Source organism: Arthrobacter sp. GW822-FHT05G07 (assembly GCF_058799755.1).
Window position 1 is genome coordinate 66916 of the sequence record NZ_JBXALT010000008.1, and the last position, 56207, is coordinate 123122.

General features: G+C 63.1%; 50 protein-coding genes and 3 tRNA genes. 28 read left to right on the forward strand and 25 right to left on the reverse strand.

All coding sequences use genetic code 11. The features are described from left to right. Window positions 1-271 precede the first annotated feature (271 nt). Entirely contained in the window at window positions 272-1357 is a 1086-nt protein-coding gene (gene rarD / locus AC1RJY_RS14760) for an EamA family transporter RarD (protein WP_498602620.1), read from the reverse strand. Between the two features lie 117 nt (window positions 1358-1474). Here rarD and AC1RJY_RS14765 point away from each other — a divergent pair, with 117 nt between their 5' ends. The 6 genes from AC1RJY_RS14765 to AC1RJY_RS14790 all read left to right on the forward strand — a co-directional run bounded on the left by AC1RJY_RS14765 (window position 1475) and on the right by AC1RJY_RS14790 (window position 9158). Then, entirely contained in the window at window positions 1475-2914 is a 1440-nt protein-coding gene (locus AC1RJY_RS14765; protein WP_498602621.1) for an FAD-dependent oxidoreductase, read from the forward strand. Window positions 2915-3001: 87 nt separating this feature from the next. Then, entirely contained in the window at window positions 3002-4345 is a 1344-nt protein-coding gene (locus AC1RJY_RS14770) for a helix-turn-helix domain-containing protein (protein ID WP_043806245.1), read from the forward strand. Window positions 4346-4441: 96 nt separating this feature from the next. Next, window positions 4442-5965, forward strand: coding sequence for an acetaldehyde dehydrogenase ExaC (gene exaC / locus AC1RJY_RS14775; RefSeq protein WP_498602622.1), 1524 nt, complete (start codon window positions 4442-4444; stop codon window positions 5963-5965). A 34-nt stretch (window positions 5966-5999) separates the two neighbouring features. Next, window positions 6000-7022, forward strand: a complete 1023-nt coding sequence (gene adhP, locus AC1RJY_RS14780; RefSeq protein ID WP_210063500.1) for an alcohol dehydrogenase AdhP — start codon at window positions 6000-6002, stop codon at window positions 7020-7022. Continuing rightward, the gene (locus AC1RJY_RS14785; protein ID WP_011775698.1) at window positions 7022-7438 is read left to right on the forward strand and encodes a DUF779 domain-containing protein; all 417 of its coding nucleotides are present in this window, start codon (window positions 7022-7024) and stop codon (window positions 7436-7438) included. The genes adhP and AC1RJY_RS14785 overlap by 1 nt, the downstream gene beginning before the upstream one ends. 166 nt (window positions 7439-7604) lie before the next feature. Further along, window positions 7605-9158: an APC family permease gene (locus tag AC1RJY_RS14790; RefSeq protein ID WP_011775697.1), complete on the forward strand. Its 1554-nt coding sequence runs from the start codon at window positions 7605-7607 to the stop codon at window positions 9156-9158. Window positions 9159-9305: 147 nt separating this feature from the next. Here AC1RJY_RS14790 and AC1RJY_RS14795 read toward each other — a convergent pair whose 3' ends face one another. The 4 genes from AC1RJY_RS14795 to AC1RJY_RS14810 form a co-directional block, all read right to left on the reverse strand. Next, entirely contained in the window at window positions 9306-9941 is a 636-nt protein-coding gene (locus AC1RJY_RS14795; RefSeq protein WP_014922455.1) for a DUF2461 domain-containing protein, read from the reverse strand. 130 nt (window positions 9942-10071) lie between these two features. Next, window positions 10072-11553, reverse strand: coding sequence for a catalase (locus tag AC1RJY_RS14800; RefSeq protein WP_011775695.1), 1482 nt, complete (start codon window positions 11551-11553; stop codon window positions 10072-10074). A 15-nt stretch (window positions 11554-11568) separates the two neighbouring features. Then, window positions 11569-12045, reverse strand: a complete 477-nt coding sequence (locus AC1RJY_RS14805; protein WP_498602623.1) for a Fur family transcriptional regulator — start codon at window positions 12043-12045, stop codon at window positions 11569-11571. A 30-nt stretch (window positions 12046-12075) separates the two neighbouring features. Continuing rightward, window positions 12076-12852: a hypothetical protein gene (locus AC1RJY_RS14810; RefSeq protein WP_498602624.1), complete on the reverse strand. Its 777-nt coding sequence runs from the start codon at window positions 12850-12852 to the stop codon at window positions 12076-12078. Between the two features lie 91 nt (window positions 12853-12943). Here AC1RJY_RS14810 and AC1RJY_RS14815 point away from each other — a divergent pair, with 91 nt between their 5' ends. Together AC1RJY_RS14815 and htpX are read left to right on the forward strand one after the other, a co-directional pair. After that, window positions 12944-14215: an MFS transporter gene (locus AC1RJY_RS14815; RefSeq protein WP_014922453.1), complete on the forward strand. Its 1272-nt coding sequence runs from the start codon at window positions 12944-12946 to the stop codon at window positions 14213-14215. 108 nt (window positions 14216-14323) lie between these two features. Beyond that, window positions 14324-15193, forward strand: coding sequence for a zinc metalloprotease HtpX (gene htpX / locus AC1RJY_RS14820; protein WP_014922452.1), 870 nt, complete (start codon window positions 14324-14326; stop codon window positions 15191-15193). Window positions 15194-15271: 78 nt separating this feature from the next. Here the strand turns inward: htpX and AC1RJY_RS14825 are convergent, their stop codons facing one another. Further along, window positions 15272-15763, reverse strand: a complete 492-nt coding sequence (locus AC1RJY_RS14825; RefSeq protein WP_011775690.1) for a YajQ family cyclic di-GMP-binding protein — start codon at window positions 15761-15763, stop codon at window positions 15272-15274. 182 nt (window positions 15764-15945) lie between these two features. Here AC1RJY_RS14825 and AC1RJY_RS14830 point away from each other — a divergent pair, with 182 nt between their 5' ends. Next, the gene (locus AC1RJY_RS14830) at window positions 15946-16212 is read left to right on the forward strand and encodes a hypothetical protein (protein ID WP_144648679.1); all 267 of its coding nucleotides are present in this window, start codon (window positions 15946-15948) and stop codon (window positions 16210-16212) included. Between the two features lie 128 nt (window positions 16213-16340). Continuing rightward, window positions 16341-16422: transfer RNA gene (locus tag AC1RJY_RS14835), tRNA-Tyr, on the forward strand. Between the two features lie 235 nt (window positions 16423-16657). On the opposite strand, the gene AC1RJY_RS14840 is transcribed toward AC1RJY_RS14835, so the two are convergent. Both AC1RJY_RS14840 and AC1RJY_RS14845 read right to left on the reverse strand, forming a co-directional pair. Continuing rightward, window positions 16658-17431, reverse strand: a complete 774-nt coding sequence (locus tag AC1RJY_RS14840; protein WP_011775688.1) for a potassium channel family protein — start codon at window positions 17429-17431, stop codon at window positions 16658-16660. Window positions 17432-17477: 46 nt separating this feature from the next. Continuing rightward, window positions 17478-17699, reverse strand: a complete 222-nt coding sequence (locus tag AC1RJY_RS14845) for a hypothetical protein (protein WP_011775687.1) — start codon at window positions 17697-17699, stop codon at window positions 17478-17480. A 176-nt stretch (window positions 17700-17875) separates the two neighbouring features. Between AC1RJY_RS14845 and AC1RJY_RS14850 the strand changes: the two genes are divergently transcribed. Then, the gene (locus AC1RJY_RS14850) at window positions 17876-18421 is read left to right on the forward strand and encodes an acyl-CoA thioesterase (RefSeq protein WP_498602625.1); all 546 of its coding nucleotides are present in this window, start codon (window positions 17876-17878) and stop codon (window positions 18419-18421) included. Here the strand turns inward: AC1RJY_RS14850 and AC1RJY_RS14855 are convergent. From AC1RJY_RS14855 to AC1RJY_RS14865, 3 genes are read right to left on the reverse strand one after another with little or no spacing between them, the layout of a single operon-like run. Further along, complete coding sequence (locus AC1RJY_RS14855) at window positions 18418-19218, reverse strand: ABC transporter permease subunit (RefSeq protein ID WP_498602626.1); 801 nt, start codon at window positions 19216-19218, stop codon at window positions 18418-18420. The genes AC1RJY_RS14850 and AC1RJY_RS14855 overlap by 4 nt on opposite strands. Beyond that, entirely contained in the window at window positions 19211-20245 is a 1035-nt protein-coding gene (locus AC1RJY_RS14860; protein WP_498602627.1) for an ABC transporter ATP-binding protein, read from the reverse strand. The genes AC1RJY_RS14855 and AC1RJY_RS14860 overlap by 8 nt, the downstream gene beginning before the upstream one ends. Continuing rightward, complete coding sequence (locus AC1RJY_RS14865) at window positions 20242-20919, reverse strand: TetR/AcrR family transcriptional regulator (RefSeq protein ID WP_498602628.1); 678 nt, start codon at window positions 20917-20919, stop codon at window positions 20242-20244. The genes AC1RJY_RS14860 and AC1RJY_RS14865 overlap by 4 nt, the downstream gene beginning before the upstream one ends. A 132-nt stretch (window positions 20920-21051) precedes the next feature. Between AC1RJY_RS14865 and AC1RJY_RS14870 the strand changes: the two genes are divergently transcribed. Further along, window positions 21052-21429 carry a thioredoxin family protein gene (locus AC1RJY_RS14870; RefSeq protein WP_011775683.1) on the forward strand — a complete coding sequence of 126 codons (378 nt, stop codon included), beginning with the start codon at window positions 21052-21054 and terminating at the stop codon, window positions 21427-21429. 107 nt (window positions 21430-21536) lie between these two features. Here the strand turns inward: AC1RJY_RS14870 and AC1RJY_RS14875 are convergent, their stop codons facing one another. Beyond that, window positions 21537-21815, reverse strand: coding sequence for a putative quinol monooxygenase (locus AC1RJY_RS14875; RefSeq protein WP_011775682.1), 279 nt, complete (start codon window positions 21813-21815; stop codon window positions 21537-21539). An 83-nt stretch (window positions 21816-21898) separates the two neighbouring features. On the opposite strand from AC1RJY_RS14875, the gene AC1RJY_RS14880 reads away from it, so the two are divergent. Beyond that, a complete protein-coding gene (locus AC1RJY_RS14880; RefSeq protein ID WP_498602629.1) occupies window positions 21899-23575 on the forward strand; it encodes an AMP-binding protein in 1677 nt (558 codons plus the stop codon). On the opposite strand, the gene AC1RJY_RS14885 is transcribed toward AC1RJY_RS14880, so the two are convergent. From AC1RJY_RS14885 to AC1RJY_RS14895, 3 genes are all read right to left on the reverse strand, one after another. Beyond that, window positions 23576-24388 carry an ABC transporter permease gene (locus AC1RJY_RS14885; protein WP_210063507.1) on the reverse strand — a complete coding sequence of 271 codons (813 nt, stop codon included), beginning with the start codon at window positions 24386-24388 and terminating at the stop codon, window positions 23576-23578. Next, window positions 24388-25356, reverse strand: a complete 969-nt coding sequence (locus AC1RJY_RS14890) for an ATP-binding cassette domain-containing protein (RefSeq protein ID WP_374100528.1) — start codon at window positions 25354-25356, stop codon at window positions 24388-24390. Before AC1RJY_RS14890 ends, AC1RJY_RS14885 begins: the two co-directional genes overlap by 1 nt. Before the next feature lie 103 nt (window positions 25357-25459). After that, window positions 25460-26431 carry a DNA-3-methyladenine glycosylase family protein gene (locus tag AC1RJY_RS14895; protein ID WP_011775678.1) on the reverse strand — a complete coding sequence of 324 codons (972 nt, stop codon included), beginning with the start codon at window positions 26429-26431 and terminating at the stop codon, window positions 25460-25462. Between the two features lie 142 nt (window positions 26432-26573). Between AC1RJY_RS14895 and AC1RJY_RS14900 the strand changes: the two genes are divergently transcribed. The 3 genes from AC1RJY_RS14900 to AC1RJY_RS14910 all read left to right on the forward strand — a co-directional run bounded on the left by AC1RJY_RS14900 (window position 26574) and on the right by AC1RJY_RS14910 (window position 29631). Beyond that, entirely contained in the window at window positions 26574-26966 is a 393-nt protein-coding gene (locus tag AC1RJY_RS14900) for a VOC family protein (protein ID WP_011775677.1), read from the forward strand. A 54-nt stretch (window positions 26967-27020) separates the two neighbouring features. Beyond that, on the forward strand, window positions 27021-28406 hold the full coding sequence (locus AC1RJY_RS14905; protein WP_014922442.1) for a cystathionine beta-synthase: 1386 nt from the start codon (window positions 27021-27023) through the stop codon (window positions 28404-28406). A gap of 61 nt (window positions 28407-28467) precedes the next feature. Beyond that, on the forward strand, window positions 28468-29631 hold the full coding sequence (locus AC1RJY_RS14910) for a cystathionine gamma-synthase (RefSeq protein WP_498602630.1): 1164 nt from the start codon (window positions 28468-28470) through the stop codon (window positions 29629-29631). Between the two features lie 92 nt (window positions 29632-29723). Here AC1RJY_RS14910 and AC1RJY_RS14915 read toward each other — a convergent pair whose 3' ends face one another. Beyond that, window positions 29724-31868 carry a phosphocholine-specific phospholipase C gene (locus AC1RJY_RS14915; RefSeq protein WP_498602631.1) on the reverse strand — a complete coding sequence of 715 codons (2145 nt, stop codon included), beginning with the start codon at window positions 31866-31868 and terminating at the stop codon, window positions 29724-29726. Window positions 31869-32023: 155 nt separating this feature from the next. On the opposite strand from AC1RJY_RS14915, the gene AC1RJY_RS14920 reads away from it, so the two are divergent. Both AC1RJY_RS14920 and AC1RJY_RS14925 read left to right on the forward strand, forming a co-directional pair. Continuing rightward, entirely contained in the window at window positions 32024-32575 is a 552-nt protein-coding gene (locus AC1RJY_RS14920; protein ID WP_498602632.1) for a winged helix-turn-helix transcriptional regulator, read from the forward strand. Continuing rightward, window positions 32572-33996 carry an MFS transporter gene (locus tag AC1RJY_RS14925; protein ID WP_014922439.1) on the forward strand — a complete coding sequence of 475 codons (1425 nt, stop codon included), beginning with the start codon at window positions 32572-32574 and terminating at the stop codon, window positions 33994-33996. The genes AC1RJY_RS14920 and AC1RJY_RS14925 overlap by 4 nt, the downstream gene beginning before the upstream one ends. Window positions 33997-34070: 74 nt before the next feature. Here the strand turns inward: AC1RJY_RS14925 and AC1RJY_RS14930 are convergent, their stop codons facing one another. The 4 genes from AC1RJY_RS14930 to AC1RJY_RS14945 are packed head-to-tail and all read right to left on the reverse strand — an operon-like array spanning window position 34071 to window position 40334. Beyond that, window positions 34071-37145, reverse strand: a complete 3075-nt coding sequence (locus AC1RJY_RS14930) for a glycoside hydrolase family 2 TIM barrel-domain containing protein (RefSeq protein ID WP_498602633.1) — start codon at window positions 37143-37145, stop codon at window positions 34071-34073. Beyond that, window positions 37145-38059: a carbohydrate ABC transporter permease gene (locus AC1RJY_RS14935; RefSeq protein ID WP_011775671.1), complete on the reverse strand. Its 915-nt coding sequence runs from the start codon at window positions 38057-38059 to the stop codon at window positions 37145-37147. The genes AC1RJY_RS14930 and AC1RJY_RS14935 overlap by 1 nt, the downstream gene beginning before the upstream one ends. Then, a complete protein-coding gene (locus AC1RJY_RS14940; RefSeq protein WP_498602634.1) occupies window positions 38056-39003 on the reverse strand; it encodes a carbohydrate ABC transporter permease in 948 nt (315 codons plus the stop codon). Before AC1RJY_RS14940 ends, AC1RJY_RS14935 begins: the two co-directional genes overlap by 4 nt. Next, the gene (locus AC1RJY_RS14945) at window positions 39000-40334 is read right to left on the reverse strand and encodes an ABC transporter substrate-binding protein (RefSeq protein ID WP_011775669.1); all 1335 of its coding nucleotides are present in this window, start codon (window positions 40332-40334) and stop codon (window positions 39000-39002) included. The genes AC1RJY_RS14940 and AC1RJY_RS14945 overlap by 4 nt, the downstream gene beginning before the upstream one ends. Before the next feature lie 150 nt (window positions 40335-40484). Here AC1RJY_RS14945 and AC1RJY_RS14950 point away from each other — a divergent pair, with 150 nt between their 5' ends. Then, window positions 40485-41132 (forward strand): TetR/AcrR family transcriptional regulator, encoded by a 648-nt coding sequence (locus AC1RJY_RS14950; RefSeq protein ID WP_498602635.1) that lies wholly within the window; start codon window positions 40485-40487, stop codon window positions 41130-41132. Here AC1RJY_RS14950 and AC1RJY_RS14955 read toward each other — a convergent pair. From AC1RJY_RS14955 to AC1RJY_RS14970, 4 genes are read right to left on the reverse strand one after another with little or no spacing between them, the layout of a single operon-like run. After that, window positions 41129-42304, reverse strand: coding sequence for an acyl-CoA dehydrogenase family protein (locus AC1RJY_RS14955; RefSeq protein WP_498602636.1), 1176 nt, complete (start codon window positions 42302-42304; stop codon window positions 41129-41131). The genes AC1RJY_RS14950 and AC1RJY_RS14955 overlap by 4 nt on opposite strands. 39 nt (window positions 42305-42343) lie before the next feature. Next, the gene (locus AC1RJY_RS14960; RefSeq protein WP_011775666.1) at window positions 42344-43870 is read right to left on the reverse strand and encodes an APC family permease; all 1527 of its coding nucleotides are present in this window, start codon (window positions 43868-43870) and stop codon (window positions 42344-42346) included. Beyond that, window positions 43867-45072, reverse strand: a complete 1206-nt coding sequence (locus tag AC1RJY_RS14965) for a glutathionylspermidine synthase family protein (RefSeq protein WP_014922432.1) — start codon at window positions 45070-45072, stop codon at window positions 43867-43869. Before AC1RJY_RS14965 ends, AC1RJY_RS14960 begins: the two co-directional genes overlap by 4 nt. Window positions 45073-45074: 2 nt before the next feature. After that, entirely contained in the window at window positions 45075-45773 is a 699-nt protein-coding gene (locus tag AC1RJY_RS14970; RefSeq protein ID WP_210063515.1) for a Tat pathway signal protein, read from the reverse strand. A 151-nt stretch (window positions 45774-45924) separates the two neighbouring features. Here AC1RJY_RS14970 and AC1RJY_RS14975 point away from each other — a divergent pair, with 151 nt between their 5' ends. From AC1RJY_RS14975 to AC1RJY_RS15015, 9 genes are all read left to right on the forward strand, one after another. Beyond that, a complete protein-coding gene (locus AC1RJY_RS14975) occupies window positions 45925-47460 on the forward strand; it encodes a sensor histidine kinase (protein WP_014922430.1) in 1536 nt (511 codons plus the stop codon). Continuing rightward, a complete protein-coding gene (locus AC1RJY_RS14980) occupies window positions 47457-48131 on the forward strand; it encodes a response regulator (protein ID WP_011775662.1) in 675 nt (224 codons plus the stop codon). Before AC1RJY_RS14975 ends, AC1RJY_RS14980 begins: the two co-directional genes overlap by 4 nt. Before the next feature lie 32 nt (window positions 48132-48163). Next, window positions 48164-48829, forward strand: coding sequence for an MOSC domain-containing protein (locus AC1RJY_RS14985; protein ID WP_498602637.1), 666 nt, complete (start codon window positions 48164-48166; stop codon window positions 48827-48829). 386 nt (window positions 48830-49215) lie between these two features. Beyond that, window positions 49216-51396: a DEAD/DEAH box helicase gene (locus AC1RJY_RS14990; protein WP_014922427.1), complete on the forward strand. Its 2181-nt coding sequence runs from the start codon at window positions 49216-49218 to the stop codon at window positions 51394-51396. Window positions 51397-51625: 229 nt separating this feature from the next. Further along, complete coding sequence (locus AC1RJY_RS14995) at window positions 51626-52105, forward strand: LysM peptidoglycan-binding domain-containing protein (protein WP_014922426.1); 480 nt, start codon at window positions 51626-51628, stop codon at window positions 52103-52105. Window positions 52106-52234: 129 nt separating this feature from the next. Then, window positions 52235-52306, forward strand: a tRNA-Thr gene (locus tag AC1RJY_RS15000). Between the two features lie 61 nt (window positions 52307-52367). Next, window positions 52368-52441: transfer RNA gene (locus AC1RJY_RS15005), tRNA-Met, on the forward strand. A 64-nt stretch (window positions 52442-52505) separates the two neighbouring features. After that, window positions 52506-53162, forward strand: a complete 657-nt coding sequence (locus AC1RJY_RS15010) for an SDR family oxidoreductase (RefSeq protein ID WP_043470527.1) — start codon at window positions 52506-52508, stop codon at window positions 53160-53162. Window positions 53163-53288: 126 nt separating this feature from the next. Next, window positions 53289-54860 (forward strand): Na+/H+ antiporter, encoded by a 1572-nt coding sequence (locus AC1RJY_RS15015; RefSeq protein WP_210063519.1) that lies wholly within the window; start codon window positions 53289-53291, stop codon window positions 54858-54860. 51 nt (window positions 54861-54911) lie between these two features. Here AC1RJY_RS15015 and AC1RJY_RS15020 read toward each other — a convergent pair whose 3' ends face one another. Next, the gene (locus tag AC1RJY_RS15020; RefSeq protein WP_498602638.1) at window positions 54912-56135 is read right to left on the reverse strand and encodes an ROK family protein; all 1224 of its coding nucleotides are present in this window, start codon (window positions 56133-56135) and stop codon (window positions 54912-54914) included. Between the last annotated feature and the right edge of the window lie 72 nt (window positions 56136-56207).

Sequence of the window (56207 nt, forward strand, 5' to 3'; positions counted from 1 at the left end):
TCCCTCCCCCCCCCCCCCCCCCCCCCCCCCCCCACTACTGCCAGTTACTTGGGTGGCAGGGGGTGGGGGGACGAGATTGCGGTGAAAGTTTCCGCAACCTTATGTCCGCTTCCGGGACCCCTCAACAGAAATGAACAAAACTGCTCAGGCGTAGTTGAGCAGCTCTTCACGCTGAATTCGCGGGAAGGCTGCCAAACCGCAGGGATAGTTTCGGCGTCCTCGCAGCTTTCCCGCGCCCCCGCACCTCTCCCGCGATTTCGAAGGGCCAGGCCTAGGCGCCGGCAGCTGCCAGGCGCGCCTTCTTCTTCATCACGGAGTTCTTCCGGGTGGTGCGAAGCATGTCGATGGTCAGCAACACCAGTGCCAACCACACCACGCAGAAGCCGATCCAACGGGCAGTGGTCATGGTCTCGTTGAACACCGTCAAGGCCACGATGAACTGAAGGACCGGCGCGAAGTACTGCAGCAAGCCGATGGTGGTCATGGGAAGGCGGCGGGCTGAGGCGCCAAAGAACAGCAGTGGTACAGCAGTAATGACACCGGAGGCCACCAGCAGCCAGAAGTGTCCTGCGCCCAGGGTGGTGAGAGTCTGGACGCCTGTCACTCCGAGGACCACCATGGTGATGCCGGCGAAGGGAGCCAAGACCACGGTCTCGACGCTGAGGCTGGTGAGGGCGTCAACCTTGGGACCCACACGCTTTTTCACGAAGCCGTACAGTCCGAAGCTGAACGCAAGGATCAGGGCGATCCACGGGAGTTGACCGTAGGAGAACGTCAGCACACCTACAGCAACGAAGCCAATGCCCACAGCTGCCCACTGCAGGGGACGCAGCTTCTCCTTCAGGACGAAAACGCCGAGCAACACCGAAACCAACGGGTTGATGAAGTAACCCAGGGACGTCTCAACCGCATGGCCCGTGGTGACGCCGAAAGTGTACGTGAGCCAGTTGATGGCGATCAGGACCGCAGCCAAAGCGAGGGGACCGAACACCGAACGATCCTTCACCGCCGCCCACAATGTCTTCCAGGCCCGCGTGACCGTGATGAGCAGCGCACAGAAGAGCAAGGACCAGACGATGCGGTTGGCCACAATTTCCATGGCACTGGCGGGCATCAGGACGAAGAAGTACAGCGGAAGCAGGCCCCACAGACCGTAGGCGCCGATGCCGAACAGGATTCCCGCCGTCGACTCGCTCCTCACGGGCTTGCTGCCGGCCTTACCGGAACCGCCGGTACTTCCACCGCCGCCCCCGACTGTCGCCGTCGTTGGCTGGCTTGAAGCGGGAGAGTTAGCAGTGATCTGTTCCGGTGTCGACACATTGTCGCCAACGCCGCTTGAGCCCGCAATATTCCGCAATCTTTATCAATTTCTGTGACTCCTGCCATATAGGCAGCTGGGCGCAGGGTGGACATTTAGAATTGGAATCTGCGCGCCCCAACAATGGCGTGGCTCACTGCTTCGGAAGGGCTAACGGTGTCCAACTCAGCCGCAACAACCCCCAATCGTCCGCTTCGCGTTGCAATCGTTGGCGCGGGACCTGCAGGCGTCTACGCCGCGGACATCCTGACCAAATCCAACGAGGTCAAAGACGGACACGTGGAGGTAAGCATCGATCTCTTCGAGGCATATCCGGCGCCATACGGCCTGATCCGCTACGGCGTGGCGCCGGATCACCCACGGATCAAGGGCATCGTGAACGCGCTGCACAAGGTTTTGGACCGCGGCGATATCCGCTTCCTCGGCAACGTGACCTACGGCAAAGACCTCACGCTCCACGATTTCCGCGCTTTCTATGATGCCGTGATCTTCTCTACGGGTGCCATCAAAGACGCCGACCTGAGGATCCCCGGCGTCGAACTGGAGGGTTCCTTCGGGGGAGCCGACTTCGTTTCCTGGTACGACGGGCACCCGGACGTCCCCCGTGACTGGTCACTGGATGCCAAGGAAATCGCCGTGATCGGCAACGGCAACGTGGCCCTGGACGTCGCCCGGATGCTGGTCAAACACCCCGAGGAACTCTTGGTCACGGAGATTCCGGACAACGTTTTCGCGGGGCTGAAAAAGTCCCCGGTCACCGACGTCCACGTCTTCGGCCGCCGCGGCCCGGCCCAGGTGAAGTTCACCCCGTTGGAGTTGCGCGAGTTGTCCCACTGCAAGGACGTTGACATCGTCCTGTACCCGGAGGACTTCGAGTTCGACGACGCTTCGGATGAAGCCATCAAGACAAATAACCAGATCAAGACCATGGTCAACACCATGACCAACTGGCTGGTGGAGGAGCATGCGGAGTCGGAGCAGCCCTCGTCACGGCGCCTGCACCTGCACTTCCTGCACAGTCCCGTGGAGATCCTCGACTCGCCTGAGGCTCCCGGCAAGGTCTCAGGCATCAAGTTTGAGCGCATGCAGTTGGACGGAACGGGCAACGTGAAGGGCACCGGAGAGTTCATCGAATATCCGGTCCAATCCGTGTACCGCGCCATCGGCTACCACGGTTCCCCGCTGGAGGAACTGGAATACGATGCTCGCCGCGGTGTCATACCGAACGACGGCGGTCGCGTCCTGGATGCCGACGGCAAACCCGTGCCGGGAATCTACGCCACGGGCTGGATCAAGCGCGGACCCGTGGGGCTGATCGGCCACACCAAGGGCGATGCTTTGGAGACCATAGGCTTCCTCCTCGAAGACCGACTCAATCTGCCCCCGGCGGAGAACCCGGACCCGCAGGCGATCATCGACCTCCTCGAAGAACGCGGGGTGGAATACACCACGTGGGAGGGCTGGAACAGGCTCGATGCCCACGAGGCTGCCCTGGGTACTGCCTGGACCTCCAGCGACGGTAACGGCAATGGTGTGGTCCGCGAGCGCATCAAGGTTGTTCCGCGAGAGGAAATGATCCGGATCTCCCGCGGCTGACAATCTCCTCAACGCGAACTAGACTGCAGGGTACTGTGCCGCCCATCACATGCCGCCCACCACATGCGCAGGACGCCAGGGAGTTCGATGAGGAATCCAATCCATCCGCCGGTTCCAGGCAGCGATGCCGCGGAGCTGCTGCAGAAGCATGCCCTGGTTGGCCACGAACGGCTGGACTCCCTGCGTCTTGGGGCACCGGAGGACATGGTCGGATTACGCCGCTTGGTTCGTGAATCCTGGCAACGCTCGGCAAGCCTGCAGGCCAACCCAGATGTCGCCGAGGCGCCGCTTGCGATGGACCGGGATGAGCTGGAGGAGTACCGCAGGCAGCACCCTTTGGCCACCATCATGCCGGTTATTAAGAAACTCCTGGTTCAGCCCAGCCACGACAGTGGTCTGTTGGTGGCAGTGGGCGACGACGTCGGACGGCTCCTGTGGGTGGACGGCGATCCTGTGATGCAACGGCGCGCTGAAGGCATGATGTTCGTGGCCGGTGCTGACTGGTCCGAGGCTTCCGTGGGTACCAGCGCACCCGGTACCGCTTTGGCTCTTGACCGGAGCATCCAGATCTCCGGCGCCGAACACTTCAAACGGTCCGTCCACCCATGGAGTTGCACGGCGGTTCCCTTCCACGACCCCGATTCCGGTGCGGTGCTGGGCGTCGTGGACATCACCGGCACGGAAACAGCCGTTGCCCCGCACACCCTTTCCCTGGTGGAGGCAACCGTTGCGGCCGCGCAGGCACAGTTGCGGATCGAGCGTCTTCAGCTTGCCGCTGCGGTCAGGGACAAGCCTCGACGCCGGAGCGCGGCTGCCGCCTCCAGCCACGCGCTGTACCGGAACAGTCTCCAACTGTTGGGCCGAGACCAAGCCCTGCTCAGCATCGAGGGCCGGACGGTTTCCCTGTCTGCCAGGCACAGCGAGATCCTGGCGATCCTCAGCAGCCATCCCGCCGGGCTGAGTGCTGATGACCTGTGCGCCCAGCTGTATCCGGGCGACGGTTCTGCCGTCACCCTCCGCGCGGAGATGGTGCGGCTCCGCAAGGTCATCCACGAGCTCAGCCCGGACGCGGTTCCCGGGTCCCGTCCGTACCGCTTGCCGGTTGAGCTCTTGCCCGATTCCGGCCAGGTGCTTAGCTGCCTTCAGCGCGGCGCCCACCGTATCGCCTTGGAAATCTACAAAGGTGCGCTCTTGCCACGTTCGGAGGCGCCCGGCGTCGTGCAGTTGCGCGAGCGCGTCTCTCACCTGCTGCGCGAGGCGCTGCTTAGCGACGGCAGCGTTGATTCGCTCCTCAAGTACGCTGAGCTGCCCGAGGCGAAGTACGACGTCGACCTCCGCCTTGCGCTCCTGAAGCTGCTGCCGCCTCGCTCACCCAAGCGCGCCGCCGTCGTGGCAGACCTTGAGCGGATCGAAACGGAACTGAAAGCGTGAGCTGACTCACATGGTTGCAACGTAGCTGCAACCTCCCAGCTCCTAGGCTCGGATCAATGGCGACAGCCACCGTGATTCGCAGCAAAGGAGCTAGCAATGACTGTTTACGCACAGCCGGGTGCCGAGGGTTCGAAGGTCACGTTCAAGGACCGTTACGAGAATTGGATCGGCGGCGAATGGGTTGCCCCGGTCAAGGGTGCCTACTTCGAGAACATCACCCCCGTTACGGGCAAGGCTTTCTGCGAAGTTGCCCGCGGCACTTCCGAGGACATCGAGCTGGCCCTGGACGCCGCCCACAAGGTCGCACCATCATGGGGCAAGACGTCGGCCACGGAACGCGCAGCCATCCTGAACAAGATCGCCGACCGTATTGACGAGAATGTTGAGCTCCTCGCGGTCGCTGAAACGTGGGACAACGGCAAGCCCGTCCGCGAAACCCTCAACGCCGACATCCCGTTGGCCGCAGACCACTTCCGCTACTTCGCCTCCGCCGTTCGTGCGCAGGAAGGCCACCTCTCCCAGCTGGACGAGGACACCACGGCCTACCACTTCAAGGAGCCGCTGGGCGTTGTCGGCCAGATCATCCCGTGGAACTTCCCCATCCTCATGGCCGTGTGGAAGCTGGCTCCGGCGCTCGCGGCCGGCAATGCCGTGGTGCTCAAGCCCGCAGAGCAGACGCCCACGTCCATCTTGGTCCTCATGGAACTCATCGGCGATCTCCTGCCGGCAGGCGTGGTGAACGTCGTCAACGGCTTCGGTGTGGAGGCCGGCAAGCCGCTCGCGTCCAGCTCACGCATCCGCAAGATCGCGTTCACAGGTGAGACCACTACGGGCCGGCTGATCAGCCAGTACGCGTCCAACAACCTCATTCCCGTCACCCTTGAACTTGGCGGCAAGAGCCCCAACATCTTCTTCGACGACGTCGCCGCCCAGAACGATGCCTTCTACGACAAAGCCCAGGAAGGGTTCACGCTCTTTGCTTTCAACCAGGGCGAAGTCTGCACGTGCCCGTCCCGCGCCTTGGTCCAGGAAGGCATCTACGACTCCTTCATGACGGACGTCGTGGCCCGAACCAACAAGATCATCCAGGGAAACCCGTTGGACACTGATACCCAGGTTGGCGCCCAGGCTTCGAATGACCAGCTGGAGAAGATCCTGTCCTACATCGACATCGGAAAGCAGGAAGGCGCCAAGGTGCTCACCGGCGGTGCCCGGGCTGAGCTTTCCGGTGACCTGGCTGGCGGCTACTACGTACAGCCCACCATCTTCGAAGGCCATAACCGGATGCGGGTCTTCCAGGAGGAGATCTTCGGCCCGGTAGTGTCCGTGACCAAGTTCAGCGACTACAACGACGCCATCGGAATCGCCAACGACACCCTTTACGGGCTCGGTGCCGGGGTTTGGTCTCGCAATGGAAATGTCGCCTACCGCGCAGGCCGGGAAATCCAGGCCGGCCGTGTGTGGGTCAACAATTACCACGCCTACCCGGCCGGTGCCGCCTTTGGTGGCTACAAGTCCTCAGGTATTGGCCGTGAGAACCACGCCATGATGCTGGACCACTACCAGCAGACCAAGAACCTCCTGGTCAGCTACAACGAGAACAAGCTCGGTTTCTTCTAAACCCGTCCTGTTCATCGATCAAAGGAGATCGTCAATGTCCACAACCATGCAAGCTGCAGTAGTTACGGAATTCGGAACCGACCTTACGGTCAAGGAAGTGGAAAGGCCGACGCCGGGTCCCGGCCAGGCGCTGGTCCGCCTCATCACCTCCGGGGTATGTCATACCGACCTCCATGCCGCCGAAGGCGACTGGCCGGTCAAGCCCACGCCGCCTTTCATTCCCGGACACGAAGGTGTCGGTGAAGTGGTCGCCCTCGGTGAGGGCGTCACGGACGTTGCCGTGGGCGATCTTGTGGGAAACGCCTGGCTGTGGTCCGCCTGCGGAGACTGCCAGTACTGCCGTACTGGTTGGGAAACCCTGTGCGAGTCTCAGCAGAACGGTGGTTACAGCGTTGACGGCTCGTTCGGCGAGTACATGCTGGTTGACACGCGCTTTGCTGCCCGCATCCCGGAAGGCTCGGACCCGGTGGAAGTCGCGCCGGTTCTGTGTGCCGGGGTCACGGTCTACAAGGGACTGAAGATGACCGAGGCCAGGCCCGGTCAGTGGGTCACGATCTCCGGCATCGGGGGACTGGGGCACATCGCCGTGCAGTATGCCGTGGCAATGGGTCTGCGCGTGGCGGCAGTGGACATTGCCGACGACAAGCTGGCGTTGGCCAAGGAACACGGCGCGGAACTGACGGTCAACGCCTTGCATGAGGACCCGGCGGAGGTCATCCAACGTGAAACAGGCGGCTGCCACGGTGTCTTGGTGACCGCTGTCCACCCCTCGGCTTTCGGGCAGGCGATCGGCATGGCGCGCCGCGGCGGAACCATCGTGTTCAACGGTTTGCCCCCGGGAGACTTTCCCGCGCCGATTTTCGAGATCGTCCTCAAGGGCCTTACGGTCCGCGGCTCGATCGTGGGAACGCGGCAGGACCTCGAGGAAGCACTGGAGTTCTACGCCCAGGGAAAGATCAAGCCGACGGTCTCTACCCGTGAGCTCTCCGAAGTCAACGCGGTCCTTGACGAGATGAAGCACGCCAAGATCGACGGCCGAGTGGTCCTGAAGTTCTGATGAACAACATCAGCCTGGAAGCCGCGGTGACGCTGCCCGGGGAAGATTTTTCCCGTGTGGCGCTCACCGCGGTGTCCGTGGAACTTCTTCGAAAGCTCTGGGATCAGCACGGGCCGCTCATGTTCCACCAGTCCGGTGGTTGCTGCGATGGCTCCGCACCCATGTGCTACCCGGCGGGGGAGTTCCTGACCGGTGACTCCGATGTCCTCCTGGGCCGCTTCGATATCGGAGCCGGAGTACAGCCGCAGCCCTTGGAGTTCTGGATGTCCAAGGAGCAATTCAACTACTGGTCCCACACCCACCTCACCATTGATGTGGTTCCCGGCAGGGGCAGTGGCTTCTCGGTTGAGTCGCCGGAAGGGAAGCGTTTCCTGATCCGATCCACACTTATGGACTGGGACGTTCCGAGCAATTAGGTGGTTGGGCTGGTGTGATGGAGGCTACTCGCATTCGTCACACCAGTCACAGCCGTAACGGGGATCAGGGACTCGTCTCACTATCTGGGATAAATATGGCCGTCCATTGGCCGGACACTATTCTTGATGAGTCCTATACCACTCCCATCCAGAATGTGGCATTTTTATGAACATTTTCAGGACCAAGTCGATCGAGCAGTCGATCGCCGATGCCGACGAACCCGGTCGCAAGCTCAAACGTAGCCTGAGCACCTGGGACCTCATGATCATGGGCGTCGCCGTTGCTGTCGGTGCCGGGATCTTCTCCGTGGGTGCCAAGGCTGCTGCAAACTTTGCCGGCCCCGCCGTCACCATCTCCTTTGCCATCGCCGCTGTCACATGTGCGCTGGCCATCATGTGCTACGCCGAATTCGCCACGGCGATCCCCGTGGCAGGCTCCGCCTACGTGTTCACGTACGCCACCATGGGCGAGGTCCTGGCATGGATCATCGGCTGGAACCTCATCCTTGAACTTTTCACCGCCGCAGCCGTGATCGCCAAGTACTGGGGCATCTACCTCAGTACGGTCTTCGGCTTGATGGGTGTTGAAATGCCGCCGTCAGTCAGTGTGTTCGGCATTGACCTCTACTGGGGCGCTTTCCTGATCGTCGCGATCTTCACCGTGCTGCTGGTGCTGGGGACAAAGTTGTCTGCCCGCGTCGGTAACGTCTTCACGCTGATCAAGATCGGCGTGGTTCTGTTCGTGATTGTTGTTGGCTTCAGCTACGTGAAGTTCTCCAACTACACCCCCTTCATTCCTGCCTCTGAGCCCACCGACTCCGGTGCTGCCGACGTCATGAAGCAGTCCTTCTTCGGCTTCCTGACCGGGGCTGCCCCGGCCCAGTACGGCACCTTGGGTGTCTTCGCTGGTGCCGCCCTGGTGTTCTTCGCCTTCATTGGCTTCGATGTGGTGGCAACGTCCGCCGAAGAGGTCAAGAACCCGCAGAAGACCCTGCCCCGCGGCATCTTCGGTGGCCTGGCCTTGGTTACCTTGCTCTACATCCTGGTCTCCCTCGCGCTGACCGGCATGGTGTCCTACACTCAGCTGGCCGAGGTCAAGAACCCCACGCTGACCACAGCTTTTGAAGCCGTGGGCAACACTGACGCCGCGAAGGTCATTGCCTTCGGTTCTTTGGTTGGCTTGACCACCGTGATCATGGTGCTCCTCATGGGGCTGTCCCGCGTGGTCCTGGCCATGAGCCGTGATGGGCTGCTCCCACGTTCGCTCTCCAAGACCAGTGAGAAGCGTTCCACCCCGGCCCGGCTCCAGATCATCTGCGGTGCGGCAGTGGCCGTAGTTGCCGGCGTCACCAAGGTGGATCTTCTCGAGGAAATGATCAACATCGGAACGCTGTCCGCGTTCGTGATGGTGAGCCTTGGCATCTTGGTTCTCCGCAAGAAGCGCCCGGACCTCAAGCCTGCTTTCCGTGTCCCGTTCGGCAAGGTCCTGCCGTGGGTCTCCGCAGTCCTCTGCTTCTACCTCATGACCAACCTGGCTGTGGAAACTTGGATCTTCTTCGCGATCTGGCTTGTCATCGGCATGGTCATCTACTTCTCCTACGGCCAGCGCCACTCACGGCTAAACGAGAAGTTCGCCGCTGCGAGGGCCTCCGTCAATGGCGGCACCACGAGCACGCAGCCCAGGGGCGACGAGGACGAAGACACGTTCACCAAGGTGTAGACAATGTGAGCAGCTTGTCAGACAGCTGCACAATATTGCTGTATCGGCGCCCGGGAACCATCGGTTTCCGGGCGCTTTTGCGTGTTCGCACCAGCACCAGCACCAGCACCAGCACCAGCACCACCGCCTGCGCCGGCATGAGCCCGGCTAAGGCGCCGCATGGTCACTGACCCACCCAACCAGTGGCCTTAGCACCTCCCACCTGGCAGCGATCCGGTCCTTGGCTGCAGGCGTGGACAACCAGTCAGGCTGGCCCACCTCAACGCCGGCGGACAAGGATTTGTGCTTGAGCAGCTCAGCGCGCGGATGGTCTTGGTCGAAACCACGCGGAACGGTCTTGAGCTTCTCGCCCTCAATAGCGAACCCTTCGGCAGCGACAGCTTCAACAATCTTCTGCAACTCCAATCCACTGTCAGGAGCATCCACTGCGGCCCGGAAACGTGCCAGCTGGGCGGGGGTGTGGGAGTGGTATCCGCCACCAATCAGAAGGCCGTCGGCACTGATTTGGAGGTAGTAGCCAACACCCTCCTGGCTGGCGGCGAAGGCGCCTTGCGCTGTTTTGTAGGGTGACTTGTCCTGGGAGAAACGGATGTCCCTGTTGGGCCGGAAGATCTTCGCCGGCCCGAACTGCGGTTCCAGCTCCGAAAGGAGAGCTGCAAGCGGTTCCTTTACCTCGGCGTCGTACGTTGTTTTGTGCTCCAGCCACCACTCCCGGTTGTTGTTGTCTTCAAGCTCTGCGTAGAAACGGAATGCGGCAGTAGGAATGCCCTCGAATGTGCTCATAGAAGGATCCTAGGGACGGCGATACAGGCTCAGCCATAGCCGAGGAGGGCTATGTGGAAAACAAAAGGAACACCCCGCCGCGGAGAAGCCGCAACGGGGTGTTCCTGGAAATGCAGTGAATCAATGACGCTTAGAGCTTGTTGGCTGCTTCGGCGTCGGACTCGGTCTGGCCTGCACCGAGGTTGGCGCGGAGCTTGGCGCCGAGCTCGGAGTCAACGTTGGTCCAGTACTGGATGGCGCGTTCCTTGATGTCGGCGTTCTTCACGCCGCCAACGGCACCGGTGATGGTGTCCAGGAGGCGGGCCTTGGCGGCGTCATCGTAAACCTCGCGGTACAGGGTACCGGCCTGGCCGAAGTCGTCGTCCTGAGCGTGCAGGGTGTGGGCGGAGAGGGTGAGCTCGCCGTCGTTTTCCCAGCCACCGGCCGGTGAGGTGGGCTCAACAGCAGCCGGGCCACCTACCGAGTTCGGTGCGTAGACCGGGGTGGAGGGGGAGTTGAACAGGTAACGACCCTGGCCGTCCTGGCTGTAGTTGTTGACCTGGTTCTTAGGCTGGTTCACCGGGATCTGTGCGTGGTTGGTGCCCACGCGGTAGCGGTGTGCATCTGCGTAGGAGAAGATGCGGGCCTGCAGCATCTTGTCCGGGGAAGCGGCGATGCCCGGTACGAAGTTCGACGGCGCGAAGGTGGCCTGCTCGATCTGCGCGAAGTAGTTCTCCGGGTTCTTGTTCAGCTCCATGGTGCCCACGTGGATCAGCGGGTAGTCCCCGTGCGGCCAGACCTTGGTGAGGTCGAACGGGTTGAAGCGGTACGTCTTGGCGTCCTCGTAGGGCATGACCTGGACGTGCAGTTCCCAGGAGGGGAAGTTGCCATCGGCAATGTTCTCCTGGAGGTCGCGGATGTAGAAGTCCGCGTCCGAGCCGGCAAGCTGCTCAGCCTGGTCACCGGTGATGGTCTTGACGCCCTGGTTGGACTTGAAGTGGTACTTGACCCAGAAGCGCTCACCGGCGGCGTTGATCCACTGGTAGGTGTGCGAGCCGTAGCCCTGCATTTCACGCCAGGAGGCCGGGAGGCCGCGATCGCCCATTAGCCAGGTGACTTGGTGAGCGGATTCGGGGGAGAGGGTCCAGAAGTCCCACTGCATGTCAGCGTCACGCAGGTGGCTGCCCGGGAGGCGCTTCTGGGAGTGGATGAAGTCCGGGAACTTGATGCCGTCACGGATGAAGAAGACGGGCGTGTTGTTGCCAACGAGGTCGTAGTTGCCCTCGGAGGTGTAGAACTTCACGGCGAAACCGCGGGGGTCGCGCCAGGTGTCGGGAGAACCGTTCTCGCCTGCGACGGAAGAGAAACGGATCAGCATGTCCGTCTCAACGCCCGGCTGCAGGAAGGCTGCCTTGGTGTAAGCCGAAACGTCCGAGGTGGTCTTGAACGTACCGAATGCGCCGCCGCCCTTGGCGTGCACTACACGCTCCGGAACCCGCTCGCGGTTGAACTGCGCAAGCTTTTCCACCAGGTAGTGGTCGGTGAGGATGATGGCACCGTCAGCGCCGACGGACTTCGAGTGCGCGTCGGAGGTAACGGGGGCACCTGACTGAGTTGTTGAAATGGCAGTCATTGTTCTCCTTTTTTCTTATTTCTGAGTTACGGAAGTTACGGGAAGCTGTTGTTTGGACTGGCAGTCCTGGCAGATGCCTTGGTAAAGGACGTCCGCGATCTGGATGGTCATGGGCTTGGAATTCTCATCCCAGTGCGGCGTGAGGCACGGTGCGTGTCCCACGGCGCAATCCACGTCCTCCACCTTGCCGCAGCTGATACAGACGGCGTGATGGTGGTTGTCACCCACCCGGGTTTCGTACAGCGCCGGGGAGTGCGGGGGTTCGAATCGGCGCAACATCTGCAGGTCCGTGAGGTCGCTGAGCACTACATAAACGGACTGCGCCGTCAGTTCAGGAAGCTCTTTGCGGGCAGCGGCAAGAATGCCTTCTGCCGGAGAGTGCGGATGGTGCTGGACTGCGGCGAGCACTGCCAGCCGCTGTTTGGTCACACGCCGGCCATGGGCATGCAGGGCAGCTGCCCATTCTGCTTGCTCGGTGCTGTGATCTGTCATGCATTCATTGAAACACTTATTTTGAGGAGTTCACAATAAGGCAAGGCTAACTTCTGGTGAACGGAGCAGATCCTCCATGGGATTTACGTCCTCGGCGGCAGAACGGCCCAGGGCATGGACCCGCAGCGGGGTGCCTGTTGTCTCCGATTCAAGGGCCACGCAACTGAATCCACTGAGACCGCCAGTCATGGGGAGCCCTGCCAGAACCGACCCCATCGCCAGCAGCTCCGCCGGCAGGATGTCACGAACGGACGCCACAGACCGGACAGGTTCGATCACCGTATGACGCGGTCCCGTTTCCACTGCCCGCACCAACGGACCAACGTCAGAAGAGGGCTCGACGGCGGTGCGCGCCCCGGGTAGGGAACTCACGGCGGCCTCGGGCCGGCGCCGTTGCAGCGCCTCACGGATCGCTGCATCGGTAGCTTCCAGATCGTGGTCCGGCTCCCCAATACGGCGGTGGGCAGGCAGCGCCAACTGGAGTCCCGGCGTCGTGGTTTCTCCGTCCCAGCGCCCGAAGAAGTGGAACGTAGGTGTTGAGGACTCGGCCACTGGCTCGCCAATGGCGGAGCCCAGTGGGTGCCAGCGGTGGGCAAACATCACGGCGCAGCGGGTTGAACCCAGGACGTCGTGGAGCGCGGCGCGCACAAGGTTGTGGCAGAAAAGCCAGTCGGACGCCGAAGCTTGTGCGAATTCCGTGGACGGGTCGGACAGCCTGATCAGGATGTGCCCGGCCGTGAGGGGATGACGTGGCCGTGCGATTTCCCAAAACCCCGAACGGTACAGCAAGCGACGCTCCAAGCCCATGTCAACTCCTTCCCCGGGGTGAGCCTACCAAGCCGTAGTCGCACGTAGGGAGGTTGCGGGAGGTTGCTGCAATGCTCGTTAAGGTAGGACGGTGGCGAAACTACTGGCTGACATCACCCCCTTGAAGGAGAGTCCCGCATTCAGGCGACTCTGGTTGGGGGCATCAGTAGCCGCCATCGGCACGCAGTTGACGCTGGTGGCTGTCAGCCTGGAGGTCTATCGGCTCACGCAGGAGAGCTTCTATGTGGGCCTCTTGGGAATCTTCGCGCTGGTTCCCTTGGTGTTCGCCGGGCTCTACGGTGGTTCCATTTCGGATGCCTACGATCGCCGCAAGGTTGCCCTCATCGCCTCGCTTGTCCTCTGGGCGACCACGGCCGGGCTGGCTTTGCAGGCATGGCTGGAGATCGGCAACATCTGGCTCCTCTACGCATTGGTGGCCATCCAAAGTGGAGCCCAAGGCATCAACGGTCCCGCCCGCAGTGCCATCATCCCGCTCCTGGTCCGCAAGGATCTGCTTCCCGCGGCCAACGCCCTGAGCATGCTGACGTTTGGCCTGTCCATGACGGCCGGGCCACTCCTGGCCGGCGTGCTCGTAGCCACCATCGGCTTCGGGTGGACCTACACCATTGACGTCATCAGCTTCACATTCGCACTGTGGGGCCTCTTCAAACTTCCACCCCTCCCACCGTCCAAAGACGCCGTGCGGCCAGGGCTGCGCTCCGTGGTGGAGGGCTTCCGGTTCCTCGGCACCCGGCCCAACGTGCGCATGACCTTCATCATCGACCTCATTGCCATGATCTGTGCCCAGCCCCGCGCACTGATGCCGGCCATTGGGGCGGTGATGATCGGCGGAGGCGAAACCACCGTAGGTGTGCTGCTCGCGTCCACAGCCGTGGGCGCTTTCCTGGCCGGCCTCTTTTCCGGGCCCTTGGGCCGGGTTCGCAAGCAGGGCAGCGCCGTGGTGTGGTCGGTGATCGGCTGGGGCGCATCGATTGCCGGCTTTGGTCTGGTGGTGCTGCTGGCCGGGGATGCCGGCCGCGACGGTGTGACGCTCTGGCTGATCCCTGCCGCGCTGTGCTGCGCCCTTGCCGGTATCTCCGACTCCGTCAGTGCCGTCTTCCGCACCACCATTCTCCAGGCAGCTACGCCGGACCACATGAGGGGGCGGCTTCAGGGCGTGTTCATTGTGGTGGTGGCCGGAGGGCCCCGGGTAGGGGACATGTTGGCCGGGGGCGTCACCCAGTTCCTGAGCGAAGGCGGCGTGCTGCTGCTGGGCGGCCTGTTGTGCATTGTGATGGCGTGGCTTGCCTCCCGCCTGCAGCCCGGATTCGTCGCGTACGATGCCAAGCACCCGGTGCCATGACTCTGCCGGCCCCCGCCAACGTAGGCTGACAACGGAACAGTATGGTCGGCGTCGGCGTTAATCCGTACAGAACCCCTGCAAAAGCCGAGGAAAGCGACAAGAACAACCGTGCATAAACACAACAATGGACTCAAGACCGCGGCGCTCTTCGGTGTGCTGTGGGCGGTGTTGTTGGGTTTGGGCGCCATCATCGCGGCCGGAACGCGCAGCACCACGCCCATCTGGATCATGGCCTTGATCGGTGTGGCCACCACGGCGTATGGCTACTGGAACAGCGACAAGATCGCCATCCGTTCAATGGCCGCGTACCCGGTCACCGAGGCGCAGGCACCGCAGCTGTACCAGATCGTTCGAGAACTGTCCGTGCGTGCCAACAAGCCCATGCCGCGGATCTACCTCTCACCCACCATGACACCCAACGCTTTCGCCACCGGACGCAACCCCAAGAATGCTGCCGTGTGCTGCACCGAGGGCATCCTCCACCTGCTCGACGCCCGCGAACTCAGGGGCGTCCTGGGGCATGAGCTGATGCACGTGTACAACCGCGACATCCTGACGTCGTCCGTTGCAGCTGCCGTGGCCGGTGTCATCACCTCCGTGGGGCAGATGCTGCTGATCTTCGGCAGCGGCGACCGGCGCAACGCCAACCCGCTGGCCACCATCGCGATGGCCTTGCTCGCGCCCTTCGCGGCGTCACTGATTCAGATGGCCATCTCCCGCACCCGTGAATTCGACGCCGATGAAGACGGCGCGGAGCTGACCGGCGATCCGTTGGCGCTCGCCTCAGCCCTGCGCAAGATCGAATCCGGCGTCAGCCAGCTGCCGCTCCCGCCGGACCAGCGGCTGGTCAATGCCTCGCACCTGATGATCGCCAACCCGTTCCGCGGCGGCGGCATACGGCGCATGTTCTCCACGCATCCGCCCATGAAAGAACGAATCAGCCGATTGGAACGGATGGCCGGGCGCCCGCTGTTGTAACTGGCTTAAACGTCCCTGGCCCGCTTTTCCGTGGTTGAACAACCACGGAAAAGCGGGCCAGCGACGCTTAAGCGTGGACTAGCTGCGGAAGTTAACGAACTGCAGATCGGCCTCTTCGAACTTCTTGAGGATGTTCATGGTCTCCTGCAGGTCATCGCGGGACTTGGACGTGACGCGGAGTTCGTCGCCCTGGATCTGGGACTTGACGGACTTTGGGGCTTCATCGCGGATGATCTTGTTGATCTTCTTGGCGATGTCCTGGGCGATGCCCTCCTTGATGGAGCACTCCAAGCGGAATTCTTTGCCGGAGGGGAAAGGCTCTCCCTGGTCCAGCGACTTCAGCGAGATGCCGCGCTTGATGAGCTTGGACTGGAAGACATCCAAGACAGCCAGGACGCGGTCCTCGGAGTTGGCCTTCATGAGGATCTTTTCGCCGCTGAAGTCGATCTCTGCGCCGACGCCCTTGAAGTCGTATCGCTGCGCGATTTCCTTCTGGGACTGGTTCAGCGCGTTGGCGACCTCTTGCTTGTCTACCTTGCTGACGACGTCGAATGTGGATTCGCCTGCCATGACTCTCCTTAGGTTGGGGGCCCTGTGAGGGCGGGGTGGTCTGGCATCCAGCCTAGTACGGAAGGCGCCACTTGGGACTGTGGAGGACTTTCACAGTTCGCTCACAGCACACGCAGGGTTGGAACTGAGGCAGCAGGTTGAGAGTTGTACCAGTTGGAAGAACGCTTCGTCGGAGGATCAGCATGAGCAGCAAGGCCGTCCAGTCCATCAGTAAATCCGCGTCTGCAGCAGCCGGCTCCATTGGCACGGCAGCAGTTGCCGCAGCGAGTGCCGTGGCGGCCGCGGCGGTGGCGGCGTCGATCGTCCTCAGCCCTGTTCCCGATGCCACCTCGCGAATGGACGGTGTGCACGCAGATTTGCTGCGGGCCGTGCAACTCAACCAGATCACTGCCGAGCAGGCCGAAAAGTTCGAAGCGAAACTTGCCGGCAGGATCCTCGGGGAAGCCTGAAATACCGCGACATCCCGGGCATCCCGCCCCGATTAGATTCTTCGCAGAAACTTCTGTAAGGTTATCTCTGCCTTCGGTTACCGGATCTAAAAGAAACGGTCTCCGGAAGTGATCTTCTTTTGAAGTTCGGCAGATTACCCGAGCGGCCAAAGGGGGCTGACTGTAAATCAGCTGGCAACGCCTACGGGGGTTCGAATCCCTCATCTGCCACCCAAGGAAAATCCCCGGAACCACTGGTTCCGGGGATTTTTTTGTCCCTAGGGACGCGCGTGGCGGCGACGGGAGCTTCATGTCCGCGGGAGTGGTGGCTGTCACCCACTTTGATCCTGCAAGCCGGGTGACACGCCGGAAGCCACGGCGTGTCACGCCACGTGAGTCCTCGAAGTTGGTGGTGAGCGTACGGCCAAACCAGATGTCGCCTGGCAACCCGTTACGGGACGCTGGACTAAGCCTCGTGCCCCTGCCTGGGCGCGGTGGCTTGCCTAAGTTCCGCGATCTCCATCCGCAGCGCCGCGATCTCCGTTACCAGATCGGCCAGCTCGGCCCTGACTGGTTCCTCCGCTGCGACAGCCTTGACTTCTGCTGCCGCTGCCACGCCTTCGGCATTCTCTTCGATTCGCTGCAGGAGCCAGGAAGCGATGGACGCTGTGACAATACCCAGAACCGCGATCCCGCTCATCATGAGGGCTGCTGCGACGATCCTGCCGATGGGAGTCACGGGGTAGAGGTCGCCATAACCCACGGTGGTGATGGTGGTGATGGCCCACCACGCGGCGTCCCCGAAGGTGACGATCTTGGCGTCGGGGGCGTTCTGCTCCACGTCCAGCACGGCCAGAGCCCCGATGAGGATCAACATCGCTGCCGCGCCTGCAACGTAGGTGGCGACGCGTCCGCGGAGGGTTTCACCAACGGTGCGTTGCAGGACGGACAGCAAAGTGACCAGCCTCAGCAACCGGAGTGGCCGGAAGAAGGGGAGCACCACGATCAGGAGTTCGTGCAGGTTCCAGAGGAACCACCGCATCCGGTCTTCGGCAAGCCAGAGGTTGACGAAGTAGTCCAATGCGAAGATTCCCCACGTGATCCAGAGGACAACCTCGAAGGGGGTTGCCTCGGCGCCGCTGATGCGACCGATAACCTGCCACGCGTAAGCCGTGAGGAAAATCAGTGCCGTGGCCATCAGGGGCCATTCGACGAGGTCCCGGTATCGCGCTTGAGTCATAGGGGAATACTAGCTACCGCGAAGGCCCTGCCTTTACTGGAGTGGATCAGGCGGCCGGCGTCTCCAGCCAGTAGCCGTCCAAGTGGTGAATCAGTTGGCGGCCCAGGCCACCCTTGAGTTGGATCCACAGCGTGCTGCGGTCATCGGTCATGCCATCGATGGTTCCCTCGATGCGGTTGCCGCGGGCATCCTGGAGGACCACGTCCTGGTGGCGGGAGAGTTCCGGCCAAACGTCGCCTTGCGGCCTGGTGGTTTGCAGTGTGCTCAAAGGTTCCCCCTTTAGGTGTTCGATCAATATGAGTTTCAGATATTGTGCATGGCTTTCATGAACCGGCGGTAAACGTTAGTGCAATCGTTGGACATAAACGGCCGTTGCGCTAAGAGCCGGGTCCACAATGCGGGCGCCATATTCCCTCCAAAGTTACCGGCGGGTAACATTGGATCATGCACCTGCTTCTTCGTACCCTCATGCTGCTGTTCACGTCATCCAAGCGCTCAAAATTGGGCGTCTGGGAAGAATCATCGCTGCCCTTGCGAGTTCTGCCCACCGACATCGACATCGCCATGCACGTCAATAACGGCATGTATTTCTCCTTGATGGACCTCGGCCGTTTCGACCTCATGGTCCGCAGCGGCATCTGGACAAGGATGCGCAAGCGGGGGTGGAGTCCGGTGGCAGCAGGGGAGACCATCGCCTTCCGCAAGTCCCTGCAACTGTGGCAGCAATACACCATCGAAAGCCGCATCATCGGGCTGGATACCAAGGCCATCTACTTTGAGCAGCGCATGGTGGTGGACGGTGAAATCTATGCCCGGGCGCACATCGCCACCCGCCTGGTCCATAAGGGCAAACCCGTCACGCAGGAAGAAATCATCGCTGAGTTCGGAGCGCCGCCGGTTGACCTGGAATTGCCCGAGTGGATCCACGAGTGGCGGGAGAACAACGCCCTCCCCGGAGCGCGTCGTCCCGCCCCGCACGTCTGGAGCTAAACCCCTACGTCGCGTCGCTGCAGCGCCACGGCTCCGAGCACAATGAGTGCTGCCGAGATGCCGTACAGGCCCGCGGCGGCTCCCCACTCAGCACCGTTGGCCACTGGGGAGTTGCCGTACGCCCAGTGGTAGGGCGACAAGTTCAGCAGCCATTCGACGTCGGGACTTTGCCGTCCCACCGCGTTGAAGACATATCCGAGAACGGCCACGGCGGCGCCGGCCGCGATCCCGTACACCTTCCGGCCGCTGAGCGCACCGGCGCAGAGCGCGGCTGTCCCGCTGAGCAGCGCCAGTGCGGCGAACAGCAGTATCGCTCCGGCGAGATGACCGACGTCGATGCTGAGTTGAGAGGGTCCGTTGAGTCCCAGCACCAGCAGGAAGACGAGCACCGAAAGCAGGGCAATACGAACCAGGATGGCCAAAGCGCGTTCGAGGACTACCTGCACTCGTGTGACGCTGTGCGCGAGCGTCAGTTCAAGCAATCCGGATTCCTCGTCGCCACCCACAGCAGCGGCGCCCCAGCCGATCGAGGCCATGGACATCAACAGGAATCCGATCAGCCCGAACATGGTGGCTTGGGTGTAGCCGGGCCCGGACGCGATTTGGTCGTAGTTCAGGGCTTTGGTCATTTCGGGCGGCAGCGCATTGATCAGGTCCTGCATCTGTGCGCTGCCTCCGATCGAGGGATACAGCGGCAGGTACAGCATGCACGCCGCCGACAAACCCAGCGCCCACGCCAACGTTGAACGCCACGAGTCGGTCAGGGCCTTGGTGAACAGGGGCAGAATCCTAGGCACGGTGCGCTCCTTCCGTGTGGCGGCCGGGTGTCCTGCCATTCCCAGCGGACTGGCCATTTTCGGCGGACTGGCCAAGCCTTGGAGGCTGACCAAGCCCTGGCGGCTGGCCGGCATAGAGAGTCAACACGGCTTCCTCCAAATCGGGTTCTTCGAGGACCAGGTCCGTGAGGTTCAACTTGGCCAGTTCCTGGACCAGCGGCTGGACGTGGCCGGACAGCGTCGCCACCGCCTCGACTGTTCCGGCAGTGTGCCCGTCGGCCTTGAGCTCCCGTACTGCCACATTGGCGACTCCCGGCACCCTGGCCAGCAGCGCGCCGACGTCGTGCGGTTCCGTCCCGGTGCTATTGAACCGTAGCTGCCGGACCGCTGCCGTCCTGAGCTCCTCCACCGTGGAAACGGTGACGATTTCACCGTCGCGGAGGATGGCCACTGCGTCGGCGGCTTGTTGTACTTCGCTGAGAACGTGCGAGCTGAGGAACACTGTAGCGCCATCATCCACGGCCTCGCGAACCATCGCATGGAACACCTGCTGGACTAACGGATCCAGTCCGCTGGTGGGTTCGTCGAGCACCAGGAGTTCAGGTTTGTGCATGAAGGCCTGCAGCAGTCCCAGCTTCTGTTTGTTCCCTTTGGAGAGCTTCCGGGTCTGGCGATCAAGATCAAGGTCCAGCCGCTCAGCGAGCTGCTTGACATGCTGAGGGTCCACGGGGCCGCTGATCGCCGCGAAGTGTTCCAGCACGCGGCGGCCGGTGGTCCGGTTTTCCAAATGCAGTTCGCCGGGAAGGTAACCGATCCTGCGGCGGAGGGCCGTACCTGCCTGCCGGGGATCCTGTCCGAGCACCGAGATGGACCCCGCGCTGGGCCGGATGATGTCCAGCAGGCAGCGCATGGTGGTGGTCTTGCCCGCACCGTTCGGCCCGATGACGCCGAATACAGTCCCTGATTCCACCGCGAAATCCAGTCCGTGCAGGACTTCCCGGGGTCCGAACTTCTTGCGCAAACCCTCGACGACGATTGCCTGGGTCACAGGGCATGCTCCCTTCCGGCGTTGCTGGTGCTTTGCTGTAATACGTCGCGGGCCGCGTCCAGGAATCGCGAGTCCGTGTAAAAGCCGTGTGTGTAAATCTCCAGGGCGGGCAAGGTGAGCTGCCGGAGAAGCTCGGGGCCGATGCCGTGGGGCTCGGGGGCTGCAGTTCTCAGTGTCCGGGAGAGGTGCCTGCCCAGCATGAGGATCGACAGGCTGTTGGAGGCGATGACGACGGCGGTGGACCGGACGTCGTCGAACTTCCGGATGGTGCCGGCCTCGATTCCGGCGTGGATGATGTCCTGGGTCTGCCGCACGACGGTGTCGAAAAAGGCGTCGCCGGCTTCCGACTCATCGCTCAGGACGCGGCGGATGTAGGCAATTTCGTCGGAGTACTGGTCCGGGTGCTTCAGGTAGTCCTGGATCAACTGCCGTGTGGATCCCGGGTCCGTTTTCTCGCGGCCTTGGGTTGCTGTTTGGGCGAGGACGTGCTGATCACAAGCCTCACGGAGCCCGGCTTTGTTGCCGAAATGGTGAATGACCAGGCCCGGACTGACACCGGCAACTGCGGCCACCGCCCTGACTGTGGCGCGGGAGAATCCGTCGCGGCCGAACAGCCCGATTGCGGCGTCGCGGATGCGGGCCCGCGTGGTGAGATCCGCTGCGTTTGAACGCATGTTTCATAGACTAAACAGCTGTTCAGTCCGGATCAAGAGAGTGCACGGTGCGCGTTTATTCCCGTTGACGCGGGAAGCGAACAGGGCGCCCCTCCACGGGACTTAGCAAGCGGTGTCGCGTACCGTGGAAGCATGGCTACAGTTGACATCACTGGAGAACAGTTCGCATCGACCATCGAGGACAACGACATTGTCCTGGTGGATTTCTGGGCTGCCTGGTGCAGCCCGTGCCGCCAGTTCGCCCCCACGTACGGGGCAGCCTCGGAGAAGCACACCGACGTCGTGTTCGCGAAGGTAGACACCGAGGCCGAGCAGCAACTCGCCGCCGAAGCCGGGATCACGTCCATACCGACGCTCATGGCATTCCGCGAAAAGGTTCTGGTCTTCTCGCAGCCGGGAGCCCTCAACGGTCCGCAGCTTGAGCAGGTCATCGAGGCCGTGAAGGGCCTGGACATGGAAGAGGTCCACGCCCACGTTGCCAAGGCGCGCGCCGAGGCCCAGGAAAACTAAGAACAAACGGCGGGCCCGAATCATCAAGGTCGCCGGAAAGCATCGAGGTCGCCGGAAAATTCCGGCGACCTCGACGTGTTTAAGGTGTTCTGGCAGTCTTGCGGCGATCAGAGCCGTTCGAGCTTGACCGGCTCGGCGAGCAGTGCGCTGAGGGACTCGTTCAGGTCCTGGACGGCGATGCCCTTGGAGTGCTTCTCCAGGAGCTCTTCGGATTCCCAGCGTTCCGTGAGGACGAGCTTTTCCTCGGTGGCTTCGGTCAGTTCGTAACGGATGCAGCCGGGCTCGTTGACGACCTCGTCGATGGCGATTTCCAGAGCGAGCTTCACGCGGAAGAATTCGCCTTCGTTGGGGATGAACGTGGCCTGCAGGTCAATGGGTGCACTCATGGCTCCAACCCTACCGGCAGGACACGGTGCTGCTGGAGGTGGTTACGGTTCTGTTGCGAGCAGTCCCTTGGTAGCGTTCCGTCATGTTGTCCTATACCGCCGGAGACACTGACGTCCCGCTGCTCGAAGAGACCATTGGCGCTAATTTTGAGCGCATCGCGTCCCGGTTTCCCTTGCGGGATGCGCTGATCGAGGCCGCTGCTACTCCAGGCGGTGACGCCCGCAGGTGGAGCTACCAGAAGCTGAACGACGACGTCGATCGCCTCGCCCGCGCGCTGCTCGCCATGGGCGTGGCCAAGGGTGAGAGGATCGGCATCTGGAGTCCCAACTGTGCCGAGTGGACCATCCTTCAGTACGCCACGGCCAAGATCGGCGCTGTGCTGGTCAACGTGAACCCGGCGTACAGGACTCACGAGCTGGAGTTCGTGGTGAAGCAGAACGGCATGAGAATGCTGGTGGCCGCACCAAGCGACAAGAACAGCGACTATGTGGGCATGGCCAGGGATGCGGCCAGCAACTGTCCCGAGCTCCGGGAGATCGTCTTCCTTCCGGGGGCGCCGGAACTGGGCCTCACCTTGGGCGTCCCGGAAGTCGACCATGAACTCACGTATGCCGAACTCCTGACCCGGGCGGACGGCGTCGGGACTTCAGCCCTGCGGGACCGCATGGGCGAACTTGACCCGTACGATCCCATCAACCTGCAGTACACCTCGGGCACCACGGGGTTCCCCAAGGGGGCCACCCTGACGCACCACAACATCCTCAACAACGGTCATTCGATCGGCCGGCTCCTGAACTACACCGAACATGACCGGGTGGTGATCCCGGTACCGTTCTACCACTGCTTCGGCATGGTGATCGGGAATCTCAACGCGCTGAGTTTCGGTGCGGCCACCATCATTCCGGGCCGCGGGTTCAACGCGTCGGCGGCGTTGGAAGCGGTGCAGGACTTCGGCGGGACATCGTTGTACGGCGTGCCCACCATGTTCATCGCTGAGCTCGCGTTACCGGATTTCGCTTCCTACGATCTCTCCACGCTGCGGACAGGAGTGATGGCCGGTTCCCTGTGTCCCATCGAAGTGATGCGCCGGGTCATCGATGAGATGCACATGGTGGATGTTGCCATTTGCTACGGCATGACGGAGACCTCGCCCGTGTCCACCATGACCCGTGCGGGGGACACGCTGGAGCAGCGGACCAGCACGGTAGGCCGGACCATGCCGCACCTTGAGAGCCGCATTATTGACCCCGGCTCCATGGAAGTTGTGGAGCGCGGTGTCATCGGCGAGCTCTGCACACGGGGCTACTCGGTGATGCAGGGCTACTGGGGCCAACCGGACAAAACCGCGGAGGCGATCGACGCCGAAGGCTGGATGCACACCGGTGACCTTGCCCGCATGGATGAGGACGGCTACCTGGTGATCGAGGGCCGCATCAAGGACATGGTGATCCGCGGCGGGGAGAACATCTACCCGCGCGAGATCGAGGAATTCCTGTACCTCCACCCGTCCATCCAGGATGTGCAGGTCATCGGCGTCCCGGACGAGAAGTACGGCGAAGAACTGATGGCGTGCATCATTCTCAAGCCCGGGTCTCCTGCCCTGACCGCCGAGGAGCTGGCGGAGTACTGTCGCGGAAAGCTGGCCCACTACAAAATCCCGCGCTACGTTGACGTCCGCGAGTCCTTCCCCATGACGGTGTCCGGCAAGGTGCGGAAGGTGGACATGCGGCAGGAAGCGGTCTCCCGGCTCCACCTCTAACTAGTTCGTGTTGCGGCTGATGGTCCGGATACCCACTACAAGTCCGACGGCGGCCGTCACCACTGCGGCCACGAGTCCCCACAGCGTGTCCATGCCGATGCGCCCGGCAAACAACTCCCGTTCAGCATTGACCAAGTAGGTCAGCGGATTGAACAGGCTGGCCACCTTCATCCACCCCGGACCGGCCTCAATGGGGAGCATGATGCCGGACAGGATCATCAGCGGGAACAGCAGGGTTTGCTGCACGCCCCAGAAGATCCATTCCTTGTTCTGCGAGACCAAGGCCAGTGCATAGGACAAAGCCCCCAGCCCAATGCCGAAGACGCCCAGGATCACCAGCCCCAACACCACGTGCAAGGGGTAGAAAACGAAACCAAAGGGGATGCAGACCACGGAGATCAGCAAGCCTTGCAACACCAGGGGAGCCCACTCCTTCAGCGCCCTGCCAATCATCAGCGAGGAACGGGACAGTGGTGTGGCCAGGATCCTTTCATAGGAACCGGTCATGAGTTCGTACTGCAGGTTTGAACCGGTCATGGAGGTGCCGAACAGTGCGATCATCACCACCACTCCGGGAAGGAACCATTGCAGCGTGGACTGCCCACCGAAGGCCGGAGCACCTACTGCAGAGCCCAGCAACGGCCCAAACAAACCCAGGAACACCAGCGGTTGGATGAGGGAGAAGATCAGTGAGAACGGATCCCGCATCGGCAGCAGCATCTCGCGCCAGAACACGAACCATGTATCGGTCACTACGCTGCGCGGTCCGCGTTTTTGGGCAGTGACACCCGGGGCAACGGCTTGTTCGATCATCAGACTTCAGCTCCTTCCCGCAGGCTGCGGCCGGTCAATTCCAGGAAAACGTCGTCCAGCGTGGGCGGTTTCAACTCCAGTGACTGGGCGGGAGCGCCGGCGTCGTGCATTTCCTTCAGCAACCCGGGAGCCAGTTGGGCGCCTTGGGCCAGCCGGAGGCGGAAGCGGACCACGCCGTCGTACGCGTTTTCCTCCATGTCGCCCTCGGCGGCGGCGCGGCCCAGCAGGCCACGCACTTCCGACGCCGAACCGGCGGCGACCTCCACTGCCAGGAGGTCACCGGCGAGGTTCGCTTTGAGCCGTGAGGCGGTGTCGTCGGCGATGATGGTCCCGTGGTCGATCACGATCACGCGCTCGGACATGGAGTCGGCCTCATCCATGTAATGGGTGGTCAGCACAATGGTGGTCCCGTGTTCCTCGCGCATGCGCATGATGTGCTCCCAGAGGTTTGCACGGTTCTGTGGATCCATGCCGGTGGAAGGTTCATCGAGGAACAGCAAGCCAGGGGAGTGCATCAGCCCGAGGGCCACGTCCATGCGTCGTCGTTGCCCGCCGGAAAGTTTGATTACTGTGCGCTTGGCCAGGTCGCTGAGGTCTAAAGATGCCATGAGGGTCTCGGCGCGGGCTTTGGCGTCTGTGGTGTTCATACCGTAGAAGCGGCCCTGCATGATCAGTTCGTCGATCACCCGGTAGCTGTGCCCGCCGCCATTGCCTTGGCCGATGTAACCGATCCGGGCACGCACGCCGGCGGGGTCCTTTTCGACGTCGACGCCGGCCACAGTGGCCGATCCCGACGTTGGTTTCAACAAAGTGGTCAGCATCCGCAGGGTGGTGGACTTGCCGGCGCCGTTCGGGCCAAGGAAGGCAACCAGTTCGCCCGGGGCGACGTGGATGTCCACGCCCTTCACGGCCTCGACGGTTTCCTTCTTAACGGTGAAGGTCTTAGTGAGCTTGTTGGTGTGGATCACGGTCACTCCAGGGACGGCTTGTGATGGCTCCTAAGCGCCACGGTATACCCGCCGGAAATGACCGTCCATGCCCCTGCGGACAGCTCCCGTCCGCAATAAAAACTCAGTGTCCGCGGTGATCCTGAACAGTCATGCGCGGCCCGAACGTGGGTTTGCGGAAGCCGCTCAAATACAGCATGCGGACCAGTCGCTGCCTCTGACCGCGCCACGGTTCCAGCAACTCGATCATGCCGGCGTCGTCTGTTTTTTGCCCAGTCAGGGCGTACCCCACATAGGCGGCCAGGTGGTAGTCGCCCACGGAAATCGAATCAGGGCAGCCGTGGGTCCGTTGGACAACTTCAGCGGCGGTCCAGATGCCGATGCCCGGAATGGTCTGCAGTTTGGCGCCGGCCTTCGCCGGGTCCAGCTCAGCAAGACGTTCAAGCGCGACGGCGGATTGCAGCGCCCGCATGACTGTGGCCGATCGTTGTGGTCCAACCCCGGCCTTGTGCCACTCCCACGAAGGGACGGACAGCCACTGCCTGGCGGTGGGAGGAACGAGGAGCCCGGCAGGGGCCTTGCCCGGGGCAGGCGTTCCGAAGCGGTACATCAAATACCGGTAGCCGCGCCTTGCCTCCAAGGTGGTGACCTTTTGCTCCAAAATGGTGGGCACCAAGGAATCAACCACCCGCCCGGTGGAGGGCAGCCGCAGAGCCAGGTTCCGGCGTCGTGCCTCTGTAACCAGCCGCGGAAGAGTGGCATGGAAGGCAGGCTCGTCGAAAGACGACCAATCGTCCTCGGCGCCCAGCAGCCTGGGCACGCCGGCCACGGCGTCCTCCGCTCCGGGTCCCCATGCCTGGGCGTCCACGAAGGAATCCACCCCCAGGCCACCTCCCGAGAGGCGGAGGGTCACCGGGCCGGAAGGAGTAGTGAAAGCCATCCAAAATCCGCTGGTGTGCGCTGCGAAGGACGGATCCGCGTTGCCGCGCATGAGCGGAAACATGGTCTGGTCCAGGCGGAAGGAACCGCCCGGATGCCACCGGACGGCCGCATCCGCCGCGGCCGCAACAACGGGCGGGGCGTCTGCGATGGTCATGTTTTTATGGTCCCACGCCCGGCTGACAATCTGCAGACAGAACCCCTTACGGCAGGCGCCGGCCGGGTCTAGACTCCGTGATGTGGCGTGGGTGGGCCGCGCCATATCCCAGGACAAATCCCAGGAACAAGGAGCGCGAATCATGGCCGCCATAGTGCATTTCGAGATTCCGACGGACAACACAGACAGGGCCAACACTTTCTACGAGAGTGCGTTCGGCTGGAACCTGAGCCCTATGCAGGGGATGGACTACACCATCGCCCTTACGGCACCTTCGGATGAGCAAACGGGTACGCCCAAGGAACCCGGAGCCATCAACGGAGCCCTGTTCCCGCGCACGGATAATCTGAAGACCCCCATCCTCACCATCGATGTGGACGATATTGATGCTGCGCTCGGACAGATCGAGTCGGCAGGTGGCAGTGTGGTCCAGGCCAAGGACGCTGTACCCACCATGGGCTGGTACGCCTACTTCAAGGACACCGAGGGCAATGTTTTGGGTGTGTGGCAGAACGACACCTCCGCAGGGACCTGAGCCCGGACTGACTCGGGTCAAGTCCCATAGCGACCACGCGGTAACTTTGTACCTATGAAGTACGCCCAGTCCGTGTTGGACCTCATCGGCAATACGCCGCTCATCAAGCTCAACCACGTCACGGAGGGGATCAAAGCCACCGTCCTCGTGAAGCTCGAATACGTCAACCCCGGCGGATCCATCAAGGACCGGATCGCCGTGAAGATGATCGAAGAAGCGGAAAAGGACGGCAGGCTCAAGCCCGGCGGAACCATCGTTGAGCCCACCTCGGGCAACACCGGAGTGGGCCTGGCGCTCGTGGCCCAGCAAAAGGGCTATAAGTGCGTTTTCGTGGTGCCGGACAAAGTGGGCGAGGACAAGCGCGCAGTCCTGCAGGCCTACGGTGCCGAGGTTGTGGTGACGCCCACGTCTGTGCCTCCCGACAGCCCGCAGAGCTACTACGGCGTTTCCGACCGACTGGTCAGGGAAATCCCGGGCGCCTTCAAGCCGGACCAGTTCTCCAACCCTGCCGCCCCCGGCAGCCACTTCGAATCGACGGGTCCGGAAATCTGGCAGGACACCGACGGCAGGGTCACGCATGTGGTCATCGGCGCCGGAACCGGTGGCACCATCACCGGCACCGGCCGCTTCCTCAAGCAGGTTTCCGCTGACCGCGCAGAGTCCGACGGCGGCCGGGTCAAGGTCATCGGCGCCGATCCGGAAGGTTCGGTCTACTCAGGCGGCACCGGCAGGCCGTATTTCGTTGAGGGCGTCGGCGAGGACATGTGGCCCGACAACTACGATCCCTCCGTACCGGACGACGTCATCGCCGTATCCGACGCTGACTCCTTCTCAATGACCCGTCGCCTCGCGCGGGAAGAGGGTCTCCTGGTGGGCGGTTCCTCGGGGATGGCCGTGGTTGCCGCACTGCAGGCAGCCAAGGACCTGGACGAATCCGCCGTCGTAGTGGTGATCCTGCCGGATTCCGGCCGCGGCTACCTCGCCAAGATTTTCAACGACCAGTGGATGCGTTCCTATGGCTTCCTTTCCGGCGGCGAAGAGGCGTCCGTGGGCGAGGTCCTCAAGTCCAAGACCGGCGAGATGCCGGACCTGGTGCACATCCACCCGAACGAGACCGTCCGCGATGTCATCAACATCATGAACGAGTTCGGCGTCTCCCACATCCCGGTCCTTTCACAGGAGCCGCCCGTGGTGATGGGCGAGGTCATGGGAGCCGTGGACGAGCGGAGCCTCACCAGCAAACTGTTCCGTGGCGAAGCCAAGCTGTCAGACAAGATCTCCGAACACATGGGGGACCGGCTCCCCGTGATCGGCTCCCTGGAAACCATTTCCGCCGCGCGGGAGCTGCTATCCGACGTCGATACCGTCATGGTGACCTTCTTGGGTGCTCCGGTGGGCATCCTGACGCGCCATGACCTCCTGGCGTACTTGAGCAACTAAGCCCGCGCGCTTGATCAAACATTCAACCGAACCAACCTTGAACGAACCTAGAGGAGCTTCCATGTCTGCCAGCAACAACGCCGGGTTCAACACGCGCGCCGTCCACGCCGGACAGGCCTTCGAGCCGGTGACCGGTGCTGTGGTGCCCCCGCTGCACTTCAGCTCTACATACGCGCAGGATGGCATCGGGAACCTGCGCTCAGGATATGAATACGGCCGCGGCGGCAACCCGACTCGCGACGCCCTCCAGGAGCAGCTCGCCGCCCTCGAAGGCGGTACCGCTGCGTTCTCCTTTGGTTCGGGCCTCGCAGCCGAGGATTCCCTGATCCGTGCCATCGCGCGCCCCGGCGACCACATCGTGCTGGGCAACGACGCCTACGGTGGCACCTACCGCCTCATCAACCGCGTCCTGGGCGACTGGGGCATCGGCAACACTCCCGTGGACATGGCCGACCTCGACGCCGTAGCCTCCGCTGTTGCAGCCAACAAAACGCGCATCGTGTGGGTGGAGACGCCGTCCAACCCGATGATGAAGATCACGGACATCGAGGCACTCGCCGCCGTAGCGCACGACGCCGGTGCCCTTCTGGTGGTGGACAACACTTTCGCGTCCCCCTACTTGCAGACCCCGCTCGCCTTGGGTGCCGATGTTGTGGTCCACTCCACTACGAAGTACATCGGCGGCCACTCCGATGTGGTTGGCGGTGCCATTGTGGTCAAGGACGCTGAGCTTGCCGAGAAGATCGGGTTCATCCAGTTCGCCGTGGGCGCCGTGTCCGGCCCGATGGACGCCTTCCTGACCACCCGTGGTTTGAAGACTTTGGGCGTCCGCATGGACCGCCACAGCGAGAACGGCCAGGCTGTGGCTGAATGGCTGCTGCAGCGTCCCGAGGTTGAAGCCGTGCTGTACCCGGGCCTCCCGGACCACCCCGGGCACGGGCTCGCCGCCAAGCAGATGAAGAAGTTCGGCGGCATGGTGTCCGTGCAGTTCAAGGGCGGCGAGGCCGCGGCACGCACCGTTGCTGAATCGACGTCGGTGTTCACGCTTGCGGAGTCCCTGGGCGGCATTGAGTCCCTCATGAACTACCCCTCGGAGATGACCCACGCTTCGGTGAAGGGTACCGAGTTGGCTGTTCCAGTCAACCTGTTGCGTCTGTCCTGCGGCATCGAAGAAGCCGAAGACCTGATCGCAGACCTGGAACAGGCTTTCGCCAAGATCGGCTAGCACCAACGAATCCGGCCCTTGTCCGCTCTCCTCACCGCTCTACGGCGAGTGGGGCGGACAAGGGCCGGATTTCTTCATGCCGGTCCTCTTGGCTAGCCGGAGATTCCTTCGCGTCCGTCTTCTTCACGGCCGGTCAGGCGGCGGCGGAACGTGGTGTCTTCGGCAGACGTGACTTCCAGGTCGTACCAACCGTTCAGGGTTTCCCAGCCGATCTTCTTAGTGTGCCCCGGCTTGAGCTTCACGTTGTCCTGGCTGTCCGCGTACTGCAGTGACTCCAGCTTCAGGGTCACGGGTTCGGTGCCGTTATTCCGCACTTCCAGCTCCACGGCCTTGTTGCCGCGGCGACCGTTCACGGTGACGTCGACGCCGGACGCTGCGCCCGCCGTCGTGCCCTTCAGTTCGTACTGGTACCGGTTAGGGCCGGTGACGACGACGTCGAAGGCGCCGGAAGCTGCGACGGGGAGGTCCACGGTCTGGTTGCCGAGGACATCGGCGTGCCGTGGCTCGGTGACCTCCCCCGCGTAGCCGTAGATGGTGAAGTGCGTGGAGCTGGTGCCGCTGTTAGCCAATGCCAGGGCAATGCTTCCGCGCTGAACCTTGGCCGAGACCTGCGGCCTGTAGGGGAGAGGGCGGGCCGGACGGGTTCCTTGTTCCTGGAGGGGAGCTACCTGGACGGCCGGGGGATTCGGGCGCCAGCGGCTGATCTTGGCGGGAACAGCGGCCGGGTGGTCCAGCGTCGGCGGAGTGCCGGGCGAAGCGAAGTTGAAGACGCCCGTCAGGTCACCGCAGACTTCCCTGCGCCACGGCGAGATGTTCGGTTCCTCCACGCCCGTCCAGCGTTCCAGGAAGCGGAGCACCGAGGTGTGGTCGAAAATTTCGGAGCTTACATAGCCGCCCACGGTCCATGGTGAAACGACGGTCATGGGCACCCGGGGCCCCAGGCCAATGGGCCGCGCCGTGGTCCAGTCAGTGGACTCGCCTGACGTTGGTCGCGGCTGGACGGGCGGTGGGACGTGGTCGAAGTAGCCGTCATTCTCGTCGAAGTTCAGGAAGATGGCGGTGCTGTCCCAGGTGTCCGGGTTGCTGGCCACAGTGTCCAGGAGTCGGTAGACGAAGTTGGCACTGCCCACCGGGGTGGAGGCGCCAGGGTGCTCGGAATCGGCCGCGGACGGCACCAGCCAGCTGACCTGCGGCAAAGTACCGCCGGTGATGTCTGCGCTGAGGCGCTCCAGGAGGGTGTCGGGACGCCCTCGCCACATGGCTTTGTCGAAGAGCGCCCTCTCGGTATCCGTGAGGGCGGCGCGGCCCTGCTCCAGCTGGGCGAGGAGGCGATCCTGTTCGGCAGGGGATTTCCCGGAGAGCTGGTCGTAGAACTCCTCGGTGGTGCGAAGGTTTCCCTCCACCGATGCGAGCATCTTGCGTCCGATCGCTTTGAATGTTTGGAAGTACTCCACTGCGTTATCGGTGAAGTTGTCCCAGTCCTGGTAGATCTTCCACGAGACGCCTGACTGTTCCAGGCGCTCAGGGTAGGTGGTCCAGCCGTAGCCGCCGTGATCGTAGCCATAGGCCGCGTTGGTCACGGCGCGCTTGGTGCTGCCCGGCTCGTTGCCCGTGGTTCCGCTCCAGAGGTAGTTGCGGTTGGGATTGGTGGAGCCGTTAACGGAGCAGTGGTAGGCGTCGCAGATGGTGAACGTATCTGCAAGCTCGTACTGCAGAGGGATGTCCTGGCGCTCGTAGAAGGTCATGGTGGAGGCGCTCTTCGCGGGAATCCATTTGTCACACCAGCCGTTGTTCCATGCCGTCGTGGTGCCGTTGAAGGAGTGGTCCAGATCGCCCAGGTACTGGATGTCGGAGCCCGGCCGGCCGGCCAGTTCCGCGGCCTTGCGAAGTGAGAACGGCAGTACGGTCTCCCCGGTCGCGCGGGGCTGTTCGAACATCGACTTGCCGTTGGGTAGCCGAGTGAAGGACTTATCGCCGTATCCCCGGACGCCTCGGAGCGAGCCGAAGTAGTGGTCGAAGGACCGGTTTTCCTGCATCAGCACAATCACGTGCTTGATGGACTGTAGGCTACCCGGCGGGACCGGCTTGGCCATCGCAGCCTGCACTGAGGGTGGCAGCAGGGATCCCGTGGCCGCAAGCGCCGTCGCTGCAGCCGCGGTACCGAGGAAGCGGCGACGGGAAAGACCGCCGCTCCTATTGGTTGAACGATTCACCAATTCAGGGTTGTTCGATGACATTCAGGGGTGCCTTTCGTGGTCAGAGTTGACTGGGCAAGCGTAGGCATGGAGGGTGAACCGCTGATGACACTGCGGCAAACCAGAGGGGTGTGTCGTTCGGTGGCCGTGGAAGTAGCATCTAGCTTTCTTTAGAGAAGTCAGCTACTTTTGAGCGCATGCCTCTTCGTTCCGACTGGTCCGCCCGCTCGTGCAGCCTCGCCCGTGGCCTGGATGTCCTCGGCGACCCTTGGGGAAGCCTGGTCCTGCGCGAAATCTTCTTCGGCAACGGCCGATTCGACGCCATTAAGCAACGCCTCGAAGTGGCCGACAACGTCCTGAGCAAACGCTTGGGTTGGCTCCTCGACGCCGGACTGCTCGCCCAGAGGCCGTACCAGGACGGCGCCAGGACACGACAGGAATACGTCCTCACGCCCAAAGGCGAGGACGCGCTGCCCGTGCTGAACGCCATCATCATCTGGGCCGAGAAACACCTGAACGCTCCCAACGAGGTCTCGCATATGCGTGTCATTCACACGGACTGCGGACAAGCCACGTCGTCTGCTGACACGTGCACCAACTGCGGCACCCGACTCACCGCGGCCAACACCAGCTGGCACAGCTTCACACGCAGCGACCATCCACTCCCACTCGCCGTTGCACCCCTTGAAACCCGAACAACAGCTGAGACCCGAACAACAGCTCCCCCCGAAATGGAGATCCCCGCATGACCGCTCCCGACGTCACAGGGACCCCGCCCGAAGAAACACGGACCCCTTCGGTAAAGACGGGCAAGCGCCCACGCCTCCACCCCGCCTGGATCGTGGCCGCGGTTGCCTTCCTTGCCTTGGTTGGAGCGGCAGGATTCCGTGCAGCCCCCGGTGTGCTCATGGTCCCGCTGCAGGAGGAATTCGGCTGGTCAACCACGGTGCTGTCCTTGGCCGTCAGCATCAACCTGGTCCTGTTCGGCTTGACGGCTCCGTTCGCCGCGGCCCTGATGGAACGCTTCGGCATCCGCAAGGTCACCTCGTTGGCTCTGTGCCTGATCGGGCTCGGCTCAGCACTGACGGTCTTCGTGAACCAGTCCTGGCAGATCCTGCTCACGTGGGGGCTGCTCATTGGACTGGGCACCGGTTCCATGGCCTTGGTCTTCGCCGCGACCATCGCCAACACCTGGTTCGCCAAGAGCCGTGGCCTGGTGATCGGCATCCTGACCGCCGGTAGTGCAGCCGGCCAGTTGGTGTTCCTGCCCTTTATTGCGGCGCTTGCCCAGAACCCGGGCTGGCGCGGTGCATCTTTGCTCATCGCAGCGGGTGCGCTCGCAGTAGTCCCGCTGGTGCTGCGCTGGCTGCGGAACTCACCGGCCGACGTCGGGGTGTTGCCTTACGGTGCCGAAGAAGCTGCAGCTGCTGAACCTGGCGCCAAAGATGAACCTGGCACCAAAGCCGCCGACGCCGGAACTACCGCGACGACGCCAGGCAAGACCGCCGCTGTGGTTGCCTCGCCAGGCTCAGGAGATTCCGCCAACGCCGCGATCCGTGCCCTGCAGGTCCTCAAGCGTGCCAGCAAAGTCCGGACGTTCTGGGCGCTGGCTGCGGGTTTCGCAATCTGTGGAGCCACCACCAACGGACTGATCGGCACGCACTTCATTCCGTCGGCGCACGATCACGGCATGCCCGAAACCACGGCGGCAGGTTTGCTGGCCGTCGTCGGAATCTTCGACATCGTGGGGACCATCGCGTCGGGTTGGCTGACTGACCGTTTCAACCCCAAAGTGCTGCTTGCTGTGTACTACCAGTTCAGGGGGATCGGACTGCTGGTGCTGCCGCTGCTGCTGGGCTCGTCCGTGGAGCCGAGCATGATCATCTTTGTTGTGGTCTACGGGCTCGACTGGGTTGCCACCGTCCCTCCCACCGCAGCTATCTGCCGCTCGGTATTCGGTGCCGATGGTTCCGTGGTGTTCGGCTGGGTATTCGCAGCCCACCAGCTCGGGGCTGCCGTGGCGGCACTCCTGGCCGGCTTCATCCGCGATGCCACCGGGCACTACAACTACGCTTGGCTGGGCGCAGCTGCCATGTGCACGGTAGCCGCGGTGATCAGCGCCACCATCCGCAAGGACGCAGCGAAGAAGGAGCCCGTGGCGGTTGCCTGACGGCGGTTGCGTGGCCCGCTCTGCGCGCTATTCGTGCTCGGAAGCGCGCAGAGCAGGCCCCGCAACGGGGGAGCCTAGCTGGTTTCGCTGATCCGGAACGTGAGCGTTCGCGCTTCCGGACGCAGCGCGTACTCCGGCCAGACGTCCGGTCCGCACGCCCTGGACCCGAGCCCGTGCTGGGAGGCATCGAGGTACAGGAAGCTGCCCTGACTGGTTGGCAATTCGTGCGGGTGTGCGGCCGCCGAGATCTCCTGCGCTGTGTGCCGGGAGAGCGTGAAACCGGGCAGGCGACCGCGGGAGTCCGGGACGGCATCGAGCTGCAGCCAAGGAGCGCCGGCCGTGTGAAGATCCAGGGAACGGACAGCACTTCGGTGTCCCGATTCCTGCGGATTGGCGTATTCCACCGAAAGCTCATCGATGCCGGCTGCGTAGCGGCCCACAAGCGTTGCGTGCATGCTGTCCGGGTACGACTCACGGGGGCCGGCGCCGAACCAGGACGCACCGTCCACTGATCCGGGCAGGTCAAAACGCACCCCGACCCGGGGCCAGATGATGTCCCATCCCGCGCTCGGAACGATGTCCAGGCGGAGCCACAGCTCACCGCCCGATAGTTGCCAGGTCTCCTCCACAGAGACCCAGTGTGCGGCGTCGGCCGCGGCGTATCGGGTACGGGTCACTACGCCGCTGTCACTGGCTGAGACTTTCTCTACCCGTGCCGTGAGCCGGTCCAATCCAGCGGCCCGCCAGACAGTTTCCATGGACGGAGCGGGAGTGCCGTTGCCGTTGTTGAGCCAAGGATCTGCGAGGTCGTAGCTGCCGCGGCCGGCGCCGGCGTCGTTGTCCGTGGGGGCCCGCCACAACTCCAGCCGCGGCCCGGACACCGGAAGCCCGCCGAGCGAGACCAGCCGGCCGTCCTCGAAGACGCCAGGGCCCAGCGATACTGTCCCGGCCCCCGATGAAGCGGCCTGCCCCACGAATGCCACGGGGCGCGGGACTGCAAGGCGCGGACGCGATTCCAGTTCCAGTTGCGCGGCAGAGATGACATGCCCGGCTTCGGCCCATACGGTGTCCTTGCGGAGCACCGCCTCCACGGTCAGCCAGTGTTCGCCACTGGCCACAGCGAACTCCGGCAACTCGACAAGCGCCGAGGCCCCTGCTGCGAGCGACGCGCCTGCTTGAGTCACGACGTCGAGCTCTCCGGAGGAACCAAGGACGCCATCCACTTCCGTACGCCAGCGCAGTACGACGTCCGATGCATCAGCCGTGTGCCGCAGGTTGGCTACGGAGACGAAACGGCGCGTGCCGCCGTCGTGGGTTTCAGTGCTGAAGCCCAAACGCAGGGGAGCGACGATCTGCTTGTACTCGAAAAGCCCCGGGCTGGGCGTGGAATCGGACAGGACCATGCCGTCCATCACGAAGTTGCCGTCGTGGACCACCTCCCCGAAGTCGCCGCCGTAGGCGAAGAACTCCGTGCCGTCGGCCGTGGTGGTGCGGATGCCGTGGTCCCGCCACTCCCAGACGAACCCTCCGTGTAGCCGCGGGTAGCGGTCCACCAGCTCCTCGTACTGATCGATGGCGCCGGGACCGTTACCCATGGCGTGGACGTATTCGCACAGGATGAACGGTTTGCTGCGCTGCCGTGCGGACTCCGCCGCGGAGCAGCCGAGCAGCAGCGAGCCGGAGTCGTCCCGACCGATCGCCTCGGTTTCCGGAACCGACGAGTACATCCGCGAGTAAACGTCCGTGTAGGCACCCGTGTAGTCGCCCTCGTAGTGGACGGGCCGGCCGGCGTCGCGGGCGTGCGTCCATGCGGACATCGCGGCGAGGTTGGAGCCCGTGCCGGACTCGTTGCCGAGCGACCACATGACGATGGACGGGTGGTTCTTGTCCCTCTCCACCGTCCGCTCCATGCGGTCAACCAGAGCTTCACGCCACGCGGGATCGTCGCTGGGATTGCCCACCCAGCCGTGCCGTTCAAAGCCGTGCGTTTCCAGGTCGCATTCCAGGATCACCCAGAAGCCCAGCTCGTCCGCGATGTCCAGCAAACGGGGATGCGGAGGGTAGTGGCTAGTGCGGATCGCGTTGACGTTGAACTGCTTCATCAAGGCGAGGTCTGCGCGGGCGAAGTCCTCGTCAAACACACGCCCGCGGTCCGGATGTGTCTCGTGCCGGTTCACGCCGTGGAACACCACGCGGCGGCCGTTCACCAGGAACTGGTCACCCTTGATCTCCACCGTTCGGAAACCCAAGCGCAGCGAAACGGTCTCGCCTTCACTTGCCACTGTTGCGTTATACAGGCGTGGAACCTCCGCGGACCAAGGTTCGACGCCGGTAATCGCCACCGGGGCGACGTCGGCAGGGGTGTTCCAGACGACGTCGACGTCGAGTTCCGGAACTGACAGCCGAACCGGGTAGGCGGCCTCGTCGGCCGTGATCTCGGGGTCAATGACGCCTGAACCGGCGGTGTAAGACGTACGCAACCAGACGTCATCGAGACCCTTCTTGGGGCGTGCCTGGAGCGTGACGTCGCGGAAGATGCCCGGCATCCACCATTGGTCCTGGTCCTCGACGTAGCTTGAGGCTGACCACTGGTGGACGCGGACAGCCAGCACGTTATGTCCGGGGCGCACGGCCTCGGTGACGTCGAATTCCTGGGCCAGCCGGCTACCGGTTCCCACGCCGATTTCGTTGCCGTTAAGCCATACCTTGTAGCGGGATTCGACGCCGTCGAACCTCAGCACGATGCGCTCTGCGTCGTCCCAGTCCCCGGGAAGATCGAAGCTTCGGCGGTAGTCGCCGGTGGGGTTCTGGTCCGGGACATGTGGTGCGTCGGTAGGGAAGGGGAACTGGACGTTGGTGTAAATGGGGCGCCCGTAGCGGCCCTCACCCTCCAGGACCCAGTGCGCCGGAACCGGGATCTGCTCCCAGCTGGAATCGTCCAAGGCTTCCTCGGCGACGCCTTCCACGGCCTCACCGGCGGGAAGGACGCCGCGACCGCCCGGGGTTCCGGGAGCGCCGGGGAGAAGCCGGAAACGCCACTGGCCGTTGAGGGAGGATGTTGGCGCGTCTGTGTGCAGCCAGGAACGGGCCGGGAGTCTCTTTCCGGTGCCGGGACCGGTGTCTTTGATGTAGTGGGAGTTGATGGTCATTACTTAACGGCTCCTTCTGTCAGTCCACCGCGCCAGAAGCGCTGCAGGACAACCATGGCGATGCTGAGCGGAATAATGGAAAGCAGCACGCCGCCGGTAGTCAGTTCATAGAATTCGGGCAAACGGTCAACCTGGCTGAGCCAGTTGTTCAGGCCGAGGGTGATGGGGTAAAGCTCGGAATCGGACAGCATGACCAGCGGCAGGAAGTAGTTGTTCCAGATGCCCACCAGCTGGAACAGGAACACGGTGACCAGCGCCGGCGTCAGAACCTTGAGCCCAATGGTGTGGAAGATGCGGAGCTCTCCCGCGCCGTCGATCCTGGCGGCCTCGATCAGCGAGGTATCCACAGTGGCCTGGGCGTAGATGCGGCAGAGGAACAGGCCGAACGGCGAGACAAGCGAGGGGAGCAGGACACTCCAGTACGTGTTGGCCAGGCCCATCTGGCTGAACAGCAGGAAAAGCGGCAAGGCCGTGGCTGTGCCGGGAACCAGCACGCCGCCCAGGATGGTGCCGAACACCAGATTGCGTCCCTTGAACTCATACTTGGCCAAGGCATAGCCACCGGCCGCCGCAAAATACGTGGCCAGAAGCGCGCCGACGCCGGCGTAGATCGCCGAATTCAGGAACCAACGGCCAAAAATGCCGTCGTCGTAGCTGACCACACGGCCGATGTTTTCCCACAAAGAGAACGTGGGGGCGAACCAGAAGCCATTGGTGGAGAAGAGGTCTTCCGTGGACTTCGTGGAGGCAACGAAGACCCAATACACGGGGATCAGGAAGTACAAGGCGACCACCACCAACAGTGCGGTGACAATGATGGTGGACGACCGCCGTCGTCCGGCTGAGCGGTCCGGGCCTGCCGAAGCTTTGCTGCGGACGGGCGTGGTGGTTGGCTTCGTGGCTGTGGCGGTCATGAGGACTTCCTGTTCGTCAGTGCGAGGAAGGCGAAGGAAAGGGCAAACGCGGCCACGGCGATGATGACCGACTGGGCTGCCGCGACGTTGTAGTCGTTGTAGGCAAAAGCAGTTGTGTAGGCGCTGAGGTTCGGCGTGTATTGGCTGTCGATTGCCGGCGCCACCGTCTTGAGGACCTGGGCCTCAGCGAAGAGCTGCAGCGTTCCGATGATGGAGAACACCGTGGTGAGCATGAGGGCCGGACGGATCAGGGGGAGTTGGATGCTCCGGGCAACGCGCCAGGTGGAGGCACCATCCACCTTGGCGGCCTCGTAGAGTTCCACCGGGATGGCTTTCAGCTGGGCCACGATAATCAGCATGTTGTAGCCCGTGTAACTCCATGTGACGATGTTCGCGATGGACCACAGCACGCTGTTCGCGCCGAGGAAATCCGGGGTCAGGCCCACAACCTTCGCGACGTCAAACAACGGGCTGAGCCCGGGCACGTACAGGAAGGACCAGAGGATGGTGGCGATAACTCCCGGTACGCCGTAGGGGAGGAAGTAGGCGGCACGGAAGAAGCCCGGCCATTTTGCCGACGCCGATTCGAGCATGAGAGCCAACGCGGTGCACAGGACGATCATGACGGGCACCTGGACCACACCGAACAACAGCATTCGGCCAATGGATGCCACGAAGCTGCCGTCGGCCAGGGCCTGGGCGTAGTTGCTGAACCCTGCGAATTCGCTGGTCACCCCGGCCTCGCCGAACAGTCCGCTGCGGGTCACCTTGGTGAAGCTGGACATGATGGCCACAACAATGGGCAGCAGGAAGGTGAGGACGAAGAGTCCCAGGAATGGGGCGAGCAGGAGCCAAGGTGCGCGTGCGGCAGCGCCGTTTCGCTTGCCGGGGCGGCCTGGTGCGGCGGGGCGCTGCACGGTGGGTTCGGTGCGGGTGGTCGTCATGCCGTTTCCTTCCGGATGCTGAGGCCCTTGTTCTTGAAAACGGTCATGATCTGCTGCTCCGAATCAGCAACGGAGTCCACCAATGTGGTCCCGAAGGCCTTCTTGCGGAAGCCGTCGCTGAGGATGTTGAAGGACTGCTGGGTTACCGGCCACCAGGACCAGTCAGGGTTCTGCTGTTTGGTAGCGGGGACGAAAACTTCCTCGTTGTAGCGTTGGCCGCCGAAAAATGCCGAGGGTTGCTGCCGCTCCGTGCCGATGAAATCGGGGTTGGGTGACCAGCCGATGCCGCTGTGTTTGATCTGGGCGTCGATTCCTTCTGTGGACGTGGTCAGCCACACAGCGAATTCGACTGCTTCTTTGGGGTGTTTGCTGTTGGCCAGGACTGCTGCCGTGGAACCGCCGAGGTAGCTTGAGCCGAAGCCAGTATCACCCCAGGTGGGCATCGGTGCTGCGAGCCACTTTCCTTCGGAGCCGCTGACACCCTGAACCAGAGCATCACCCCAGCTGCCGGTTATGGTCGAGGCAATGCCGCCCTTGCTGGCAGCTGCAAACCAGCCCGGGGAGAAGGCGCCGTACGCTGTGGTGACGAGGTCGTCGTCGATCGCTTTGTCGAAGAAACGCGCGGTGTTGAGCGTGGCGTCGTCCGTCATGTTGATGACCCAGCCGTCTTCCTCGGGGCGCAGCCACTGCGCGCCGGCCTGCGCCGCGAAAGAGGCAAACGGAGAGGCGTCACTGATGGGGAAGCAGTCCAGGTAGCTGTCCACGGAGCGAAGTTCGACGGCCAGCGCAGCCCATTCGTCCCAGGTTTTAGGAGCGGCTCCGCCCACCTTGTCCAGGATGGCCGGTTGGTAGAACATGCCCATGGGGCCGGCGTCCTGGGGGATGCCGTAGACACCCCCGGTGTAACTGACCTGCTTCCACAAGGTGGGGTCGTATAAGTGGGCGTGATCATCGGCGCCGTAGCGGGACACATCAACCAGGCCATTTACGAGCATGAACTCCGGGATGGAGCGGAACTCCACCTGGGCCAGGTCCGGTCCGCCTCCTGCTGCCAGGGCCGAGTAGAGCTTCTGATATCCGCCGGAGTTGCCGCCCGGAATCCACACCACGTCCACGTGGATGTTCGGATTGGCTGCATTCCAGACGTCGGCAACTTTCTGGAAATCCTTGAGCCAAGCCCAGTAGGTAAGTCGCACGGGCTCGCCGGCGGCGGGGATGGTCGGCGCAGCGTTGACGGACTGTGTTCCTGGAGTTGCGCACCCGGTCAGCAGGCCCATGGCTGCTGTTCCCAGGCCTGCGCCCAGGAGTTGTCTTCGCGTGAATGGGGTCATTAGCCTTCACCTCTTCGTGTCAGGTTGACGATGCCGCGCGCTTGGATTCGTAGGTCCGGCCGTGGCAAGTGTGACAACGGTAACAGAAAATTCGAGTGGGTACTCGAATTTCGCAAAGAGGGTTCCAAGACGCATGTACACTGGCTTGCCATGACCACAAAGGACGTGGGCCGCGCAGCGAGGCGGGGTCCGTACGCGAAATCCGAAGAACGGCGCCGGACCATTCTGGACGCCGCCCATGAGGTGTTTGCTGCCCACGGCTACCGTGGTGGATCACTGCAGGACGTTGCCGATCGGGTGGGGCTAAGCCAAACCAGCCTGCTGCACTATTTCCCTTCCAAACGCGATCTCCTGATGGCAGTCCTGGAGCGCCGCGACGAAATCACGGGCGACGCCTTTCCGGACGACATGGAAGAAGGCCTGGTTGACTCGGTGATCCGGACGGCGCTCTTCAACGAAAACATCCCGGGCGTGGTTGAGTTGTACACCGTTCTGTCCGCGGAGTCGGTCACCGATTCGCACCCAGGACGGGTCTACTTCACCGAACGATTCGAACGTCTCCGAAAGAGCTACGCGCGGCGGTTTGCCGAGCTGGCCGCAGAGGGCAGGCTCCGCCCCGGGGTCGATCCTGGTGAAGCTGCCATGTCCCTGGTTGCCCTGTGGGACGGGCTTCAAACGCAATGGCTGCTGGCCCCCGGCGAGGTGGACGTGGTCAAGGGCCTGCGTGGCTATTTCAAGCTGCTGGTGCTCCCGGAACCCGGACCCAACGAGGGACAGCCCGGGACTCAGTCTGGCTAGCCGCGGAAAGCCCCGATGCCCGTGATGTGTTGCCCCAGGATCAGGGTGTGCACCTCATCTGTGCCCTCGTACGTCCGCACCGACTCAAGGTTGTTGGCGTGGCGCAGCGGTGAGTAATCCAGCGTGACACCGTTGCCGCCCAGGATGGTGCGGGCCTCACGGGCGATCTTGATGGCCTCGCGGACGTTGTTCAGCTTGCCCAAGGAAATCTGCTGGGGTTGAAGATGACCGGCGTCCTTCAACCGGCCCAGGTGAAGGGCCAGCATGGTGCCCTTCTGGATCTCCACCAGCATGTTCACCAGTTTCTCCTGCGTCAGCTGGTAACCGGCCAAGGGGCGGCCGAACTGGAGTCGGTTCCCTGCGTACTCCAGCGCAGCTTCGTAGGAGTCCCGGGCAGCTCCCATGGCTCCCCACGCGATGCCGTAGCGTGCCTCGTTGAGGCACGAGAACGGTCCCTTAAGTCCCATGGCACCCGGGAGGACGGCCTCAGGACCCAGCCTCACGCCGTCGAACTTCACATCGCACTGAATGGACGCACGCATGGAGAGCTTCGGCTCGATAGGCGTCGCGGTCACCCCGGATGTTCCGGCGGGAACCAGGAACCCGCGGATTCCGTCCTCGGTTTTGGCCCACACCACCATGACGTCCGCGATGGACGCGAGGCCGATCCAACGTTTGACACCTTCCAGGACCCAACCGTCGGCCGTTTCGCGGGCAAAGGTGGTCATGGATGACGGGTCCGACCCCGCCGTCGGCTCCGTAAGGGCGAAGCAACCAATCAGTTCGCCGGCCGCCATCCGTGGCAGCCACTGCTCTTTCTGCGCCTCCGAGCCCCACTTGTGGATCGCCGTCATGGCAAGGGAGCCCTGCACCGAAACGAAGGTGCGGATCCCCGAATCACCCGCCTCCAGTTCCATCGCTGCAAGACCATATTCAACGGCGGTCCGGCCGGGACAGCCGTAACCGTCCAGGTGCATGCCCAGGACACCGAGCTCGCCCAACTCCGGGGCGAGCTCGCGCGGGAAATGAGCGTCCTCGTACCACCGGGCGATGTTGGGTCGGATCCGTTGCGCGGTGTAGTCGCGGACCCGGTCGCGCAGGGCAAGCTCGTCCGCGGTCAGCAGAGAATCGAGGGCAAGGACGTCGGAGGTGTTCGTCATTGAATCGCTCATTCCAGCATCCTAGGCGCCGAACACTGCCTTCCGTCGCGGTTACTCGCCGCGGACCACCCCAACCTCGGCCCGGTCACCCGTGAAGTAGCCCCGAGTGGAGGGGGCGAAGCGGCACACGACGGCCAAAACAACGCCCAAGGCCAGCAGCAGCACTCCGCTGACGAACGCCCCGCCGATGCCGAAGATTTGGGTGTCCCCGTACGCCGGGTCCCACATCTGGACTGCGGAAATGAAGAACGCCGCTGTGAGGGACAGTGCGCCGAGGAACGGCAGGATGCCACGGAACCACAGGTTCCGGGCGGAATCCCGGAGCGTGGAACGGAAGAACCACACACAGGAGAAGCCGGTCAGTGCGTAGTAGAAGGCGATGAACAAGCTGATGGCGCTGATGGAGTCCGAGAGGAGGTTCTCGCTCAAGAAGCTCATGGCCACGTAGTACACCACGGCCACCGCACCCATCACCTGGGTGGAGAAGCCCGGGGTCATGAAGCGCTCGTGGACCTTGCCAAACCGGGGAGGCAGTGCACCGTGGACACCCATGGACAGGGTTCCGCGGGCTGTCGGCAGGATGGTGGTCTGTGTGGAGGACAGGACGGACGCAAGCACAGCCACGATGATCAGCCAGCCCCAAGGACCCAACACCACGTCCTTCATAGCCAGGAACACGTCATCCTGGTTTGCTTCGTTGCCCAGACCGATACCGTCCGTACCGATCGTGGCATACATCATCACCAGCAGCGCCACGGAAACATAGATCGCCACCAGAACAGAGGCTGAGATGACGGCGCCACGTCCAGGCGTCTTGGCAGGGTTCTCCGTCTCCTCGTTCAGCGCCAGGCAGGTATCCCAGCCCCAGTAGATGAACAGGGCAAGCAGCACGCCGTGAACCACGGCGCCGGGATCGGCAAAGGCGCCGGCGGGGTTGAACCACTCGAAGTCGAAGGCCTGGCCCTCAGGCGCGCCCCCGGCGATCCGGAAGATGATGGCCACCGCGAAGATGCCCAACGAAATGTACTGAATGTAAGTCAGCGTGCGCTGGACATGCTCGCCCAGCCGGATGCCACGATGGTTCACGTACGTCATGAACACGATGAACAACACACCAGTAGCCGTCACCAGCCACGTGTTGTCGGCCAGGGAACCGTCACCGATCAGCAGCCACAAATACTTGCCCGCGATCTGCGCCAGGTTGGCCAGCACCACCACTCCCGCGAGTGCCACGCCCCAGCCACCCAGCCAACCGGCCCACGGCCCGAAGGTCTTGCGGGCCCAGAAGAACGTGGTGCCGCAGTCCGGCATGGCGCTGTTGAGCTCACGGAACGCGTAGGCAATGAACAGCACCGGGATGAAGCCGAGGATCAGGATCAGGGGAGTGTAGTTCCCATTAACGGCCACAATGAGCCCCAGCGTTGCCGCCAGCGAGTAGACGGGCGCGGTGGATGCAAGGCCCAGCATGACGGAGTCGCCAAGGTCCAGGATCCCGGCGTGGAGGCCTTTGGGAGGTACGACGGCGGTACGGTCGCCGCCCGCTGGGCCGCCACCCGGCGTCGAGGTTTCAGTGCTCATAGTGCAGCTCCGTAGGAAGTAGCAGGGGGCGCGACAGGCGCCGGGGCGTCGATGGTATTGGGAACAAAGCGGCAAAAGTAGTCCGTGATGGGTCCGTCGGATTCGCGGATGCCACAGCCCACGGATTCGCCATCCACTACCCAAAGACCCAGGACAGGGTGGTTCCCGTCGAAGTCGGGGAGGGCGTGGTACTGCTGAAAGCACCAGCCTTCACGGCCGTAACCACCTGGCTGTTGGATCTCGATGCCGGGGGCGTGAATTCGGATGTTGTCGCCCTCCCGCCCGTGCAGCGGCTTGGCCACCCATTCCTTGAGGGGACCCGGATCGCCGAGGTAGGCAGGCAGCAGGTTCTCATGGTTGGGGTAGAGGTGCCATAGCGCAGCCAGCAAGGCTTTGTTGGACAGCAGCATCTTCCATGCCGGCTCAACCCAGCGGGGGTTGTGGGCACGTTGCAGAAGCCGTTGCCCGAACGGTTCCTTCATCATGAGCTCCCACGGGTACAGCTTGAACATGGTGCTGATCATGAAGTTGTCCAGGTCCACAAACCGGTTCAGGTTGGGGTCCCAGCCGATATCGGACATGTTGATGCCGATGGTGGTCCAGCCGCCCTGGCTCGCGACGTCCCGCATGTAGGCGGCAGTCATCCAATCCTCGCCGGATTCCTCCGCCTCCGAGTGGGCAACGTGCAGGGTGCTCATGCCGGTGCGGAACTGCAGCTTCTTCCATTGGCGGATCAGGGCCTCATGGATTCCGTTCCACTGGTCCTTTTCCGGGAAGACGTCCTGGAGCCAGAACCACTGGGCCACAGAGGCTTCGATCAGGCCCGTGGGGGTATCGGCGTTGTACTCCAGCATTTTCGCCGGACCGCCGTTGCCGTCATAGATGAAGTCGAAGCGACCGTAAATGTCCATGTCCGCGGCCATCAACGACTCGGCAGCGAGTTCCAAGGCCTGCTGCCCGATGCCGATATCGCCCATGGCCCCGGTGGCCAAGTACTTCGCGGCCTCCAAGCACATGATGTGCATGTCCTCGGCCGTCTTCTCGAGGGTCTCCACCTCGTCCTCGGTGAATTCGTAGTAGGCCGATTCGTTCCAGTATTCGATTTTCCGGCCATCGGGCATGGTGGTAGTGGAAAATACCAGGCCCTGTTCTTCGATCTTTTGCTTCCAGTCCGGCCTGGGCGCGGAGGGCAGTCGACGCACGCCTAACCTCCCGAGCTTCCGCCGCTTTTGGAACTGCTGCCGAAGCCGCCTCGGCTGACCGTGCCGCCCTTGGTGCTGTACCCCGTGGAGGACTTTGCCCCCGTAGGCACGGTCTTGGTGTAGCTCGGGTAGGCGCTGCGGTTCTGCCCCACGGCAGGCACACTGGCACCCCGGGAATAGAAGTACCAGGCGTATATCCCTGAGCTGCGGCCCGCCGAGCTGCTGTTGTCGCACTGGGTGTCGTCAACGCGTTCGCCGGTTTCGTCATTGAAACAGACTTGTGCGTAGTCGGCTTCCTGCTCATTGCTGGCCACGATCGCCGTAATGGTTCCGGCCAGAAGGGCGGTCACGCCCAGGCCCACCACCAAGGTGCGGCGATGCGAGCGCTTCTTCTTCTTTGCTGCCTCGGCCTCGCCGCGTTCGCGTTCTTTCGCGAAGGGGTCAACCACGGGGAGGGGCTGGCCGGGCTGGGGTGCGCCTGCCCCGGCAGGGGGTGCCCCGGCGGGGGATTTCTTCCTCTTCCCGGAGCTGCTTTGGGCGGGGTCGTTTTCCACGGGCGTGAACAGCTCAGGATGGAGCTCCGGCTTGGGCACCTGCCAGGGAGGAGGCTTGGGCTGATTATTGCCCGCTCCGAAGTCGGCGTTGTTGTCCCTGCTGCCGCCGTTGTTGCCGGCTGCGTCAGGGCTGTCTTTCGGGCCCATGGTATCCCCCTGGATAGACCGTTGAAATGTCCGGCGGCACGCCGGACCAGAATGCTCAGAGCAAGCCTAGTCGTTGTGCGCGGTGCAGGCACGGGTGACAGCGTTATATGGGGATAACTCCCCATATTCGGAACCGTGTAAGGATGTAGCCATGGCGGGACCTGAAGCACATAACAGCGGCGACGACGGCGTGCTGCTGCGGCTTCCCCCGGTTCGCGGCATTGGCACCGGCCGGGTGGTCACGGGCCTGGTGCTGGCAGTCCTGTTGCCGCCGGGCATTGAACTGGTGGTCACGGTCCTCGGCTTCCGCAACTTCGCCATGATCATGCTGTTGCAACTGGCTGTGGCTGTTGCGGTGGCTGCCATCGGCGGTTTGTGGCCGGCAGTGGTGGCCGCCGTGCTGGGCAGCGTCCTCCTGAACTATTTCTCCGCGGACCCTGTGGGTTCCCTCTCCATCGCCGACCCCACCACTTTGTTTACCGTGGTGGTTTTCCTTGCTGTGGCCTGTGGTGTGGCGCTCGCAGTGGGGCTTGCCAGCCGCCGGGCACAGGAAGCCGCACGCTCCGGGGCGGAGGCCACGGCGCTCAGTGAGCTCGCCCTGCGCATCCTTAGCTCGGATGGAAGCCTGGAAACCTTCCTTGAGAAAGTGCGCAGCAACCTGGGCATGGAAGCGGTGTCGCTGCTGGGTTCCCAGTCGCCGGTCGCCCCCGGATTGGCAGCAACAGCCGGCGCCCAGACCGAGTGGCGTGTCCTGGCGAGTGCCGGGCCGAATCCGCCGGTGACCCATGCCGCCGCCGACCATGCCGCCGTCGTCGATCCTCACTACACGCTGCTGCTGCGCGGCGGTCCTTTGTCAGCCCAGCACCAGCGGATGCTGGCCGCCTTCGGTGCTTTCGTGGTGGCCGTCCGGGAGAGGCAGCAGCTGGTGAAGAGCCGGCGGGACAACGTGAGGTTGGCCGAGGGCAACAAGATGCGAACGTCCATCCTGCGCGCTGTTTCGCATGACCTCCGGACTCCGTTGGCCGGGATCAAGCTCGCTGTCAGCAGCCTGCGCCAGGAGGACGTGAGTTTCCCGCCGGACGTGGAACGGGAGTTGCTGGAGACCATCGAGGAGTATGCGGACCGCCTGGACCATTTGGTGGACAACCTCCTGGACATGTCGCGAATCACGGCGGATGCAGTCAATCCGCTGTTGACCGGCATTGTGTGGGCTGAGGTGCTGCCGCAGGCGTTGAGGGGAGTTTCCAAGGAACGGCTGCGCAATGAACTGCCGCCCAACCTTCCACCTGTGCAGGCCGACGCCGGAATGCTTGAGCGGGTGGTGGCCAACATTGTGGAGAACGCCGTGAAGTATGCGCCCGACTCCGATGTGGTCCTGACTGCCCGCACCGGCGCCGGCATCACCTTGGGGGACCGGCCCGCCAGCGAACTGAGAATCGTCGATCACGGCAGGGGAGTAGGGCATAAGGAAGTGGTGGATATTTTCCAGCCGTTCCAGCGTTTTGGTGATTCGACGTCGCCTGCGCCCGGGGCCGGAATCAGTGCCGGTGGCGGGATCGGTTTGGGACTGGCCGTCGCAAAGGGTTTCAGCGAGGCCATGGGCGGCAGGCTCGCTGCGGAGCCGACGCCGGGCGGCGGCTTGACCATGGTGGTCACCTTGCCGCTGTGGACCGGTGGGCCGCAATGACGCTGGTGCTCATCGTTGAGGACGAGGCCCGCATTGCCCGGGCCATGCAGGTCACCCTTCAAGCCAACGGTTACCAGGCGCTGACTGTGGGGACCGGCGCTGACGCGCTGCAAGCCACTGCCAAGCAGCCGGTGGAAATCGTGGTGCTGGACCTCGGCCTGCCGGACATGGACGGCGTGGAGATCATCCGCCGCATTCGCGGCTGGAGCAGTATGCCCATCATTGTGCTGTCCGCCCGGCACGCCTCGGAGGACAAAGTTGAAGCGCTCGACGCCGGTGCGGACGACTACGTGACCAAGCCTTTCGGTTTGGATGAGCTGCTTGCGCGGCTTCGGGTCGCCTCCCGCCGGGTGGTTACCGAGCACGAGGAACCCACGCTGGCCACCACGGACTTCATGGTTGACCTGGCCGGTAAGAAGATCGTCAAGGATGGCTCGGAAGTGCGCCTGACGCCTACGGAATGGAACATCCTGGAGCTGCTGGTCCGCAATAAGGGGAAGCTGGTGAGCCAACAGCAAATCCTTACCCAGGTGTGGGGGCAGGCGTACGCGAAGGAAACACAGTACCTGCGCGTATATATAGCCCAACTGCGCCGTAAGCTGGAGCGCGATCCCGCTGAACCACGCCACCTGCACACGGAAGCCGGCATGGGCTATCGTTTTGATCCTTAGTCCTGGCTCCGCCCGTCCGTACACTGGTGTCCATGAACACCGCATCCCTCCTTGCCGTCTGCCGTGTCCACCAGTTGCTGCCCGACCCCCAGGGGAGCGTGGGAGTCACCGGCATAGACAAGCGCCCTGTAGAGGGGGCAATCAAGGTTCACAAACTTGGCCTTCACGGGGATGTGCAGGCCAACCGGGTTGATCACGGCGGCGAAGACCAAGCCCTGTACGCATATTCACAGGCGGATGCGGACTACTGGTCCGGCGAGTTGCAGCGGGAGCTGCCCGCCGGTCTCTTCGGGGAAAACCTGCGCGTGGCCGGAATCGAAACCACCGGCGCTGTGATCGGCGAACGCTGGAAGATTGGCCTGGATGTGGAACTGGAAGTCACGTCACCGCGTGTCCCGTGCGCAACCTTCCAAAGGGTGATCGGTGAGCCCCAATGGGTGAAGCGCTTCACGCAGGCCGGCCGTATCGGGACCTACCTCAGGGTGATCAAGACAGGCACCATCTCAGCGGGAGACCACATCCACCGCACCTTCGTCCCCAAGCACGGCATTACGGTGGGGCAGTGGTTCAGCGAGCCCAGCCCCGAACTGGTACAGATTCTCTTGGATGCCGAGGCCGACGGAGAGATCCGTTTGCAGGAGGACTACCGTCCGGTCTTTGAAAAGGTCATGCGGAGAAACGGGCTCCAGGGCCTTTAGCGGGGGAGCGAAGAGCTTGTGTGAACAAGCTCACCCGGGCTTCAGGGGCTCTCGGGTCGCGGTGATGGGCCTCTGTGCCCTACACTTGAAATATCCCCCACTCCGGAAATCCCTTTATCCTGCCCAATTCTTGAGGCAGGACTGGTAAGTGTTGGGGCCCGCAAATGTGTGCGGGCATTTTCATAGGGAGAGCCGGCTAAAGAAAACGCTGTACAGACTGCTGGGATAGCAGCCAAGAGATGCAGCGGGAAGTCCTGCCATGGGATTGCGATAGCGCCGGACTTCTTGCGAAAAGCAGGGCACCTTTTCCTGTTTCTCGCGACGAGTAATGCGGCCAAGCCCAACCGGGCCGCGCCGACTGCCCTATGGATGAGGAATTTCCCCCTATGACCGAAAATCTCAACGAAAATTTCGACGCTGAGTCCGCTGATGTAGCGACCACCGAGTCCGCTGATGTAGCGGAGACCTCCGCTCCCGCCGAAGCTGAAGCACCGGCTGCTGCCGCTGCCCCCGTCGAGACCGTTGCAGCTGAGACTGCAGCCCCCGCCTTCACCGAAGCTCCTGCCCCGAAGGCAGAAGAAGAGGAAGAAGAAGGCGTCCGCTTCGTCGATCTTGGCATCGACGGACGCGTTCTGGCCGCCCTGCAGGACGTCGGCTACGAAAAGCCGTCCCCCATTCAGGCAGCCACCATCCCGCTCCTCCTCGAAGGCCGCGATGTTGTAGGCCTCGCACAGACCGGTACCGGCAAGACCGCAGCTTTCGCTGTTCCTGCCCTGTCCCGCCTGGCTGAACTTCACGACCTCAACGGCCCGTCCCGCAAGACCCAGGCGCTTGTTCTGGCTCCGACGCGTGAACTGGCCCTCCAGGTTGCTGAGGCATTCACCTCCTACGCCAAGCACATTGATGACTTCACGGTCCTTCCCGTTTACGGTGGCTCGGCTTACGGCCCCCAGCTCGCCGGCCTGCGCCGAGGTGCACAGGTTGTTGTCGGTACCCCCGGCCGCGTGATCGACCACATCGCCAAGGGTTCCCTGGACCTGTCCGAACTCCAGTACCTGGTGCTGGACGAAGCTGACGAAATGCTGCGCATGGGCTTTGCCGATGACGTTGAGCAGATCTTCCAGCAGACTCCTGAAACCCGCCAGGTTGCCTTGTTCTCTGCCACCATGCCGGGCCAGATCCGCCGCATGTCCAAGCAGTACCTGAACAACCCGGCTGAGATCTCGGTGAAGTCCAAGACCACCACCGGCGCCAACACCAAGCAGCGCTACCTCCAGGTCATGGGCCCGCACAAGCTGGACGCCCTGACCCGCATCCTTGAGGTTGAAGAGTTCGACGGCGTCATCGCCTTCGTGCGCACCAAGATGGCTACCGAGGACCTGGCCGACAAGCTCAAGGCCCGCGGTTTCCAAGCTGCCGCCATCAACGGCGACATCCCGCAGCAGCAGCGCGAACGCACTGTGGACGCGCTGAAGGAAGGCCGCATCGACATCCTGGTTGCTACCGACGTCGCGGCCCGTGGCCTTGACGTTGAGCGCATCAGCCACGTCATCAACTACGACATCCCCCACGACACCGAGTCCTACGTGCACCGCATTGGCCGTACGGGCCGTGCAGGCCGTTCCGGCGATGCCATCCTGTTCATGACGCCGCGTGAGAAGTACCTGCTGCGTTCCATCGAAAAGGCCACGCGCCAGCCGGTGGAGCAGATGCACCTGCCCACAGCTGAGACCGTGAACACGTTGCGCCTTGGCAAGTTCGCCGAGCGCATCACGGAGACCCTCGAGTCCGAGGATGTCGCAGCGTTCCGCGACCTCATCTCCTCTTACGAGGAAGAGCACAACGTGCCGGCCTCCGAGATCGCTGCAGCCTTGGCCGTCATGGCCCAGGGTGGACAGCCTTTGCTGGTCAAGGAACTGCCTGCCGCTCCTGAGTACCAGAAGCGCGAGCGCTCCAAGGACGGCTTCGGTTCCCGTGGCCCGACCCGTGCGCTCACCGAGGGCAACGCCACCTACCGGATCGCCGTCGGACGCCGTCAGCGCGTCATGCCGGGTTCCATCGTTGGTGCCATTGCCAACGAAGGTGGCATCTCTTCCGCACAGATCGGTGGCATCGACATCCGCTCGGACCACTCCCTGGTGGAGCTCCCGGCAGACCTGAGCCCCGAGCAGCTGCGCGCACTGTCCCGCACCCGCATCGGTGGCGAGCTGATCAACCTCGAACTGGATAACGGACGCAGGCCCAGCGGCGACCGTGGCGGTTACTCCGGTGGCGGCGCTGGTGGACGCGGTGGTTACGGCGACCGCGAAAACCGTGGCGGCGGAAACTTCAAGGGCAGCGGCGGCTTCAAGAAGGACTTCCGCAAGTCCGACGGCGAGCGTACCTCTGCTGATCGTGGCGGACGCTCCTACAGCGACCGTTCAGAGCGCACCGCAGGCAGCTTCGGCGACCGCGATCGTGGCCAGGCCAGCGGTTCCCGCTTCGGTGGTCACGGTGACGGTGCCCGCAAGCCCCGCACCGGCGGCGAAGGCAGCAACCGCGATTTCAACCGCAAGGGCAAGTGGTAAACACTTCCTTGGTGGTAAACACTAAGTAGTTCCCGTCAGGGGGTCGGCTTTCGAGCCGGCCCCCTGATGTGTTTATTGCTTCCCTCCGGGGCTTGTTGGCTGCGCGCGCCGTTGTGCGGCGGGGATTTCCCACAGGAGCGGGTTCCGTGGGGCCGTGCCCGGCCGTACGATCGAGGCACGGCTGACAGTCGGCAGAAAAGACAGTCGGCAGAAAACAGGAGGGTGCTCCATGGGATTGCTGGACAACGTGAAGAAGAACTTGGGCTTCGGAGGCAAGGGCGCAGACGAGAGAAGCGGAGCAGCTCCGTTTGACCGGACTGCGGAGAGGCAAGCCGCGGAGGATGCCGCCGCCGTCGAGGTTTCCGCTGCCGACAAGGCTGCTGCGGAGACCGCTGCCGCACAGGCAACCCAACAGCAGGCAGCAGCAGACGCCGCAGCAGCCCAGGAGGCCGAACAGGAGGGCTTGGAACCTGAGGCCCCGGAAGTCCAGCCGCAAGCGCAGGAGGCCGCCTCTGAGGCCGCGGCAGGGACGGGTCAGCCGGGACCGGTGGCACCGCGGGTCACGGAGGTTGTGGTGGAGCAGGGCGACACCATGAGCGGGATCGCGGCGCAGTACGGCGTGGACCTTGGAGCCCTGATCGCAACCAATGCGGACACCGTGCCGAACCCGGACCGGATCTATCCCGGGCAGGTGCTCCGGCTGCCCTGAAGCCTGCCGCTTCGAAGCCGGAAATAGATCACGAAGGCCGCGTCTTCGCAAATTGTGTCGGCGCTGTTTTTCCGCGTTTTTTCGCCGATTTGTAGCTTCTGAAAACGTCCGGTAGAGTATTTACTCGTTGCCCCCCTAGCTCAGTGGTAGAGCGCGTTCTTGGTAAGAACGAGGTCACCGGATCGATTCCGGTGGGGGGCTCTGGATGAGGGCCTGTGTCAAGGCGGTTTTGACCGGCTTGACACAGGTTTTTCTCATTCGTGGCGGTGTAGCTCAGTTGGTTAGAGCGCACGACTCATAATCGTGAGGTCGGGAGATCGAGCCTCCCCACCGCTACAGAGCAAGACCCCGCAGCTTCGCCTGCGGGGTCTTTTTTCGTTCCGTGGGACAGAATGGGTCCATGAGCCGAATCGCAATCATTGGCGGCCACGGGAAAGTGGCCCTGCATCTGTCCCGCATTCTTAGTGGCGAAGGTCACGACGTCACGTCTTTCATCCGAAATCCCGACCATGTGGCAGATGTCACGGAGACCGGCGCTACTGCTGAGGTGCTGGACGTGGAAAATTCGACGACGGCGGAACTCGCCCAGGCGTTCACCGACCATGACGCGGTGGTCTGGTCAGCCGGCGCCGGCGGAGGGAATCCTGCCAGGACCTATGCCGTGGACCGCGACGCAGCCATACGATCTATGGACGCGGCAGCCGAGTCCGGCGTCAAACGGTATGTGATGGTCTCCTACATCGGCGCTGCCAAAGATCACGGTGTTCCCGAGGACCACCCGTTTTTCGCCTACGCGGAGGCCAAAGCGGCGGCAGATGAGTACCTGCGCAGCACTGACCTCGACTGGACGATCCTTGGCCCGGGAACTCTGACGGATGAACCTGCCACCGGCCTGATCGAAACGGATCCAGCAAACCCCGGCAACGGCACAGAGACCTCCAGGGCCAATGTTGCCCTGGTGACAGCGGCCGTCCTGGAGCTCCCGGGGACCATCCACAGAACTATCAGGTTCAAGGATGGAACCGAGGATGTAGTGGATGCCCTCACGGAGTACTGACCCAGCGGAGTACTGACCCCGCACCGTCTGCGTACGGGGACAGTCCTGCGGACCGGGATATGTTGGTAGGGAACTTTTTCGGCTTGGCCTGGGGAAGTGCCGTACACCATCAGGGGAAGCAGGAAAATGGATCAGTTGGCGCTCATCGTCGGGTTGTTGCTTGCAACGGTGGTGGCAGTGGGCCTGGGAGACAGGCTCCGGCTTCCCTACCCGGTCCTGATGCTGATCCTGGCTGTTGCGCTCACCTTCATTCCCGGCTTCCCTGAGTTTGAGATTTCGCCCGAACTGATCCTGCCGATCTTCCTTCCGCCGCTCCTGTTCGCTACGGCGCAGAAGAGCTCTTGGGCGGTTTTCCGGGTGCGTTGGCGGACCCTCCTGTTGATGGCTGTGGCTCTGGTGGTGGTGTCCACCGCGGTGGTAGCCGGTGCTGCGTGGCTCATGATCCCGGGCATCGGCATCCCGGCGGCCATTGCTTTGGGTGCCATGGTGGCCCCGCCGGACCCCGTTGCCGTGGAGTCCGTGGCGGGCCGGGTCCACATGCCGCGCCGGCTCATCACGGTCCTTCAAAGTGAAGGACTCTTCAACGACGCCGCGGCAATCGTGATCTTCCAGGCAGCTGTGGCGGCAACGATGTCCGGCAAGGAAGTGGGCCCGGAAGTCATTCCGCAGTTTGTCATCGGTGCGGCGCTGGCTGTCGTCATCGGGATCGCGATGGGTTGGCTGACCAAGTTCATCACCAAGCTGGTGACCTCCATGGTCGCCCGCAGCGCCGTGACCTTGGTGGTTCCTTTCGCCGCCTACATCCTCGCGGAAGAGCTGCACGCTTCAGGTGTGGTGGCCGTCGTCGTCACCGCTTTGGAACTGCAGCGCCATACGCGGCCGCAGGACGCCGCTGAACGCATTACGCGCACCGCCTTCTGGGACGTGGTGGAACTGCTTGCTACTGGCCTGGCCTTCGGTTTGGTGGGGCTGGAGATCCGGCACGTCATCCGGGACGAAGGAACGGCGATTTTCGGGATGATCGGCATGGCCGTAGTGATCTGCATCCTGGTATTCGTGGTGCGTTTCCTATGGCTGGGCCTCCTCGCCCTCACAGCGCGGAAGCGCAGAAACCTGTTGCAACCGACGTCGCCCAAGGAAGTGTTGATCCTGACGTGGTGCGGCATGCGCGGCCTGGCCACCCTGGCGCTGGCACTGGCCCTCCCCATGACCCTGCCGGATGGCAGCGACTTCCCGGCACGCCACGAAATCCTGGTCATTGCCTGCGCGGTACTCCTGGCCACATTGGTCCTCCCCGGCCTCACGCTTCCGTGGCTCATGCGCGTTCTGGATGCGACCGAGGACGGATCACATGAACAGGACGCCGCCAAGGTCCTTGCCAAGCGCGCCCAGTCCGCTGCTGTGGCTGCGTTGAAAGACCACGACCTCATGAAGGAACTCCCTGCCGAGAAAGTGACCCTGGTCAAGGAAAAGATGCGCCGCCTCCATGCGGAGCTGCTGGACGGCACGTTGCGGAACGAATCCGTCGCCGAGAAGCGCAAACGTGGACGGGAACTATCCATCGCCGTTCAGACCATCGCCCTGGATGCTGCCCGCCAGGAAGTGGTGGCAGCCCGCAACGAGCCAGGCACCGATCCGGAAGTGGCTGACAGGGTACTCCGGCAACTGGACCTGCGGACCATGTCCATGCCGGACTAGGGCAGCGCTGAGCCGGGTCCGGGCCAGGCCCCGGGTAAGGTCCTGGCCGAATCAGCCGGCGGCCACGTGCTTTGACAGGGAGGCCGGGTAAAGATCCAGCGCGTGCTCTTCCACGTAGTCCAAGGCATGGCGGATCGCGCCGAGGGAAACAATGCCGTCCCCCAGGGCGGAGGTTGCCAGGCGTGGGGGAGTGAAGGTGAAGTCCCGGACTTGCTTTTCCATGGTGGGGATCAGGGCATTGGCGGACGCTGCGACGGCTCCGGCAATGACCACCAGCTCAGGGTTGACCAAAGTACTGATGGAGCCAATGGCCCGGGCCATGCGGTGCGCCACGCGGTTGAGGACGTCGAGGGCTGAGTGGTCGCCGTCCGCGGCCGCCCTGAATACCATCTCTGCGGTCAGGGCTTCAGGATCACCGCCGCACAGTGCCGTCAGCTTGGTTTCCGTACCGGCATCGAGGGCTTCCCGTCCCCACAGTGTTGCGTAGTGGGCAATGCCGTAGGTGTCGCCCACGCCGTCCACGTTGTCCAGGTATCCCAGCTCGCCAAAGCCACCAAGCTGCCCGTGGAGCAAACGGCCGGACTCGAGGATTCCGGACCCCAAACGGTCGCCGGCGAGCATGACCACAAGGTTGTCGACTCCCTGCGCACTGCCCTGCCACCGTTCTGCGAGGGCCGCGAGATTGGCATCGTTTTCCAGGAGCACATGCCAACCATGGCGTTCGGACACGATCCGGCGGACATCGAAGGATTTCCAGAATTCCTGGGCAGTGAGGACCTCCCCGTCCCGGCTGACCGGGGCAGCTACGCCAACAGACACGGCTAGAACAGAGTCGGCGGATACGCCCGCCTTGTCCAAGGCGTCGGCGGCGATCTTGTCCAGCACATCTGCGCGTTCATCGGCCGGGACGTTGTAGGCGCGGAAGGGCATCGTGACCTGGGACAAGGACGTTCCTGCCATGTCAGCCACTATCGCGGTGATCTTGGTGGCGCCAATGTCGATGCCGATCACGCTGGCCGCGCTGTCGTCGAAAACGAAGCGCCGCGCAGGCCTGCCCTTGACGTAGTCACCGGCTCCTCGTTGGTTCTCCAGTTCCTGGAGCCATCCGAGCCGGACGAGTTCATCGCAAATCGAGATGACGGTGGCGCGGGAGAGTCCAGTGGCGGCCATCAGCTCGGTGCCGGTGACGACTCCGGCGCCGCGCATGGCCTTGAGCATTGCGCTGGCGTTGACCCGCCGTACCAGTTGCGTTGACGGTGCAGTCCCGGTCTGCATTCGGAGCTCCCATTTCTCAGCCGTCCATCGGAACGATAGGACGGTCTCTCTAAATTTAGTGCATAAATTTAG

Bases quoted from the DNA above. Each gene is read 5' to 3' on its own strand.
- adhP (WP_210063500.1), top strand. From the start codon at position 6,000: ATGTCCACAACCATGCAAGCTGCAGTAGTTACGGAATTCGGAACCGAC.
- AC1RJY_RS14930 (WP_498602633.1), bottom strand. From the start codon at position 37,145: ATGACCATCAACTCCCACTACATCAAAGACACCGGTCCCGGCACCGGA.
- AC1RJY_RS14980 (WP_011775662.1), top strand. From the start codon at position 47,457: ATGACGCTGGTGCTCATCGTTGAGGACGAGGCCCGCATTGCCCGGGCC.
- AC1RJY_RS14865 (WP_498602628.1), bottom strand. From the start codon at position 20,919: ATGCGTTCAAACGCAGCGGATCTCACCACGCGGGCCCGCATCCGCGAC.
- AC1RJY_RS14870 (WP_011775683.1), top strand. From the start codon at position 21,052: ATGGCTACAGTTGACATCACTGGAGAACAGTTCGCATCGACCATCGAG.
- AC1RJY_RS14975 (WP_014922430.1), top strand. From the start codon at position 45,925: ATGGCGGGACCTGAAGCACATAACAGCGGCGACGACGGCGTGCTGCTG.
- AC1RJY_RS15020 (WP_498602638.1), bottom strand. From the start codon at position 56,135: ATGCAGACCGGGACTGCACCGTCAACGCAACTGGTACGGCGGGTCAAC.
- AC1RJY_RS14825 (WP_011775690.1), bottom strand. From the start codon at position 15,763: ATGGCAGGCGAATCCACATTCGACGTCGTCAGCAAGGTAGACAAGCAA.
- AC1RJY_RS14990 (WP_014922427.1), top strand. From the start codon at position 49,216: ATGACCGAAAATCTCAACGAAAATTTCGACGCTGAGTCCGCTGATGTA.
- AC1RJY_RS14850 (WP_498602625.1), top strand. From the start codon at position 17,876: ATGCACCTGCTTCTTCGTACCCTCATGCTGCTGTTCACGTCATCCAAG.
- AC1RJY_RS14785 (WP_011775698.1), top strand. From the start codon at position 7,022: ATGAACAACATCAGCCTGGAAGCCGCGGTGACGCTGCCCGGGGAAGAT.
- AC1RJY_RS14940 (WP_498602634.1), bottom strand. From the start codon at position 39,003: ATGACGACCACCCGCACCGAACCCACCGTGCAGCGCCCCGCCGCACCA.
- AC1RJY_RS14885 (WP_210063507.1), bottom strand. From the start codon at position 24,388: ATGATCGAACAAGCCGTTGCCCCGGGTGTCACTGCCCAAAAACGCGGA.
- AC1RJY_RS14805 (WP_498602623.1), bottom strand. From the start codon at position 12,045: ATGACAGATCACAGCACCGAGCAAGCAGAATGGGCAGCTGCCCTGCAT.
- AC1RJY_RS14770 (WP_043806245.1), top strand. From the start codon at position 3,002: ATGAGGAATCCAATCCATCCGCCGGTTCCAGGCAGCGATGCCGCGGAG.
- AC1RJY_RS14790 (WP_011775697.1), top strand. From the start codon at position 7,605: ATGAACATTTTCAGGACCAAGTCGATCGAGCAGTCGATCGCCGATGCC.
- AC1RJY_RS14795 (WP_014922455.1), bottom strand. From the start codon at position 9,941: ATGAGCACATTCGAGGGCATTCCTACTGCCGCATTCCGTTTCTACGCA.
- AC1RJY_RS14920 (WP_498602632.1), top strand. From the start codon at position 32,024: ATGCCTCTTCGTTCCGACTGGTCCGCCCGCTCGTGCAGCCTCGCCCGT.
- AC1RJY_RS14955 (WP_498602636.1), bottom strand. From the start codon at position 42,304: ATGAGCGATTCAATGACGAACACCTCCGACGTCCTTGCCCTCGATTCT.
- AC1RJY_RS14910 (WP_498602630.1), top strand. From the start codon at position 28,468: ATGTCTGCCAGCAACAACGCCGGGTTCAACACGCGCGCCGTCCACGCC.
- AC1RJY_RS14905 (WP_014922442.1), top strand. From the start codon at position 27,021: ATGAAGTACGCCCAGTCCGTGTTGGACCTCATCGGCAATACGCCGCTC.
- AC1RJY_RS14945 (WP_011775669.1), bottom strand. From the start codon at position 40,334: ATGACCCCATTCACGCGAAGACAACTCCTGGGCGCAGGCCTGGGAACA.
- AC1RJY_RS15015 (WP_210063519.1), top strand. From the start codon at position 53,289: ATGGATCAGTTGGCGCTCATCGTCGGGTTGTTGCTTGCAACGGTGGTG.
- AC1RJY_RS15010 (WP_043470527.1), top strand. From the start codon at position 52,506: ATGAGCCGAATCGCAATCATTGGCGGCCACGGGAAAGTGGCCCTGCAT.
- AC1RJY_RS14960 (WP_011775666.1), bottom strand. From the start codon at position 43,870: ATGAGCACTGAAACCTCGACGCCGGGTGGCGGCCCAGCGGGCGGCGAC.
- AC1RJY_RS14840 (WP_011775688.1), bottom strand. From the start codon at position 17,431: ATGACTCAAGCGCGATACCGGGACCTCGTCGAATGGCCCCTGATGGCC.
- AC1RJY_RS14995 (WP_014922426.1), top strand. From the start codon at position 51,626: ATGGGATTGCTGGACAACGTGAAGAAGAACTTGGGCTTCGGAGGCAAG.
- AC1RJY_RS14880 (WP_498602629.1), top strand. From the start codon at position 21,899: ATGTTGTCCTATACCGCCGGAGACACTGACGTCCCGCTGCTCGAAGAG.
- AC1RJY_RS14915 (WP_498602631.1), bottom strand. From the start codon at position 31,868: ATGTCATCGAACAACCCTGAATTGGTGAATCGTTCAACCAATAGGAGC.
- AC1RJY_RS14895 (WP_011775678.1), bottom strand. From the start codon at position 26,431: ATGACCATCGCAGACGCCCCGCCCGTTGTTGCGGCCGCGGCGGATGCG.
- AC1RJY_RS14970 (WP_210063515.1), bottom strand. From the start codon at position 45,773: ATGGGCCCGAAAGACAGCCCTGACGCAGCCGGCAACAACGGCGGCAGC.
- AC1RJY_RS14935 (WP_011775671.1), bottom strand. From the start codon at position 38,059: ATGACCGCCACAGCCACGAAGCCAACCACCACGCCCGTCCGCAGCAAA.
- AC1RJY_RS14875 (WP_011775682.1), bottom strand. From the start codon at position 21,815: ATGAGTGCACCCATTGACCTGCAGGCCACGTTCATCCCCAACGAAGGC.
- AC1RJY_RS14800 (WP_011775695.1), bottom strand. From the start codon at position 11,553: ATGACTGCCATTTCAACAACTCAGTCAGGTGCCCCCGTTACCTCCGAC.
- AC1RJY_RS14810 (WP_498602624.1), bottom strand. From the start codon at position 12,852: ATGGGCTTGGAGCGTCGCTTGCTGTACCGTTCGGGGTTTTGGGAAATC.
- AC1RJY_RS14985 (WP_498602637.1), top strand. From the start codon at position 48,164: ATGAACACCGCATCCCTCCTTGCCGTCTGCCGTGTCCACCAGTTGCTG.
- AC1RJY_RS14830 (WP_144648679.1), top strand. From the start codon at position 15,946: ATGAGCAGCAAGGCCGTCCAGTCCATCAGTAAATCCGCGTCTGCAGCA.
- AC1RJY_RS14900 (WP_011775677.1), top strand. From the start codon at position 26,574: ATGGCCGCCATAGTGCATTTCGAGATTCCGACGGACAACACAGACAGG.
- AC1RJY_RS14950 (WP_498602635.1), top strand. From the start codon at position 40,485: ATGACCACAAAGGACGTGGGCCGCGCAGCGAGGCGGGGTCCGTACGCG.
- exaC (WP_498602622.1), top strand. From the start codon at position 4,442: ATGACTGTTTACGCACAGCCGGGTGCCGAGGGTTCGAAGGTCACGTTC.
- AC1RJY_RS14925 (WP_014922439.1), top strand. From the start codon at position 32,572: ATGACCGCTCCCGACGTCACAGGGACCCCGCCCGAAGAAACACGGACC.